The sequence below is a fragment of the Pseudomonas sp. RC10-4-2 genome (assembly GCF_050433085.1).
GTDB classification, from domain to species: Bacteria; Pseudomonadota; Gammaproteobacteria; order Pseudomonadales; family Pseudomonadaceae; genus Pseudomonas; species Pseudomonas aeruginosa.
The window spans coordinates 1-56783 of sequence record NZ_JBNPXX010000007.1 but is presented as its reverse complement, the minus strand read 5'-3'; the positions used below and the strand labels follow the sequence as shown (position 1 = coordinate 56783).

The 56783-nt window shown below is 65.9% G+C and carries 50 protein-coding genes and 2 pseudogenes (1 of these 52 running past the window's edge); 34 read left to right on the top strand and 18 right to left on the bottom strand.

Annotated features, from left to right (window positions below; all coding sequences use genetic code 11):
* On the bottom strand, positions 1-562 hold the beginning of the coding sequence (gene tssI / locus FHW81_RS26340; RefSeq protein WP_003113401.1) for a type VI secretion system tip protein TssI/VgrG. Its footprint begins 1508 nt before the window's first position; 562 of the gene's 2070 nt are visible here — the first part of the coding sequence; it begins with the start codon at positions 560-562; the stop codon falls past the left edge of the window.
* Between the two features lie 265 nt (positions 563-827).
* Here tssI and FHW81_RS26335 point away from each other — a divergent pair, with 265 nt between their 5' ends.
* From FHW81_RS26335 to pfeE, 4 genes are all read left to right on the top strand, one after another.
* A complete protein-coding gene (locus FHW81_RS26335) occupies positions 828-1544 on the top strand; it encodes a response regulator transcription factor (protein ID WP_003101494.1) in 717 nt (238 codons plus the stop codon).
* On the top strand, positions 1544-2884 hold the full coding sequence (gene pfeS / locus FHW81_RS26330; protein WP_023122062.1) for a two-component system sensor histidine kinase PfeS: 1341 nt from the start codon (positions 1544-1546) through the stop codon (positions 2882-2884). Before FHW81_RS26335 ends, pfeS begins: the two co-directional genes overlap by 1 nt.
* Positions 2885-2982: 98 nt before the next feature.
* Positions 2983-5223 (top strand): siderophore enterobactin receptor PfeA, encoded by a 2241-nt coding sequence (pfeA, locus tag FHW81_RS26325; protein ID WP_023122061.1) that lies wholly within the window; start codon positions 2983-2985, stop codon positions 5221-5223.
* 19 nt (positions 5224-5242) lie between these two features.
* Positions 5243-6157, top strand: a complete 915-nt coding sequence (gene pfeE, locus FHW81_RS26320) for a ferric enterobactin esterase PfeE (RefSeq protein ID WP_023122060.1) — start codon at positions 5243-5245, stop codon at positions 6155-6157.
* 158 nt (positions 6158-6315) lie between these two features.
* On the opposite strand, the gene FHW81_RS26315 is transcribed toward pfeE, so the two are convergent.
* Positions 6316-7521 (bottom strand): NAD(P)/FAD-dependent oxidoreductase, encoded by a 1206-nt coding sequence (locus FHW81_RS26315; RefSeq protein ID WP_003122579.1) that lies wholly within the window; start codon positions 7519-7521, stop codon positions 6316-6318.
* A gap of 268 nt (positions 7522-7789) precedes the next feature.
* On the opposite strand from FHW81_RS26315, the gene FHW81_RS26310 reads away from it, so the two are divergent.
* Together FHW81_RS26310 and FHW81_RS26305 are read left to right on the top strand one after the other, a co-directional pair.
* Entirely contained in the window at positions 7790-8314 is a 525-nt protein-coding gene (locus tag FHW81_RS26310) for an RrF2 family transcriptional regulator (protein WP_003090553.1), read from the top strand.
* Positions 8315-8484: 170 nt separating this feature from the next.
* Positions 8485-8985, top strand: coding sequence for an acyl-CoA thioesterase (locus tag FHW81_RS26305; RefSeq protein WP_003090555.1), 501 nt, complete (start codon positions 8485-8487; stop codon positions 8983-8985).
* A gap of 27 nt (positions 8986-9012) precedes the next feature.
* On the opposite strand, the gene FHW81_RS26300 is transcribed toward FHW81_RS26305, so the two are convergent.
* The 3 genes from FHW81_RS26300 to FHW81_RS26290 all read right to left on the bottom strand — a co-directional run bounded on the left by FHW81_RS26300 (position 9013) and on the right by FHW81_RS26290 (position 11416).
* Entirely contained in the window at positions 9013-9339 is a 327-nt protein-coding gene (locus FHW81_RS26300; RefSeq protein ID WP_003101499.1) for a thioredoxin family protein, read from the bottom strand.
* An 80-nt stretch (positions 9340-9419) separates the two neighbouring features.
* The gene (locus tag FHW81_RS26295; RefSeq protein WP_003119474.1) at positions 9420-10523 is read right to left on the bottom strand and encodes a DUF1615 domain-containing protein; all 1104 of its coding nucleotides are present in this window, start codon (positions 10521-10523) and stop codon (positions 9420-9422) included.
* A gap of 113 nt (positions 10524-10636) precedes the next feature.
* Positions 10637-11416, bottom strand: a complete 780-nt coding sequence (locus FHW81_RS26290) for an AraC family transcriptional regulator (protein ID WP_223290709.1) — start codon at positions 11414-11416, stop codon at positions 10637-10639.
* Between FHW81_RS26290 and FHW81_RS26285 the strand changes: the two genes are divergently transcribed.
* Positions 11309-11542, top strand: a complete 234-nt coding sequence (locus FHW81_RS26285; protein ID WP_223290715.1) for a hypothetical protein — start codon at positions 11309-11311, stop codon at positions 11540-11542. The two genes, FHW81_RS26290 and FHW81_RS26285, sit on opposite strands and share 108 nt — an antisense overlap.
* Positions 11543-11699: 157 nt before the next feature.
* Here FHW81_RS26285 and FHW81_RS26280 read toward each other — a convergent pair whose 3' ends face one another.
* Positions 11700-11981, bottom strand: a complete 282-nt coding sequence (locus FHW81_RS26280) for a XapX domain-containing protein (protein ID WP_003101509.1) — start codon at positions 11979-11981, stop codon at positions 11700-11702.
* A 56-nt stretch (positions 11982-12037) separates the two neighbouring features.
* Positions 12038-12718, bottom strand: coding sequence for a hydrolase (locus FHW81_RS26275; RefSeq protein WP_003090561.1), 681 nt, complete (start codon positions 12716-12718; stop codon positions 12038-12040).
* Positions 12719-13325: 607 nt separating this feature from the next.
* Here FHW81_RS26275 and FHW81_RS26270 point away from each other — a divergent pair.
* The 6 genes and pseudogenes from FHW81_RS26270 to FHW81_RS26245 form a co-directional block, all read left to right on the top strand.
* Positions 13326-15164 (top strand): amidohydrolase, encoded by a 1839-nt coding sequence (locus FHW81_RS26270; protein ID WP_003101513.1) that lies wholly within the window; start codon positions 13326-13328, stop codon positions 15162-15164.
* A gap of 48 nt (positions 15165-15212) precedes the next feature.
* A complete protein-coding gene (locus tag FHW81_RS26265; RefSeq protein ID WP_003090563.1) occupies positions 15213-16520 on the top strand; it encodes an OprD family porin in 1308 nt (435 codons plus the stop codon).
* A 2-nt stretch (positions 16521-16522) separates the two neighbouring features.
* Complete coding sequence (locus tag FHW81_RS26260; protein WP_033979597.1) at positions 16523-18112, top strand: MFS transporter; 1590 nt, start codon at positions 16523-16525, stop codon at positions 18110-18112.
* Between the two features lie 146 nt (positions 18113-18258).
* Entirely contained in the window at positions 18259-18735 is a 477-nt protein-coding gene (gene tse2 / locus FHW81_RS26255) for a type VI secretion system effector Tse2 (protein ID WP_003119469.1), read from the top strand.
* A 9-nt stretch (positions 18736-18744) separates the two neighbouring features.
* On the top strand, positions 18745-18978 hold the full coding sequence (gene tsi2 / locus FHW81_RS26250) for a type IV secretion system immunity protein Tsi2 (RefSeq protein WP_003114383.1): 234 nt from the start codon (positions 18745-18747) through the stop codon (positions 18976-18978).
* Between the two features lie 131 nt (positions 18979-19109).
* Positions 19110-19262, top strand: a pseudogene (locus FHW81_RS26245) (DUF6434 domain-containing protein); the annotation flags it as partial.
* An 8-nt stretch (positions 19263-19270) separates the two neighbouring features.
* Here the strand turns inward: FHW81_RS26245 and FHW81_RS26240 are convergent.
* The 5 genes from FHW81_RS26240 to FHW81_RS26220 all read right to left on the bottom strand — a co-directional run bounded on the left by FHW81_RS26240 (position 19271) and on the right by FHW81_RS26220 (position 24187).
* Positions 19271-20290, bottom strand: coding sequence for an AraC family transcriptional regulator (locus FHW81_RS26240; protein WP_003101519.1), 1020 nt, complete (start codon positions 20288-20290; stop codon positions 19271-19273).
* Between the two features lie 113 nt (positions 20291-20403).
* Entirely contained in the window at positions 20404-21585 is a 1182-nt protein-coding gene (locus FHW81_RS26235; protein ID WP_003101527.1) for a vWA domain-containing protein, read from the bottom strand.
* Positions 21586-21633: 48 nt separating this feature from the next.
* Positions 21634-22029 (bottom strand): GFA family protein, encoded by a 396-nt coding sequence (locus FHW81_RS26230; protein ID WP_003119467.1) that lies wholly within the window; start codon positions 22027-22029, stop codon positions 21634-21636.
* Between the two features lie 64 nt (positions 22030-22093).
* Complete coding sequence (locus FHW81_RS26225; RefSeq protein WP_003090571.1) at positions 22094-22939, bottom strand: AAA family ATPase; 846 nt, start codon at positions 22937-22939, stop codon at positions 22094-22096.
* A 162-nt stretch (positions 22940-23101) separates the two neighbouring features.
* Entirely contained in the window at positions 23102-24187 is a 1086-nt protein-coding gene (locus tag FHW81_RS26220) for a DUF748 domain-containing protein (RefSeq protein ID WP_003101533.1), read from the bottom strand.
* Between the two features lie 120 nt (positions 24188-24307).
* Between FHW81_RS26220 and cysK the strand changes: the two genes are divergently transcribed.
* From cysK to FHW81_RS26200, 4 genes are all read left to right on the top strand, one after another.
* Positions 24308-25282: a cysteine synthase A gene (cysK, locus tag FHW81_RS26215; RefSeq protein ID WP_003090573.1), complete on the top strand. Its 975-nt coding sequence runs from the start codon at positions 24308-24310 to the stop codon at positions 25280-25282.
* Positions 25283-25340: 58 nt separating this feature from the next.
* Positions 25341-25955 (top strand): LysE family translocator, encoded by a 615-nt coding sequence (locus FHW81_RS26210; RefSeq protein ID WP_003090574.1) that lies wholly within the window; start codon positions 25341-25343, stop codon positions 25953-25955.
* Positions 25956-26153: 198 nt separating this feature from the next.
* Entirely contained in the window at positions 26154-27245 is a 1092-nt protein-coding gene (locus FHW81_RS26205; RefSeq protein WP_003090575.1) for a polyamine ABC transporter substrate-binding protein, read from the top strand.
* A gap of 419 nt (positions 27246-27664) precedes the next feature.
* On the top strand, positions 27665-28528 hold the full coding sequence (locus tag FHW81_RS26200) for a DMT family transporter (protein ID WP_003119465.1): 864 nt from the start codon (positions 27665-27667) through the stop codon (positions 28526-28528).
* A gap of 47 nt (positions 28529-28575) precedes the next feature.
* Here FHW81_RS26200 and FHW81_RS26195 read toward each other — a convergent pair whose 3' ends face one another.
* Entirely contained in the window at positions 28576-29055 is a 480-nt protein-coding gene (locus tag FHW81_RS26195) for a winged helix-turn-helix transcriptional regulator (protein WP_003090577.1), read from the bottom strand.
* A gap of 353 nt (positions 29056-29408) precedes the next feature.
* Here FHW81_RS26195 and FHW81_RS26190 point away from each other — a divergent pair, with 353 nt between their 5' ends.
* Both FHW81_RS26190 and fdxA read left to right on the top strand, forming a co-directional pair.
* A complete protein-coding gene (locus tag FHW81_RS26190; RefSeq protein WP_003160485.1) occupies positions 29409-31718 on the top strand; it encodes a molybdopterin oxidoreductase family protein in 2310 nt (769 codons plus the stop codon).
* 16 nt (positions 31719-31734) lie between these two features.
* Positions 31735-32073, top strand: a complete 339-nt coding sequence (gene fdxA, locus FHW81_RS26185; protein ID WP_003090580.1) for a ferredoxin FdxA — start codon at positions 31735-31737, stop codon at positions 32071-32073.
* Between the two features lie 14 nt (positions 32074-32087).
* Here fdxA and FHW81_RS26180 read toward each other — a convergent pair whose 3' ends face one another.
* Together FHW81_RS26180 and FHW81_RS26175 are read right to left on the bottom strand one after the other, a co-directional pair.
* Complete coding sequence (locus tag FHW81_RS26180; protein WP_004350138.1) at positions 32088-33323, bottom strand: NADH:flavin oxidoreductase/NADH oxidase family protein; 1236 nt, start codon at positions 33321-33323, stop codon at positions 32088-32090.
* Positions 33324-33449: 126 nt separating this feature from the next.
* A complete protein-coding gene (locus FHW81_RS26175; RefSeq protein WP_003116692.1) occupies positions 33450-34280 on the bottom strand; it encodes an alpha/beta fold hydrolase in 831 nt (276 codons plus the stop codon).
* Positions 34281-34512: 232 nt separating this feature from the next.
* On the opposite strand from FHW81_RS26175, the gene FHW81_RS26170 reads away from it, so the two are divergent.
* Positions 34513-35001 carry a MerR family transcriptional regulator gene (locus FHW81_RS26170; protein WP_003090587.1) on the top strand — a complete coding sequence of 163 codons (489 nt, stop codon included), beginning with the start codon at positions 34513-34515 and terminating at the stop codon, positions 34999-35001.
* Between the two features lie 99 nt (positions 35002-35100).
* Positions 35101-35787, top strand: a complete 687-nt coding sequence (locus tag FHW81_RS26165) for a type 1 glutamine amidotransferase domain-containing protein (protein WP_003114389.1) — start codon at positions 35101-35103, stop codon at positions 35785-35787.
* Positions 35788-35998: 211 nt separating this feature from the next.
* Here the strand turns inward: FHW81_RS26165 and FHW81_RS26160 are convergent, their stop codons facing one another.
* Complete coding sequence (locus tag FHW81_RS26160) at positions 35999-36637, bottom strand: DUF6348 family protein (protein ID WP_014602771.1); 639 nt, start codon at positions 36635-36637, stop codon at positions 35999-36001.
* A gap of 192 nt (positions 36638-36829) precedes the next feature.
* Here FHW81_RS26160 and FHW81_RS26155 point away from each other — a divergent pair, with 192 nt between their 5' ends.
* From FHW81_RS26155 to FHW81_RS26095, 13 genes and pseudogenes are all read left to right on the top strand, one after another.
* On the top strand, positions 36830-37309 hold the full coding sequence (locus tag FHW81_RS26155; RefSeq protein WP_003114391.1) for a VOC family protein: 480 nt from the start codon (positions 36830-36832) through the stop codon (positions 37307-37309).
* A gap of 31 nt (positions 37310-37340) precedes the next feature.
* Positions 37341-37733, top strand: coding sequence for a GFA family protein (locus FHW81_RS26150; protein ID WP_003114392.1), 393 nt, complete (start codon positions 37341-37343; stop codon positions 37731-37733).
* 29 nt (positions 37734-37762) lie between these two features.
* Complete coding sequence (locus FHW81_RS26145) at positions 37763-38041, top strand: hypothetical protein (RefSeq protein ID WP_003114393.1); 279 nt, start codon at positions 37763-37765, stop codon at positions 38039-38041.
* A gap of 74 nt (positions 38042-38115) precedes the next feature.
* Positions 38116-38655 carry a hypothetical protein gene (locus FHW81_RS26140; RefSeq protein WP_003099071.1) on the top strand — a complete coding sequence of 180 codons (540 nt, stop codon included), beginning with the start codon at positions 38116-38118 and terminating at the stop codon, positions 38653-38655.
* A 76-nt stretch (positions 38656-38731) separates the two neighbouring features.
* A complete protein-coding gene (locus FHW81_RS26135) occupies positions 38732-40615 on the top strand; it encodes an AAA family ATPase (protein ID WP_079382269.1) in 1884 nt (627 codons plus the stop codon).
* 1 nt (position 40616) lies between these two features.
* Complete coding sequence (locus tag FHW81_RS26130; protein ID WP_012613975.1) at positions 40617-41255, top strand: 4Fe-4S single cluster domain-containing protein; 639 nt, start codon at positions 40617-40619, stop codon at positions 41253-41255.
* Between the two features lie 14 nt (positions 41256-41269).
* Entirely contained in the window at positions 41270-47566 is a 6297-nt protein-coding gene (locus tag FHW81_RS26125) for an AAA domain-containing protein (protein ID WP_171893966.1), read from the top strand.
* Complete coding sequence (locus FHW81_RS26120; RefSeq protein WP_017002305.1) at positions 47563-48915, top strand: hypothetical protein; 1353 nt, start codon at positions 47563-47565, stop codon at positions 48913-48915. The genes FHW81_RS26125 and FHW81_RS26120 overlap by 4 nt, the downstream gene beginning before the upstream one ends.
* Positions 48916-49237: 322 nt before the next feature.
* Positions 49238-49459, top strand: a complete 222-nt coding sequence (locus FHW81_RS26115; protein WP_023085340.1) for a SymE family type I addiction module toxin — start codon at positions 49238-49240, stop codon at positions 49457-49459.
* Positions 49460-49855: 396 nt separating this feature from the next.
* Positions 49856-50236 carry a nucleotide pyrophosphohydrolase gene (locus FHW81_RS26110; protein ID WP_003155927.1) on the top strand — a complete coding sequence of 127 codons (381 nt, stop codon included), beginning with the start codon at positions 49856-49858 and terminating at the stop codon, positions 50234-50236.
* A 27-nt stretch (positions 50237-50263) separates the two neighbouring features.
* On the top strand, positions 50264-52120 hold the full coding sequence (locus FHW81_RS26105; RefSeq protein WP_023088233.1) for a DUF2075 domain-containing protein: 1857 nt from the start codon (positions 50264-50266) through the stop codon (positions 52118-52120).
* A gap of 277 nt (positions 52121-52397) precedes the next feature.
* Positions 52398-53743 (top strand): annotated as a pseudogene (locus tag FHW81_RS26100) (tyrosine-type recombinase/integrase).
* Between the two features lie 8 nt (positions 53744-53751).
* A complete protein-coding gene (locus FHW81_RS26095; protein ID WP_125075377.1) occupies positions 53752-54420 on the top strand; it encodes a hypothetical protein in 669 nt (222 codons plus the stop codon).
* Positions 54421-54429: 9 nt separating this feature from the next.
* Here the strand turns inward: FHW81_RS26095 and FHW81_RS26090 are convergent, their stop codons facing one another.
* Both FHW81_RS26090 and FHW81_RS26085 read right to left on the bottom strand, forming a co-directional pair.
* Positions 54430-55533 carry a YagK/YfjJ domain-containing protein gene (locus FHW81_RS26090; RefSeq protein ID WP_096229625.1) on the bottom strand — a complete coding sequence of 368 codons (1104 nt, stop codon included), beginning with the start codon at positions 55531-55533 and terminating at the stop codon, positions 54430-54432.
* Positions 55534-55836: 303 nt separating this feature from the next.
* Positions 55837-56034, bottom strand: coding sequence for a helix-turn-helix transcriptional regulator (locus tag FHW81_RS26085; RefSeq protein ID WP_232004642.1), 198 nt, complete (start codon positions 56032-56034; stop codon positions 55837-55839).
* Positions 56035-56783 lie beyond the last annotated feature (749 nt).

Sequence of the window (56783 nt, the reverse complement as noted above, 5' to 3'; positions counted from 1 at the left end):
CGCCGTAGGCATCGGAGAGCACCAGGATGTGGCGCTTCTTTTCGTGGCGGAACCAGTAGTAGATGCCTTCCTGCTCCATCAGCCGGCTGACGAAATCGAAGCTGGTCTCGCGGTATTGCACACAGTATTCCCACTCGCGGTAGGAGCGGCTCAGGGCGTCCTCGAAGTCGGAGAAGCCAAGGTCGCGGAACACCTGCTTGATGATGTCCGGGACCTTCTGGTTCTGGAAGATGCGGCAGTCGGAGGTGCGCGTCAGCAGCCACAGCCAGGGCCGCAGGGTGACCTGGTAGCTGGCGAACTGGCCGGCGCCGGCGCCCTGGCTACAGCGCGCGACGATGCCGTGGAAATACCGCCGGCTGCCGCCGGGGAGTTCCAGCGCGAGGCTCATCGGCTTGCCCAACAGGGCATCCAGAGGCAAGGCGGGATTGCTCGAGACCAGTTCGAGCTCGTGGCTGAACAGCCGGCCCAGCTCTTCGCGACCCTCCAGCCGTTGCAGTTGCAGGACCTCGGGTCCCAGCGGGGAGTCCACGTGTACCAGGCGGGTGTGTTGGGAGAACAGCATGGGGAATCTTCCTTGATAGTCACCTGCGGCGGGCGGCCCGAACAACGCGCCAGCAGCGCGCCAGATGATCGTACAACCCAGTGCCGTCGCGAAAGGCTGGCCAATAGCCACGACACTCCTGCCCGCCTCCTGCGGACCCGCCGACCCTAAGCCAGAACCAAAGCCGAAGCAACGACGGCTTTGTCGAAAAGTATTTCCGCTCCGAGCACGCTGCGGCGCATTGGCCCATTGCCCGATACCCGGCAAAAATGAGATATTCACGAACGTGAATCATTCTCATATTTCAATCCCATCTCCCCGCCTGCTGCTGGTCGAAGACGACCCGCGCCTACGCGAGGATCTCGACGCGCATTTCCGCCGGCGCGGCTTCCGCGTAACCGTCTGCGGCGATGGCTCGCACGGACTGGAAGCCGCCGGGCGCGAAGCGTTCGACCTGGTGTTGCTGGACATCATGCTACCCGGCCTCGACGGCCTGGCCCTGCTGGAGTCGCTGCGCCGCGAGCAGGCCACGCCGGTGATGCTGATGTCGGCCCTGGGCGCCGAACAGGATCGCATCAGCGGCTTCACCCGCGGCGCCGACGACTACCTGCCGAAGCCGTTCAGCCTGGCCGAGCTGGATGCCCGCACCGACGCCCTGCTGCGCCGCGTACGACTGGACCGCCTACCGTCGGCGCAGCGGCGGGATACCCGGCTGGTGTTCGACGACCAGGCCCAGGATGTGCTCCACCAGGGCCTTCCGGCGGGGCTGACGCCATCCGAGTACCGCCTCCTGGCGACGCTCCGCGAACACGCTGGCGAGGCGCTGAGCAAGCCGTTCCTCTACCGGAGCGTGCTGCACCGCAGCTACACGCGCCTCGACCGCGGTCTCGACGTGCACGTCTGCAACCTGCGGCGCAAACTCGCCGCGGTCGCCGTCCGTCACCTGCAGATCCAGGCGGTACGCGGCCAGGGCTACCTGCTGGTGGAGACGGAACACCCCTGATGCGCAGGCACCCGCTGTTATGGAAACTGGCGCTGTTGCAGGTCGGCTTCTGCCTGCTGCTGACCTGGCTGATCTACACCTGGGGCCTGTCGGTGGAGCGCAGCACCTACTTCCTCGCCCCGGCCGACCGCAGCTACCTGGCGGACTACGCGCGGCAGGCGGAGGATGCCTGGCGCAGCGAGGGCGCCGCGGGCGCCGAACGCTTCCGCAAGGAACTGTCGGCGAAGGAAGATACCTGGGTGGCGCTGGTCGGACCGTACCTGGAAAGCCTCGGCAGCACGCCGCTAAGCGCCGAGGAGTCGAGCCACCTCACCTTCATGCGCAAGCTCGACTGGCCGATGAGCCGACGCCTGCAGGACGAACTGCCGTACGTCAGCATCGAGTTCCCCGGACATCCCGAGCAGGGCCGGCTGGTAATCCAGTTACCGGAGCGCCTGCTGCCCGGCGGGCTGACCCCCTGGACCCACCTGGTCACCCACGGCATAGTCCCGACCCTGCTGGCCGCCCTGCTCGGCCTGCTGCTCTATCGCCACCTGGTGGTGCCGCTGAACCGCTTGCGCGATCGCGCCGACGCCCTGCGCGCCGACGAACTGGAAAGCACTCCCCTCGCCGCACCGCTGGCGGCCCGCCGCGACGAACTGGGCGAGCTGGCCCAGGCCCTGGAGCACATGGCCGAGCGCCTGCGCCTGAGTCTCGCCCAGCAGCGCCTGCTGCTGCGCACCCTGTCCCACGAACTGCGCACGCCGCTGGCGCGCCTGCGCATCGCCCACGACAGCGAGCTACCGCCGGAACAGTTGCGCCAGCGCCTGGATCGCGAAATCGGCGACATGCAACGACTGCTGGAAGACACCCTCGACCTCGCCTGGATGGACACCGAGCGCCCGCAACTGCCCACCGAGCCGGTGCTGGCGCTGTCGGTGTGGGAAGCGCTGCGCGATGACGCCTGTTTCGAAAGCGGCTGGGACCCGGCGCGGCTACCCTGCCGCTTGGGCGTCGACTGTCGCGTCGAGGTACATCTGGACAGCCTGGCCCAGGCCATGGAAAACCTCCTGCGCAACGCCATCCGTCACTCGCCCGAGGACGGCACGGTCAGCCTCGACGGCGAGCGCGAGGGCGACTTCTGGCACCTGCGCCTGCAGGACCAGGGCCCTGGCGTGGCGGAAGACCAGTTGGAACGCATCTTCCTCCCCTACCAGCGCCTGGACGATAGCGCCGGCGAAGGTTTCGGCCTCGGCCTGGCGATCGCCCGGCGCGCCATCGAGCTACAGGGCGGCCGGCTCTGGGCCAGCAACGGCAAGCCCGGATTGTGCCTGCACCTGTGGCTGCCGGCGGCCGCCTGAGGGCGAAGTGTTTAGAAAGTTAATGCGCTTTACTCTCAAATAACAATCAATATCATTTGTGATCTCTTGCATTTCGCTGCATTGCCCGGAGATCACCGATGTCCTCACGCGCCCTTCCCGCCGTTCCCTTCCTGCTGCTGTCCAGTTGCCTGCTCGCCAACGCCGTACACGCCGCCGGCCAGGGCGACGGCTCCGTCATCGAGCTGGGCGAGCAGACCGTGGTCGCCACCGCCCAGGAGGAAACCAAGCAGGCGCCGGGGGTTTCCATCATCACCGCCGAGGACATCGCCAAGCGACCGCCGAGCAACGACCTGTCGCAGATCATCCGGACCATGCCGGGGGTCAACCTGACCGGCAACAGCTCCAGCGGCCAGCGTGGAAACAACCGGCAGATCGACATCCGCGGCATGGGCCCGGAGAACACCCTGATCCTGGTCGACGGCAAGCCGGTCAGCTCGCGCAACTCGGTGCGCTACGGCTGGCGCGGCGAGCGCGACAGCCGCGGCGACACCAACTGGGTGCCGGCCGACCAGGTCGAGCGCATCGAAGTGATCCGCGGCCCGGCGGCGGCGCGCTACGGCAACGGCGCGGCGGGCGGCGTGGTGAACATCATCACCAAGCAGGCCGGCGCGGAAACCCACGGTAATCTCAGCGTCTACAGCAATTTCCCGCAACACAAGGCCGAAGGCGCCAGCGAACGGATGAGCTTCGGTCTCAACGGGCCGCTCACGGAAAACCTCAGCTACCGCGTCTACGGCAACATCGCCAAGACCGACTCGGACGACTGGGACATCAACGCCGGCCACGAATCCAACCGTACCGGCAAGCAGGCCGGCACCCTCCCCGCCGGTCGCGAAGGCGTGCGCAACAAGGACATCGACGGGCTGCTCAGCTGGCGCCTGACGCCCGAGCAGACCCTCGAGTTCGAGGCCGGCTTCAGCCGCCAGGGCAACATCTACACCGGCGACACGCAGAACACCAACAGCAACAACTACGTGAAGCAGATGCTCGGCCACGAGACCAACCGCATGTACCGCGAGACCTACTCGGTCACCCATCGCGGCGAATGGGACTTCGGCAGCTCGCTGGCCTACCTGCAGTACGAGAAGACCCGCAACAGCCGGATCAACGAAGGCCTGGCCGGCGGCACCGAAGGTATCTTCGACCCCAACAACGCCGGCTTCTACACCGCCACCCTGCGCGACCTGACCGCCCACGGCGAGGTCAACCTGCCGCTGCACCTGGGCTACGAGCAGACCCTGACCCTCGGCAGCGAGTGGACCGAGCAGAAGCTCGACGACCCCAGCTCCAACACCCAGAACACCGAGGAAGGCGGCTCGATCCCCGGTCTCGCCGGAAAGAACCGCAGCAGCAGTTCCTCAGCGCGGATCTTCTCGCTGTTCGCCGAGGACAACATCGAGCTGATGCCCGGCACCATGCTCACCCCAGGCCTGCGCTGGGACCACCACGACATCGTCGGCGACAACTGGAGCCCATCGCTGAACCTGTCCCACGCGCTCACCGAGCGGGTCACCCTGAAGGCCGGTATCGCCCGCGCCTACAAGGCCCCCAACCTGTACCAGCTGAACCCCGACTACCTGCTCTACAGCCGTGGCCAGGGTTGCTACGGGCAAAGCACCAGTTGCTACCTGCGCGGCAACGACGGCCTCAAGGCCGAGACCAGCATGAACAAGGAACTGGGCATCGAGTACAGCCACGACGGCCTGGTAGCGGGGCTGACCTACTTCCGCAACGACTACAAGAACAAGATCGAATCCGGCCTGTCACCGGTCGACCACGCCAGCGGCGGCAAGGGCGACTACGCCAACGCGGCGATCTACCAGTGGGAGAACGTGCCCAAGGCGGTGGTCGAGGGCCTCGAAGGCACCCTGACCCTGCCCCTGGCCGACGGCCTGAAGTGGAGCAACAACTTCACCTACATGCTGCAATCGAAGAACAAGGAAACCGGCGACGTGCTCTCGGTGACGCCGCGCTACACCCTCAACTCGATGCTCGACTGGCAGGCCACCGACGACCTCTCGCTGCAAGCCACGGTCACCTGGTACGGCAAGCAGAAGCCGAAGAAATACGACTATCACGGCGACCGTGTCACCGGCAGCGCCAACGACCAGCTCTCGCCCTACGCCATCGCCGGCCTCGGCGGCACCTATCGGTTGAGCAAGAACCTGAGCCTCGGCGCCGGCGTCGACAACCTGTTCGACAAGCGCCTGTTCCGCGCCGGCAATGCCCAGGGCGTGGTCGGCATCGACGGGGCCGGCGCGGCGACCTACAACGAGCCCGGACGGACCTTCTATACCAGCCTGACCGCGTCGTTCTGAGCCATAACGAGAAAGCCTGATGAGAACCTCCCTGCTCGTCGCCGCCCTGGGCCTCGCCCTGGCGGCGGCCCTGCCCGGCGGCGCGCCGCTGGCGCAACCGGACCCCGAGGCGACCATGGACCGCAGCCTGCTGCAACGCCAGGACCTGCCCTATCGCTTCAGCGCCGTGGACCTGGACTCCGTCGATGGCCAGCGGCATTACCGGCTGTGGCTCGGCCGACCGCTGCAGGCACCGCCCGCCGCCGGCTACCCGGTGGTCTGGATGCTCGACGGCAACGCCGCCGTCGGCGCCCTCGACGCGTCCACCCTGAGACGCCTGGCCGACGGCGACGCACCGCTGCTGGTCGCCATCGGCTACCGCACGCCGCTGCGCATCGACCGCGCCGGGCGTACCTTCGACTACACCCCGGCGAGTCCCGGCCAGGCCGATCAGCGCGACCCGCTCAACGGCCTGCCCAGCGGCGGCGCCGACGCCTTCCTCGACCTGCTGCGCGACGGCATGCGCCCGGCCGTGGCGGCGCAGGCGCCCCTGGACACTGCGCGACAAACCCTCTGGGGACACTCCTACGGCGGCTTGTTGGTGCTCCACGCACTGTTCACCCGTCCCGGCGAGTTCGCCCTCTACGCCGCGGCCAGCCCGTCGCTGTGGTGGCGCGACGGGGCGATCCTCGGCGAGCGAGCGGGGCTCGAACAGCGCCTGCGCGGAAAGCGCGCGGAACTCCTGCTCTGGCGCGGCAGCGCCGAACCGGCCAGCCCGCGCGGCTCGCTGAAAGCCGAGCCGGGCCAGGCGATGGCGCGGCTGGTAGATGACCTGCACCGGGTTGCCGGGCTCACGCTGGACTTCCAGCCGCTCGACGGCCTGGGTCATGGCGAAACGCTGGGGGCCTCGTTGCGCCTTCTGCTCGCCCGTCCGGCGGTGGAACGCCAGCGCTGAAGACGCACGCTCCCAAGAGAACCGAGGCAACGGCGGATAACCGCTTCGCGGTTATTCGCCCTACCGGAAGCCAGGCATCCGCGCGCCGCTGCATCCCTCTACGCTGCACGGCATCCTCTCCCGCCTGCGGGAGAGGGTTGGGGTGAGGGAAAATCGCCCTACGCCACCACCGGAATCAGCGGGTCGGCCGCCGCCAGCGCCACGGCGCGGTCCGCCGCCGGCGGGTAGATCCACACGCCATTGATCTCGGTCTTGATCTTCTTGCCCTCCTCGCGCACGAACCGTACCTGGCGGTCCCAGCCCTCGGTGAACACCGCGCCCCAGCCGCCGAGGTCGAGACAGGTCACGTACTTCACCTGGCTGTAGGGAATCGGCTCGACGCCGAGCAGGTCGGCAGCCACGTTATTGCCGGCCGAGCGACCCAGGGCGATGGCGTGCTGGCAGGTCATCAGGGCATGGTTGCCGAGGTCGTCGGTAGCCGCGCGGGCCACGTCGCCGGTGGCGTAGACATCGTCGAGACCGAGCACCTTGAGGTTGCGGTCGACATGCAGGCGACCCTGGGCATCGCGCTCGCCCGGAATCTGCCCGGTCAGGGTGCTGGCCCGCACGCCCACGGTCCAGACCACGGTCTTCGCCTCGATCCGCTGGCCGTCGTCGAGCGTCACGCCCTCGGCATCCACCGCCGCCACCGAACGCCCCAGGCACCACTCCACGCCCAGTTCCGCCGAGGCCTCGGCGATCAAGCCGCTCAGGTCCGCGCCCATCGATGCGCCGATGGCGGCGCCGCGGTCGACCACGATCACTCGCAGCGCCGCTTTCTCGCCGAGGATCGCCCGCAGGCGCGCCGGCATCTCGGTGGCGGTCTCGATGCCGGTGAAGCCGCCGCCGGCGACCACCACGGTGTTGCGTGCCGGTGAATCCGGCAAGTCGCGCAGGGCATGCAGGTGTGCCTCTAGGCGCAGGGCGTCTTCCAACTGGTCGACATCGAAGGCAGCGTCGATGCCGACGACACTCGCCGGACGCCACACGCCGCTGCCGGCCGCCAGCACCAGGCGGTCGTAGTCCAGTTGCGCCAGCGTGCCCTCGGCATCGCGGTACTCCACCCACTTGCCGGCCACGTCGATGCGCTGCGCGCTGCCCTGCACGAAACGCACGCCGACCGCGGCGAACAATTCGCCCAGCGGCGCCGCCATGCGCTGCACGTCAGGCTCGTAGAAACGCGGGCGGATGCGCAGCTCGGGCTGCGGCGCGAGCACCGCGACCTCGACGTCGTCGCGGCCCTGGCGGTCGAGCTGGCGCACTGCGCTCAGCGCGCTCCACATGCCGGCGAATCCGGCACCGACGATCAGGATACGTTGTTTCATTGGGGGCTCCTGGAGGGAAAGGACGGGATATCCGGAGAAAAGCCTCTCCGTAACTACGACTATATTTGTCGTAGTTAAGAAGATCAATCCCCGAAAAGCGTTCCGACAGGCAATCGCCCCTCGCCGTGAAAGAGAGGAAAAGACGTCGAAAACATACGAAAAGGATCGGAGATAGAGCGCTTCGAGGCGGAAGACAGCGAACGACCTGTCCTTGTGAGCGACCTGAAAACCGCGCAGAATATTGCGAATATTTCTATCGGAGTTAGTGATGGCTCTCTATAGCGCCGGCGTCGAATACGGCATCCACTGCCTGTTGTTCCTCGCCGACGAGAAAGGCGACAGCCGCGAGTCCAGCGTACGCACCCTCGCCGAGTTGCAGGGCGTGCCGCCGGAACTGCTGGCCAAGGTCTTCACCCGCCTGGCCAAGGCCGGCCTGGTGGCTGCCACCGAAGGCGTGCGCGGTGGCTTCCGCCTGGCACGGCCGGCCAACGAAATCAGCGTGCTCGACGTGGTCCGCGCCATCGACGGCGACAAATCGATCTTCGAATGCCGCGAGGTCCGCGAGCGCTGCGCGATCTTCGAAGGCAACCCGCCTTCCTGGGCGACCCGCAACACCTGCTCGATCCACGCGGTGATGCTCACCGCGCAGAAGCGCATGGAAGAAGCGCTGGCCCAGCAGACCATCCTCGACCTGGTACGCCGGGTGGGGCGTATCGCGCCACCGGAGTTCGGCGAAGAAGTGCTGCGCTGGATGGATGCCAGCCGGGAAGGACGCGGCGGCTCCCGCGACTAGCCCTTGGCGCATACGGAGCGGCGCCGCAAGCCCGTTTCGCGGAAAACACCATTGTCGACTGCGGTGCTAATCGCGCCGGCGTTTCTCCCTACCCTATCGCCAGAGGCCGCCGCAGAGCGGCCGCCGGCCCACTGCAATGGCCCGTGACCAACTTGCGTGATAGGTGAACGATGGAACCTGGCAGCTACCAACTGACCATGAGCGTGCTCATGACCCCCGACAAGGCGAACTTCTCCGGCAACGTCCACGGCGGCGCGCTGCTCAAGCTCCTCGACGAAGTGGCCTTTGCCTGCGCCAAGCGCTACGCCGGACGCTACGTGGTGACCCTGTCGGTGGATCAGGTGATCTTCCGCGAGCCGATCCATGTCGGCGAACTGGTGACCTTCCTCGCCTCGGTGAACTACACCGGGCGCACTTCGATGGAGGTCGGGGTGAAGGTGATGACCGAGAACATCCACGAGCGCACCGTGCGCCATACCAACAGTTGCTTCTTCACCATGGTGGCGATGGACGACCAGCGCCGGCCGGTGGCGGTGCGTCCGCTGGAACCGGAGACCGCGATCGAGAAACGCCGCTACGCCCAGGCCCTGGCCCGGCGCGAGCAGCGCAAGCTGATGGAACTGCGCTACCAGGAGATCCGCGAACAGGTGGATCACGCGATGCCGGCCTGAACGCCGCCCGGCCCGCGGGCCGGGTCCTCAGCCCTCGCCGACCAGGCTCTCGAACGCTTCTTCCAGCACGCTGGCGCTGCCGGGGCGGACCACCCGCGCCACCTCCCGGCCGTCGCGAAGAAAGACGAAGGTCGGCCACAGCTTGACCTGGAACGAGCGCCCCAGGCGGCGCCCGGGACCGTCCTCGACCTTCAGGTGGCCGACCTCCGGGTAGTCGCTGAATACTTCCGCCAGCAGCGGCTGGGCGGCCTGGCAATGGCCGCACCAGTCGGTACCGAACTCCACCAGCGTCGGACCGGCGAGCCGGTCCAGTTCGTCGCGCGCCGGTGCCTCGGCGCTGTATCGGGTCTTCATACGCTGCTTCTCCATGAGCTTGGCTGACAGGACGGCAGACTCCCGCGGCGGCGCCAGGTTCGACCCGCGCGACGATGGACTCAGCGTTTCCGCACGCGCGCCATGCAGCGCTGGTAGCGTTCGTCGACGCGCTTGGCGAACCAGGCGGTGGTCAGCTTGCGGGTGATCTTCGGGCTCTCCAGGGCGATCCCCGGCAGCACGGCGCGGGGCAATGTCTTGCCGGTGGCGCTTTCGGCCAGGGCGAAGACCTTGCGGTACAGCGCGCTGTCGGCGAACTCCGGGCTGTCGCCCTGCTCCAGCGCCCGGCGGATCGCCGCGTCGCTCATGTCCAGGCGCTTGCCGAGGCTGCGCACGGCCAGTTCGGTGGAGCCCGGCGTGCGCGTGCCGTAGCGGATCAGATCGCCATCCAGCGCCAGCGGAATCCCCGAGACGCGACTCACCGCGCTCTGGAACGCGGCGTTGCGACTGGCATACCAGCCGGCGTTGAAGTCGGCGAAGCGGTACAGCGGCGCCGGGTAGTCCGCCGGATAGCCAAGCAGGTGGGCGATGCCGAAATACATGCCGCCGCGCCGGCTGAACACCTCGCGGCGGATGCTGCCGTCCAGCGGATAGGGATAGCCGTCCGCGTGCTGCTCGGCGAAAGCGATGCTGACCTGCATCGGCCCGCCGGTGTGTACCGGGTTGAAGCCGCCGAACAGCTTGCCGCCCATGGGCACGATGGCGATGAAATCGTCGAATGTCTCGCTCAGTTCCTTCTCCGTGCGCGCCGCGGCCAGGCGCTGGCTGTAGGTGCGGCCATCGGGCGACTTGATATTCAGCGCTGAGCTGACCAGGAACGCCGGCACGTGCAGCTTGCCGGCACGACGCTCGACCTCGCGGGTGGCGATCCTGCCCAGGCCGGCCACCGGCGGGTCGACCTGGTAGGTGGACTCCTGCTCGGTCACCGCCAGCACCGCACAGAGATTCTCGTCGCTGGGGTAGATCTGCTGGGCGGAAAAGGCCGCGTAGATATCGCTGGCCCACCCTTGGCGATCGCGCACCGTGGCCGGCATCAGGCGGACGATCTTCGCCCGTACTTCGTCGGGGTTGGGCGGCGGCGGCTCCGCCGACCGCGAACTGCACCCGGCCAGCGCCAGGAGCATGAGCAACCCCGTTACGCCGCGACCCTGGCGTACTGCTTTCATCTGCGATTCCCTGTTCCGTTGCGAAGTGGGCGGCCGATGGCGACCGCCGAAGCCAGGGCATTCTAGCCGAGCATCCGGCGGCTTCCGTACCGTCCGTCACGCACGGTCGCGGTTCACAGCGCTGCGTCGGTGCGCTGCCGCTTGACCCGACGCCAGGTCGAGGGCGAGGCGCCGGCCAGCCGGAGAAAGATCCGCGAGAAATGCGGCTGGTCGGAAAAGCCGCAGGCGACGCCGATCTGCGAAAGCGGTTCGTCGCTGCCCAGCATCAGCTCCTTGGCCCGGTCGACGCGCATGCGCATCAGCCATTCGTGGGGCGAAACACCGGTGCTGCACTTGAAGGCCTTGGTGAAATAGCTGCGCGAGAGCCCGCACTCCTCGGCCAGGCGCGCCACCGACACGCCCTCGGCCAGATGCCCGGCGATCAGCTCCTTGGCCCTGCGCAATTGCCAGGGCGCCAGGCCCTTGCCGGTGCAGACCGGGACCTGGGTCGAAGCGAAGCGATCCTGAACGTGGGTCAACAGCGCCAGCATGACCTGCTCGATGAACAGTTCGTTGCGCTCGCCCGCCCTGGCGAAGCTGGGCAGCAGCGCCAGCGCCAGGTGATAGACCACCGGATCGTCGACACCGATGATCCGCTCCGGCTCGGCGGACGCGCGTTGCCCTTCTTCGTAGAGAAACTCCTTTATCGAAGCGCGCGGCAACATGAAGCGGACATTGTCGTAAGTTGTCCGGTGCTGGCACTTTATTTCATCGCCAAGATAGGCGATGGAGATACTTTTCCGTGGATGTCCGCCATCGAAAACCAGTTTGTTTCCATTCCAGAGACGATGGGAATTGAAATCGCGCAACTGCACGATGACGGAAAACGAATCGGCACAAGGAATATGGATCACCTTGTCCGGATCGGGAGTCGCCTCACTATTGCGAATCAAGGCGTACCCTTCTCCCCTTATGATGTTCCCTGGCGTGGATTGGTCGCCCTTTGTTCTGTCTATGGCAACAGTCATGACTCCCCCTGATTCCATGCGCCTGATGATCTCGTGACACTTTTCTCTCGACGCGAAAAACGACGCACGAAAGCTCCCCCAGAGATTAATCCGAGGGAGCCGTTCCGGGGAAATCTAACCGACGAAGATAACTACCAGATTACTGCGCTGTTACTCGATGATATAACGCTCAACCCTTTTCCTTTTCCGACGGGCCAGCGGCCTGGTCGAGGCGATGCCGACCCGGTAGTTGCCCCAGCACATGGCCGACCGAACCCGCCTTGTCGCAGGCCGAGGCGAACGCGCAACCGCCGAGCAATTGCTTGCCGACCGGGATGACCTGCTCGCCGAGCAGGATGCCGAGCAACCCCACCAGCGCCACCAGCGGCGGAGCCGGCGAACGCACCTGCAGCAGGCTGTAGACGATCCCCACCAACAGTCCGGCACCCAGCGACAATACGTAGAGCTTCATCTTCGTTCTCCTTCGCGGCCGTGCCGCCCGGCGGACCGGAGCGGCACGGCCGGCATTCACTTGGCCGGATTCGGGCCGATGCGTTCGCCGTGGGTCACCCGCTCGGGCGCCTTGTGCACCATGGTGTAGGCGTAGTCCACGCCCATGCCGTAGGCCCCGGAATGCTCCTTGGCGATGGCCATCACGGCGTCGTAGGTATCCCGGCGGGCCCAGTCGCGCTGCCACTCCAGCAGGACCTGCTGCCAGGTCACCGGTACCACGCCGGCCTGGACCATGCGGTCCATGGCGTACTTGTGGGCGTCGCTGGAGGTGCCGCCCGAGGCATCGGCCACCATGTAGATCTCGTAGCCGCCCTCGAGCATGGCGCAGAGGGCGAAGGTGGTGTTGCAGACCTCGGTCCACAGCCCGGCGACCACGACCTTCTTGCGGCCCGCGGCGGCCAGCGAGTCGCGCACGTTCTGGTCGTCCCAGGAGTTCATCGAGGTGCGTTCGAGGATCTTCTGCTCGGGGAACACCGCCAGCAGCTCCGGATAGGTCGGGCCGGAGAAGCTGTCGGTTTCCACCGTGGTGATGGTGACCGGGATGTCGAATACCTTCGCCGCCTTGGCCAGGCCCACTACGTTGTTCTTCAGCGTCTGGCGATCGATGGACTGTACGCCGAATGCCATCTGTGGCTGCTGGTCGATGAAGATGATCTGGCTGTTCTGCGGAGTTAGAACTTCGAGATAGTGGCTCATGATTGTTTCCTGACAACGAACGATGAATTCCAGCTGTTGCGCACAACAGCACGCGGGCCAACAGATAATTTCCCGTGGCCGGCCAGACTATGAAGCATGAATATTGGAAAAAACAAACTTTTCGAGAAAATAAATCACTGAACTTAGGCCCTGGATAAATTTGAACGGCGATATTCAAAATATTCGACACATCCATACAAAAAGCGCACACAGAGACAATAAAAGAAGGATTACCAGCTAGCAGAATCGACAGTCCGCCCTATAAGAAAAAGCCCCCATGAAGTTCAGGACATGTCTCGCGCCTTACTTGCTATCGACCACCAGCAAGTTGCGCTTGCAGGAGGATGCGTCATTCGGGAAAACCGCTCTTTCGTCCCGTACGTTTTCCGCCGCACCTATCCTGTCCGGTGGCCTCTCTCGCCGCCGCCCTCGCTGACCGATTCCGCCCCGCTGCCAGGAGCACGCCATGAGCCACGATCCGCCGAGCAAGGACCGCCGCCATTTCCTCACTACCAGTTCGGTGCTGGGCGCCGCCGGAGTCCTGTGGTCCGCCCTGCCCTTCGCCAACGCCGCCAGCCTTTCTCCCGCAAGCAACCCAGGAGGTTCCATGACCGCCGACCTGATCCTGCACAACGGCCGTTTCCACACCGTGGACCGCGACAACCCCACCGCCACCGCCGTGGCGATCAAGGACGGCAAGTTCCTTGCCGTCGGCAACGACGCCGAGGCGATGCTCCATCGCGGCAGCGCCACCCAGGTGATCGACCTGCAGAAGCGCACCGTGATCCCCGGTCTCAACGACTCGCACCTGCACCTGATCCGCGGTGGCCTCAACTACAACCTGGAGCTGCGCTGGGAAGGCGTGCCCTCCCTGGCCGACGCCTTGCGCATGCTCAAGAACCAGGCCGAACGCACGCCCAGCCCCCAGTGGGTGCGGGTGGTCGGCGGCTGGAACGAGTTCCAGTTCGCCGAGAAGCGCATGCCGACCCTGGAGGAATTGAACAAGGCCGCGCCGGACACCCCGGTGTTCGTCCTCCACCTGTACGATCGCGCCCTGCTCAACCGCGCCGCCCTGCGCGTGGTCGGCTACACCAAGGACACGCCCAACCCGCCCGGCGGCGAGATCGTCCGCGACAGCAGCGGCGAACCCACCGGCATGCTGATCGCCCGGCCCAACGCGATGATTCTCTACGCCACCCTGGCCAAGGGACCGAAGCTGCCGCTGGAATACCAGGTCAACTCCACCCGCCAGTTCATGCGCGAACTCAACCGCCTCGGCCTGACCAGCGCGATCGACGCCGGCGGCGGCTTCCAGAACTACCCGGACGACTACCAGGTGATTCGCGAACTGGCCGACCAGGGCCAGCTCACCGTACGCATCGCCTACAACCTGTTCACCCAGAAACCGAAGGAAGAACTCGCCGACTTCAAGAACTGGACCGGCAGCGTCAAGTACGGCCAGGGCAGCGATTTCTTCCGCCACAACGGCGCCGGCGAGATGCTGGTGTTCTCCGCCGCCGACTTCGAGGACTTCCTCGAACCGCGCCCGGACCTGCCGCAGACCATGGAGCAGGAGCTGGAGCCGGTGGTCCGCCACCTGGTGGAGCAGCGCTGGCCGTTCCGCCTGCACGCCACCTACGACGAATCGATCTCGCGGATGCTCGACGTGTTCGAGAAGGTCGACCGCGACATTCCGTTCAACGGCCTGCCCTGGTTCTTCGACCACGCCGAGACCATCACCCCGCGCAACATCGAGCGGGTACGGGCACTCGGCGGCGGCATCGCGATCCAGGACCGCATGGCCTTCCAGGGCGAGTACTTCGTCGACCGCTACGGTGCCAAGGCCGCCGAGGCCACGCCGCCGATCCAGCGCATGCTCGCCGAGGGCGTGCCGGTGGGTGCCGGCACCGACGCCACCCGGGTCTCCAGCTACAACCCCTGGACCTCGCTGTACTGGCTGGTCAGCGGCCGCACCGTCGGCGGCATGGCCCTGTATCCGCAGGGCCTGCCGCGGGAAACCGCATTGCAGCTGTTCACCCACGGCAGCGCCTGGTTCTCCAGCGAGCAGGGCAAGAAAGGACAGATCAAGGTTGGCCAGCTCGCCGACCTGGCGGCGCTGTCGGCGGACTTCTTCGGCGTCGAGGAAGAGGCCATCAAGTGGATCGAGTCGGTGCTCACGGTGGTCGACGGCAAGGTCGTCTATGCCGCCGCCGAGTTCGACAAGCTCGGTCCGCCGGCGCCGCCGGTGCTGCCGGACTGGTCGCCGGTGGCCAAGGTACCCGGCCACTGGCGGCAAGGCGCGCCGCTGACCGCCCAGGTCCACCAGTGCGTCGGTGCCTGCGCGGTACACGCCCACGAGCACAACCGCGCGCGCCACTCCAACGTACCGGTGAGCGACTTCCAGGGTTTCTGGGGCGCATTCGGCTGTTCCTGCTTCGCTTTCTGACGTACCCGGGCGGGCCCTTCGCGGCCCGCCTCGCCCGGAGTTTTCCCGATGATCCGCGTTCGACCGGTCGGCCGCCTGGCCCTTTTCCTGGCGCTGGGCGGCACCTCGCCGTGCCACGCCGCGACAGAGGAAGCCAAGGCACCCGACTACCTGGAGTGGCGCCTGCTCAACCGCAACTACTTCCTCTACAACGACTATCGCCGCGCGGACGCCGGGCGCGGCTACCGCAAGGAATGGGCACACGGCCTGATCGCCGACCTGGAGTCGGCCTATACTCCCGGCCGCGTCGGTTTCGGCCTCGATCTCCACGGCTTCGCCGGCTTCAAGCTCGACGGCGGACGTGGCCATGCCGGCACCGGCCTGTTGCCGCTGGACTCATCCGGCGATAACGCCAGCGAGTATTCCGACGCCGGCGCCGCACTCAAGCTGCGGCTCGGCGAGAGCCTGCTCAAGGTCGGCGAGATGACCGTCGAGACCCCGGTCTTCGATACCAGCGACAAGCGCCTGCAACCCCAGTACGCCAGGGGCTTCTTCCTGCAGAGCGACGACCTCGACCGCGTGCGGATCCAGGCCGGGCGCTTCACCGCCTTCAAGGAACAGGCCTCCAGCTCCGGCCATGGCGACTTCGACGGCTACGGCGCGAGCACCGCCGGCAGCGCCATCGGCTTCGCCGGCGCCAGCCTGGCGGCCAGCGACAACCTGAGCGGCTCGCTGTTCGCCGCGCAACTGGACAACGTCTGGCGCCAGGTCTATCTCAACATGAACCTGCAACGTGCCGCGTTCAGCCTGGATGGCAACCTCTATCGCACGCGCGACCAGGGCCGCAGCCGGGCCGGCGCGATCGACACCCTGGCCTACAGCCTGCAACTGAAGTACCGCGTCGGCGCGCAGGGTTTCTCCCTGGCCTACCAGCGTGTCCATGGGGATACGCCGTTCGACTTCGTCGGAGGTGACTCCATCTACCTCGCCAACTCGATCAAGTACGCCGATTTCAACGGTCCCGGCGAACGCTCCTGGCAGGCCCGCTACGACCTCGACCTGGCCCCGTTCGGCCTGCCGGGGCTGAGCTTCATGGCGCGTTACGTCAGCGGCCGCGCCATCGACGGCAGCCATGCGCCGGCCGGCGGCGCCTACAACCCGCTGGGCGCCGATGGCCGCTACCGGCCCTTGCAGGGCAGCGGCGGCAAGCACTGGGAGCGCGACCTCGACCTGCGCTACGTGTTCGCCTCGGGCCCGCTCAAGGACCTCTCGCTGAACGTCTCGCACCTCAGCCACCGGGCCAACGCGGCCCAGGCCGGCGACGACATCGACCGCCTCTACCTGATCGTCGAATACCCACTCAAAGGCTCGCTCTGACCATGACCGCACCCGCCGCCTCACCCTGGAGTCCCCTGCGCCAAGCCACCTTCCGCTGGCTATGGCTGGCCAGCATCGCCTCGAACATCGGCACCTGGATGCACGAGGTGGGCGCCGGCTGGCTGATGACCTCGCTCTCCGCCAGCCCGCTGAACGTGGCCCTGGTGCAGGTCGCCGGATCGCTGCCGATGTTCTTCCTGGCCCTGCCGGCCGGCGCCCTCGCCGATATCGTCGACAAGCGCCGCTACCTGCTCGGCGTGCAATTGTGGATGGCCTTGGTGGCCACCCTGCTGGCCAGCCTCACCCTGCTCCAGTTGACCAGCGTCTGGCTGCTGCTCGGCCTGACCCTGTGCATGGGCATCGGCACCGCGCTGATGATGCCGGCCTGGAGCGCCACCACTCCGGAACTGGTGGGGAAGGACGAACTGCCGGCGGCGGTGGCGCTGTCCAGTGTCGGGGTCAACCTGGCGCGGGCGGTCGGACCGGCCATCGCCGGGGTGCTGGTGAGCCTGGTCGGCCCCTGGCTGACCTTCGCCCTCAACGCCCTCTCCTTCTTCGCGGTGATCGCCGTGCTGCTGGCCTGGAAACGCGAGGCCGTGCCCTCGGTGCTGCCGGCGGAACGCCTGTTCGGCGCCCTGCGCGCCGGTTGGCGCTACAGCCGCAGCTCGAGGCCACTGCAATCGGTGCTGGTGCGCGCGGTGGCGTTCTTCCTCGGCGCCAGCGCCGGCATGTCGCTGCTGCCGCTGATCGTGCGCGGCGAACTGCATGGCAACGCCATGGACTTCGGCCTGCTGCTGGGCAGCGTCGGCGTCGGCGCGGTGCTCGGCGCCGCGTTCCTGCCGCGCCTGCGCGAACGCCTCGGCAGCGACCGCCTGGTGCTGCTCTCCAGCGTGCTCTACGCACTGGTGCTGGTGGCCCTGGCGCTGCTGCGCAACCTCTATTTGCTGGTGCCGGTGATGCTGCTCAGCGGCGCGGCATGGATCGCCGTGCTCTCCAGCCTGCAGGTCGCCGCGCAGACCTCCGTGCCGGCCTGGGTCCGCGCCCGCGCGCTGGCGGTCTACATCCTGGTGTTCTTCGGCAGCATGGCCGCCGGCGGCGCCCTGTGGGGTCTGGTCGCCAGCCACCTGTCGATCGCCTTCGCCCTGCTCTGCGCCAGCGCCGCGCTGCTGCTCGGCCTGTTCGCGTCGCTGCGCTGCCGGCTGCCGGTCACCGAGGCCGAGGACCTCGCGCCGTCGCTGCACTGGCCGGCACCACTTGTCGACGAAGAGGTGGACCAGGAACGCGGCCCGGTGATGGTCACCCTCGAGTACGACATCGACCCGCAGGACGCCGCGGCATTCCAGGCGGCGATGGTCGAGGTGCGCGCCATGCGTCGGCGCAACGGCGCGGTGTCCTGGGGGCTGGTCCAGGACAGCGGCAACCGTCGCCTGTGGCTGGAGTTCTTCATCGACGAATCCTGGCTGGAACACCTGCGCCACCACCAGCGGGTGACCCGCGGCGAGTTGCGGGTCGAGGCCGCCGCCCGGCGCTTCCAGAGCGCCGGCGTGGAGGTGCGCATCCGCCATTACCTGCACGGCGCGGCCAGGCCTTGAGCCTCCCGGGCGACGGTCGTCGCCTGCCCCTGGCGGATCCGCCCACGGCTGTTATCCTGCTCGCCGATGGCGCCACAAGGACGGTGGCCGGTAGCGATGCCGCGCACCCGCGGCGCCGCGAACGCAACCCACAGGGAAGTCCACCCATGTCCTACGACTACGAGAAAACCAGCCTCACCCTCTACCGGGCGGTATTCAAGGCCAACTACGACGGCGACGTCGGTCGCTACCTGCGTCCCGACAAGGAACTCGCCGAGGCTGCGGAAGTCGCCCCGCTGCTGCATCCGACCTTCGACAGCCCCAACACCCCTGGCGTCCCCGCCCGCGCGCCGGACATCGTCGCCGGCCGCGACGGCCTCTACGCCCCGGACACCGGCGGCACCTCGGTGTTCGACCGCGCCGGCGTGCTGCGCCGCGCCGACGGCGACTTCGTGATACCCGACGGCACCGACATCCCGCCGGACCTTAAGGTGAAGCAGGACAGCTACAACAAGCGCCTGCAAGCCACCCACTACACCATCATGCCGGCCAAGCCGATGTACCGGGAGGTCCTCATGGGCCAACTGGACAACTTCGTGCGCAACGCCATCCGCCGCCAATGGGAAAAAGCCCGCGGGCTCTAGGAGTGAACCATGAACCTGAAACCCCAGACCCTGATGGTGGCGATCCAGTGCGTCGCCGCGCGCACCCGCGAACTCGACGCGCAGTTGCAGAACGACGACCCGCAGAACGCCGCTGAACTCGAACAGTTGCTGGTCGGCTACGACCTCGCCGCCGACGACCTGAAGAACGCCTACGAGCAAGCCCTGGGCCAATACAGCGGCCTGCCGCCCTATGACCGGCTGATCGAAGAGCCGGCATCCTGACGGCCCGTGGGCAGGCCATCGTTGGCCTGCCCGCTCCAGCGCGCGCAGAGAAACGACAGATGGTCTTCGGCTGGCACGGCGACACCATCACCCGCGACACCGCAGTGTGCCGCGACTAGCGCAACGCCCAGGACGTACGGCGCTTCCTCGTCGGGCTGTGCGGCGCCGACTTCCGCTTCGATCGTGCCTTCATGGCCTGGATTGGCGACGGCGCGGCAAAATCCCTGAGTGAGGTGGCGGACGAACGGCGACGGCGCCACGCCGACACCAGCCCCTCCGCCTGAGCGAGCGCTCAGGCGCGGAAATGGCTCGGCGGCTGGCCGCTCCAGCGCTGGAAGGCATGGCGCAGGCTGGCGGTCTCGCTGAAGCCGAGTTCCTCGGCGATCCGGTAGATCGGCATGTCGCCGCTCTGCAACAACTCCTTGGCGCGGGCGAAGCGCAACTCGTCGAGCAATTGCTGGTAGCTGGTGCGCTGCTGCTGAAGGTGCCGGCGCAGGCTGCGCGACGAACAGTTCAGGCGCCTGGCCAGTTCCTCCAGGCCGGGCGGGTCCTGCAAGCGCTCGGCGAGGATCGCCCGGACCTTGTCCAGCCAGGCACGACGCGCGGCCAGGTCGATGTTCTGCCGCCGGCACTGTTCCAGCATCTCCCGGTGAGTCACCGGGTCGGCCAGCGGCAACGGGCGCTCCAGCCATTCGGCGGCGAAGCCGATGGCGCTGCGCTCGCGTTCGAAGTGCAACTCGCAGGCGAAACCCTCGGCGTAGGCCCGCGCCATCGCCTCGTCGCCGGCATAGTCGAAGGCCGCTTCCAGCAAGGGCAGCGGCTGGCCGAGCAGGTCGGCGCAGGTGACCTTCAGCGAGCCCAGGCAAAGCTCGGTGTTGAATGGCCGCAGCGCCTCGTCCTCGCCGTAGCCGGTGGCCACCAGCCAGGCGCGGCCGTCGGCGACTTCCAGCGACAGGTGGAAGTAGGTGCCGAGCAAGACCGGATAGCTGAGGCCGATGCGCAGCGCCTCGCCGAGGGTCGGCGCGGAGAGCAGCGCGTAGCCGAGCAGGCCGTAGGCGGAAATCCGCGTGCGCAGTCCCAGGCGCAGGCCGAGGGCCGGCTCGTCGCTGAGCCGGCAGGCGTTGGCGAACACCTGCTGCTCCTGCCAGGGGCTGATCAGGCGCCGCAGGTCGAGCAGGTCGGCGGGGGTGATGCCACTGCCTTCGAGCAGTTGCTCGCGGGCGAACCCTTCCTTCTCCAGCAGCGAGAGAGTGAGGGTCGACATGTGCAGCGAGTTGAGCCAGGTGGCGCGGGAGAAGGTCGAGTCGATCATGGCGTGCCCATCGTTACCGGTGGCCGCGCCGCGCTGTTACCGCGCGGACGGGATACACAGGGTAGGCAAGTTGCGTGCCGCCGCGCCTGTCGCCGGTCCCGCAGGCAGTTGGCTCAACCGCGCGAGAGGAAGCGCATGCCCTCCTCCAGGCCGCTCAGGGTCAACGGATACATCTGTTCCTTGACCAGTTCGCGGACCAGGCCGGTGGACGCCGTGTAGTTCCAGGTGTCCTTCGGATAGGGGTTGATCCAGATAAGCTTCTTGTACTTCTCCATGAAGCGCTGCATCCAGACGTAACCGGCTTCCTCGTTCCAGTGCTCGACGCTGCCGCCGGCCTGGGTGATTTCGTAGGGCGCCATCGCCGCGTCGCCGACGAACACCACCTTGTAGTCCGGACCGTACTTGTGCAGCAGGTCGAAGGTGGCGGTGCGTTCGCTGCTGCGGCGCAGGTTGTTCTTCCACACCGACTCGTAGATGAAGTTGTGGAAGTAGAAATACTCCAGGTGCTTGAACTCGGTCTTGCAGGCCGAGAACAGCTCCTCGCAGACCTTGACGTGGGCGTCCATCGAGCCGCCGATGTCCAGCAGCAGCAACAGCTTCACCGTGTTGCGCCGCTCCGGGCGCATCTGGATGTTGAGCAGCCCGGCGTCCTTCGCGGTGTGGTCGATGGTGCCGTCGATGTCCAGCTCCTCCGCCGCGCCCTCACGGGCGAACTTGCGCAGGCGCCGCAGGGCGATCTTGATGTTGCGCGTACCCAGTTCGACCTGGTCGTCGAGGTTCTTGTATTCGCGCTGGTCCCAGACCTTGGCCGCCTTGCCCTGGCGCTTGCCGGCGTCGCCGACGCGGATGCCCTCCGGGTTGAAACCGCCGGAGCCGAACGGACTGGTACCGCCGGTACCGATCCACTTGTTACCGCCGGCATGGCGCTCCTTCTGTTCCTCGAGGCGTTTCTTGAACTCCTCGATCAGCTTGTCCAGGCCGCCGAGGGACTGGATCTGCGCCTTTTCCTCGTCGGTCAGCAGGCGCTCGAACTCCTTGCGCAGCCATTCCTCGGGGATCAGCGCCTTGAGGTGGTCGTCGAGCTTCTCCAGGCCCTTGAAGTAGGCGCCGAAGGCCCGGTCGAACTTGTCGAAGTGGCGCTCGTCCTTGACCATGATGGTGCGCGCCAGGTAGTAGAACTCGTCCATGTCGGCGAACACCACGCGGTGCTTCAGGGCATCGATCAGGTCGAGCAGCTCGCGCACCGACACCGGCACCTTGGCTGCGCGCATTTCGTTGAACAGGTTGAGCAGCATGGCTGCGACCTCGTCTGTTGTCCGTTGATCCCGGCGCGCGAGCGCCGGTCAGTATTGGTGTTCTTGCGGCAGGTCGTCGGCGATGACGTACCAGTCGGCTTTCGAACCCACGTAGATGTGCCGCTGCGCTACCGATGGCAGCGGCGAGTCGAGGGTGCCGAGGGCAATAGAGGTGTACGTCGGGTCCTCGTTGCCGCCAAGCCACTGCAGGTTCGATCCGCAGTGGCGGCAGAAGGTACGGGTGACGCCTGGCGACGAGTGGTATTCGGCCACCGCGTCCGCTCCGGCGACATAGCGGAACGCCTCGCGGCGCACCTTGCCGTAGGTGGCGAACGCCGCGCCGTGGGCCTTGCGGCACTGGCTGCAATGACAATGACTGGCCGACTCGATGGGCGCGTCGATTTCATAGCCTACCGCGCCGCACAGGCAACTTCCGCTGAGCATGGGATGTTCCTCCGCTGTCTGGCGTGCCGCCCCGCAGCCCTTTCCCCGGAAAGGGCCGACGCACTCAGCGGCTGGCGCGGCGGCTCATGAACGCCAGGCGCTCGAGAAGCTGCACGTCCTGCTCGTTCTTCACCAGGGCGCCGGCCAGCGGCGGGATCGCCTTGGTCGGGTCGCGTTCGCGCAGCACCGCTTCGCCGATCTCGTCGGCCATCAGCAGCTTCAGCCAGTCGACCAGCTCGGAAGTCGAAGGTTTCTTTTTCAGGCCGGGCACCTTGCGCACGTCGAAGAAGATGTCCAGCGCCTCGCTGACCAGCGACTGCTTGATGTTCGGGTAGTGCACGTCGACGATCTTCTGCAACGTCTCGCGGTCGGGGAAGGCGATGTAATGGAAGAAGCAGCGGCGCAGGAAGGCGTCGGGCAGTTCCTTCTCGTTGTTCGAGGTGATGATGATGATCGGGCGCTGCTTCGCCTTGATGGTTTCGTTGGTCTCGTAGACGTAGAACTCCATCTTGTCGAGTTCCTGCAGCAGGTCGTTGGGGAACTCGATGTCGGCCTTGTCGATCTCGTCGATCAGCAGGATCACCCTCTCCTCGGCCTCGAAGGCCTCCCAGAGCTTGCCCTTCTTGATGTAGTTGCGCACGTCGTGAACCTTGTCCACGCCCAGCTGCGAATCGCGCAGGCGGCTTACCGCATCGTACTCGTAGAGGCCCTGGTGGGCCTTGGTGGTGGACTTGATGTGCCAGGTGATCAGCTTGGCGCCGAAGGACTCGGCCAACTGCTCGGCGAGCATGGTCTTGCCGGTGCCCGGTTCGCCCTTCACCAGCAGCGGCCGCTGCAGGGTGATGGCGGCGTTGACCGCGAGCTTGAGGTCGTCGGTGGCGACGTAGGACTGGGTGCCTTCGAACTTCATCAGGAAATCCTCGAACGGTAACGCCCTGGCTGGAAAACCGGGCAGTTCAGTATTGTTTGAAAACCCGACTATAACGCGGGGACAAGCGCACTGTGAACGCAGACGGGTCATTCAGTCACTGAATGCCCGGCCACCTCGCGACCCGCCGTTCCGCCCGCGTCTTCAGCCGTCGTCGTCGCGCGTCGCCGGGGAACGCTCGAAACGAGCGTTGAACGCCTCGACGAACGCGTTGCGGAGAATCCCGAGGAACGCCTGGAACGCGCTGACGTCCCGCTGGTGGATATTACCGCTCAGGTTCACACGGGTTGCGAACTGGTCTTTGCGCTGGTTCTTCAGCACAGTCTCGCCACCGCCGACCAGCGCCTCCCACACCGAGCGGAACAGGTTCTTGTCGCCATCCTCCACGTCCTGCCGCCAGTTGAACACGTCCACGTCGCGCAGCAGCGGCTTGATGTAGCCATCCAGCTGGCCGCGCTTAGCCTGGGCCTCCAGCACCAGGTCGCCGGTGCCGGCATTGAAGTCGAACTTGCCATAGGCGCTGGCGAAGTCGTTGAGCCGCTTCAGCTCGACGCGGGTGACCCGCAGGCGCAGGTCGAAGTCCTCGAAGTCGCTCAGCGGGTCGAAATGCGCCGCCACTTCCAGCGGCGCCTGGCCGAGTATCCGCGCCGTGCCTTCGAGACGCGCCGGCCGCTCGCCCCGGGCGTCGGCCACGTTGGTCAGGTTATAGATGCTGGCGTTGAGCGCCGAGGCGTGCAGGTTCACCGGCGGCTTCGAAGTGAAGTTGCGGAAACGCAGGGTGCCGTCCACCACCCGCACCTCGTTGAGGGTGATCGGCAGCAGCTTGTCCAGTTGCTCGCGCCAGTCGGTGCCGGCACCGGTCTGCGAGGCGTCGCGGTCGCCGCCGGCATCGACGAAGTTGAGCTGCGGACGCTCGAAGACCACCCGCGCCACTACTGCGTGATCATCCCAGAGCGCCTGCCAGCTCACCGACAGGTCGATGCTCGGCGCGTCGAGGAACGGCACCGGCACCTTGCCGTTGTCCTTGACGATGCTCAGCCCGTCGATCCGATACGCGCCGCGCCAGAGCGCCAGGTCGACGTCGGCGATGTGCCCACGGTAGTCGCCCATGTCGGCCAGCTTGCCGTTCAGGTAGTCGCGCACCAGGTACGGCAGCGCCAGGTGCAGCGCCAGCAACAACAGAAGCAGCGCCGCCAGGCTGCCCAGGGGAATGGCATAGCGTTTCTTCATCGGTACGGCCCTCCTGGACAGTGGACACGCGCGGCGCGCCGCTGGTTCGAACGCGTCTGGACGCGCGGGCGGGGGCGGAATAGGCTGATTGATCTTTCTCCATGCGACAAGGACACCATCATGAGCCGCATCTTCGCAGACAACGCGCAGTCCATCGGCAACACGCCGCTGGTCCAGATCAACCGCATCGCCCCGCGCGGCGTCACCATCCTGGCCAAGATCGAAGGGCGCAACCCCGGCTATTCGGTGAAGTGCCGGATCGGCGCGAACATGATCTGGGATGCCGAAGCCAGCGGCAGACTGAAGTCCGGCATGACCCTGGTCGAGCCGACCTCCGGCAACACCGGCATCGGCCTCGCCTTCGTCGCCGCCGCACGCGGCTACAAACTGATCCTGACCATGCCGGCGTCGATGAGCCTGGAGCGACGCAAGGTGCTCAAGGCGCTGGGCGCGGAGCTGGTCCTGACCGAACCGGCGAAGGGCATGAAGGGTGCGATCCAGAAGGCCGAGGAACTGGTCGCGGGGGATCCCGGGAAGTACTTCATGCCGCAGCAGTTCGACAACCCGGCCAACCCGGCGATCCATGAGAAGACCACCGGCCCGGAGATCTGGAACGATACCGAGGGCGCGGTGGACGTGCTGGTCTCCGGGGTCGGCACCGGCGGCACCCTCACCGGCGTCTCGCGCTACATCAAGAACACCCGGGGCAAGCCGATCCTCGCCGTGGCGGTGGAGCCGGTGACCTCGCCGGTGATCAGCCAGACCCTCGCCGGCGAGGAGGTCAAGCCCGCCCCGCACAAGATCCAGGGCATCGGCGCCGGCTTCGTGCCGAAGAACCTCGACCTGTCGCTGGTCGACCGGGTCGAGAAGATCGGCGACGACGAAGCGAAGAACATGGCGCTGCGCCTGATGCAGGAAGAAGGCATCCTCTGCGGCATCTCCTCCGGCGCGGCGATGGCCGCCGCGGTGCGCCTGGCCGAGGAGCCGAACATGCAGGGCAAGACCATCGTGGTGATCCTCCCCGATTCCGGCGAGCGCTATCTTTCGAGCATGCTCTTCGACGGCCTATTCAGCGAACAGGAACTGACCCAGTAACCACCGACCCGCGGCGCCGCAGCGAACCGGCGCCGCCTTGCGCCAGGCGTATCGAATCATGCTGGAAACCTCGCTCTTCGTAGCCACCCTCGCCACCCTGGGCATGCTCTCGCCCGGCCCGGACTTCTTCCTGATCATCCGCAACGCGGCGCGCTACCAGCGCTCGGCGGCGATGATGACCTCGCTGGGGGTGATCCTCGGCGTGGCCACCCACATGGCCTACTGCGTCGCCGGCCTGGCGGTGCTGATCACCACCACGCCGTGGCTGTTCAACGCGCTGAAGTACACCGGCGCGGTCTACCTGATCTGGATCGGCATCCAGGCCCTGCGCTCGCGCGGCGGCGGCACGCTCGACCTGGCGGTCGGCGGCGTGCAGCGCGTCGGCCACTGGAGCGCCTTCCTCCAGGGCTACCTGTGCAACCTGCTCAACCCCAAGGCCACGCTGTTCTTCCTCGCCGTGTTCACCCAGGTGCTGAGCCTGGACTCCAGCTTCGCCGAGAAGCTCTGGTACGCCGGCATCATCGTCGGCCTCGCCGCACTCTGGTGGCCGCTGCTGGTGGTGCTGATCCAGAGCGCGGTGGTGCGCCGCGGCCTGGCCAGGGCCCAGGGGGTGGTGGACAAGCTGCTCGGCGGCCTGCTGATCGCCCTCGGGGTCAAGGTCGCCCTGAGTTGAGGCAGGCGGGCGGAGCGACGCCCCGCTGCGGTGCCGGCGCCTGTCTGCGGGCCCGCAGGTAAAAGCCGCCCCTTTCCTCGCTTCCGGCAACGCGGGATAAAACCCGGGTGCCGGCCAGCGTTGCCGGCGCCCCCTGAGCGCCGGCGGCGAACCAGTCCGTCGCCGACGCTGTCGTCAGCCGACAGGACACCTACAACAATGAAGACCCGCATCGCTTCCCTCACCCTCCTCGCCCTCGCTTGCGGCAGCGGCGCAACCCTCGCCGCGGACAACCTGAAGATCTACAACTGGTCCGAATACATCGCTCCCGAAACCGTGGCGAACTTCGCCAAGGAAACCGGCATCCAGGCCACCTACGACGTCTACGACAGCAACGAGACCCTCGACGGCAAGCTGATGACCGGCCAATCCGGCTACGACGTGGTATTCCCGTCGAACCACTTCATGGCCAAGCAGATCCAGGCCGGCGCCCTGAAGAAGCTGGACAAGTCCCAGCTGCCCAACTGGAAGAACCTCAACCCGGTGCTGCTCAAGGCCCTGGAGGTCAACGATCCGGGCAACCAGTACGGCTTCCCCTACCTCTGGGGCACCACCGGCATCGGCTACAACCCGGCGAAGATCAAGGCGGTGCTCGGCGACGACGCGCCGCTGGACTCCTGGGATATATTCTTCAAGCCCGAATACATGCAGAAACTGAGCAAGTGCGGGGTGGCGGTGCTGGACAACGGCCCCGAGCTGCTGCCCATCACCCTCAACTACCTCGGCCTGCCACACCACAGCCAGAAGGCCGACGACTACAAGCAGGCCCAGGCGGCGCTGCTGAAGGTGCGCCCGTACATCCGCTACTTCCACTCCTCGAAGTACGTCAGCGACCTGGCCAACGGCGAGATCTGCATGGTGGTCGGTTTCTCCGGCGACATCCTGCAGGCCGCGACCCGCGCCAAGGAGGCCAACAACGGCGTGGAAGTGCGCTACTCGACGCCGAAGGAAGGCTCGCCGCTGTGGTTCGACATGGTCTCGATGCCGGTCGACGCGCCCGACGAGAAGGCCGGCTACGCCTTCATGAACTACCTGCTGCGTCCCGAGGTGATGGCCGCGATCAGCAACCATGTGCACTACGCCAACGGCAACCTGGCCGCCGACCCGCTGGTGGACGCCGAGATCAAGGCCGACCCGGCGATCTACCCGCCGCAGGAGAAGATGGCCAAGCTGTTCGCCCTCGAGTCCATGCCGCAGAAGATCGACCGCGTGCGCACGCGCACCTGGAACACGGTGAAGACCGGCAAGTGAAGCCCGGCGCCGGCCCGGTTTGTCGCCGGGCTGGCGTTTTAGCGCAAGGCTCGCCCACAGGCTCGTCAAATCCCGGACGGCCCGCTATAGTCCCTCTCGTTGTCTTCATCGACCGGATAGCCTCCATGAACCAGCGCTCGCACAGCTCGCTCCCCGCCCTTCCGGTAGCCACCGGCGAGGTCGGCGCGCTCCAGCCGTGCGCCAGCCTGAGCTGCGTTTCCCCTCCTGTAGTCGCCTCGCCTCCGCCTCCCCCTCCCGGTTCGGCCGCCTGCCCGCCGCCGGGCGTCAGTCCCTGACGAGCGCGGTAGCGCCCCAACTCTCTTCCACAGCCCGCCGCAAGCAGCGCCATCCGCTGCCGAGGCGTGCCGTCCGCCGCCGGCCCGAGCCCGCGGCATGCCCGACTACAAGGTGGCAGATCCATGTTTGCACTGAACAAATCCGCGCTGGCCGGCCTGGCCAGCACCAGCCTCTTCGTCCTGCTCTGGAGCAGCGGGGCCATCGCCTCGAAATGGGGCCTGGCGCACTCCTCGCCGTTCGCCTTCCTGGTGTTCCGCTTCGGCATCGCCCTGGCCTGCCTGCTGCCGCTCGCCCCGCTGCTCAGGCTGCGCGCGCCGCGCAGCGCGCGTGAGCGCGGCAAGGCCCTGCTCACCGGCCTGGTGATGCTGGGGATCTATCCGATCTTCTATATCTTCTCGCTGAAGCTGCAGGTCACTCCCGGCATGATGGCGACCATCCTCGGCGTGCAACCGATCCTCACCGCCGTCATCCTCGAACGCCGGCAGTCGCCGGCGCGCCTGTTCGGCCTGCTGCTGGGCCTGGCCGGCCTGGTGCTGGTGGTCTACCAGGGCATCGGCCTGGCCGGGATGTCCACGGCCGGCATCCTCTGCGCACTGCTGGCGCTGGCCGGCGTCACCGGCGGCTCGATCATGCAGAAGGGCATCCGCGAGAACCCGCTGGGCACCCTGCCCCTGCAGTACCTCGCCGGCCTCGGCCTGTGCCTGGCGTTCGTGCCCTTCCAGCCGTTCGAGTTCGAATGGAACGCCGGCTTCCTGGTCCCCGCACTGTGGATGGGCGTCGTGGTCTCGGTGGGCGCGACCCTGCTGCTCTACCGGCTGATCGCCCAGGGCAACCTGGTCAACGTCACCAGCCTGTTCTACCTGGTGCCGGCGGTGACCGCGATCATGGACTTCATGGTCTTCGGCAACCGCCTCGGCTGGCTCAGCCTGCTGGGCATGGGGCTGATCGTGGTGGGTCTGATGTTCGTCTTCCGCAAGGCCGGCTGAGCGAACCGAGCGGGTCGCGGCCCGCCCATGGCAGAGCGCGCGCGGATTCAGTTCTGCGCGAGCTTGCCAGCCATCGCCGCGAACCCCGGCCCCGGCACCGCCGTCACATCGCGCGACCCCACCGGCTCGCCGCACTCCGGGCAGACCATGGTCGGCCGGAACTTGTGGCCACAGGCCTTGTGTACATACTCCACCGGAGCGCCGCGGCCCTCGTCGAGCCAGCGGTCGCCCCAATTGGCCAGGGCCAGCAGCACCGGATGCAGGTCGTGGCCCATCTCGGTGAGGCGGTATTCGTAGCGCGGCGGTCGCTCCTGGTAAGGCACCTTCTTCAGTGCGCCCGCCTCCACCAGCCGGCTCAGGCGGTCGGCCAGTACCTGGCGGGTGACCCCGAGGCTGGCCTGGAACTCATCGAAGCGGCGCATGCCGAGAAAGCAGTTGCGCAGGATCAGCAGCGTCCAGCGATCGCCGAGGATCGCCAGGCTGCGCGCCATCGAACAGGGCGTTTCGCCGACTTCTTGCCATTTCATGGGGTTCTCCCGGAAAAACCTCCGTCCATTCTAGGGGGCCGCTTCGGAGCTTGAACAGTTCCAAATTGGAACTTAGTATCCGGCCGAAAAGGTCATGGACCCGGCGCGCTCCTGCCAGGATCGGACAAACCAGCACTACGGACGGGTCCCATGTCAGCGCCCGCGTAATAAGTTCCGATTCGGAACTGTAGAAGCGTCGAGCATGAGAGGGAAAGGCCGATACGACGGGGTTCCGTGTGCCGCCCGCGCGTCGTCCTTGCAGCACAGCGTCAGGCAGTCCCGAAAGAACGAAGCCCGCACGGCTGGGGTGCGCCCCAGGTTGCGCCGGCAACGACAACAACGAGGAACACACCGTGACTACGCCGTCCCCGCAATGGAAGAAGACCGCCTGTATCCTCTGCAGCCTCAACTGCGGGCTGGAAGTGCAGACCGAGAATGGCCGCATCAGCAAGATCCGCGGCGATGACGACCACCCCGCCTCGCAGGGCTACGTCTGCGAGAAATCGCAGCGCATGGACTACTACCAGAACGGCGCCGACCGCCTGGACACGCCGATGCGCCGGCGCCCCGATGGCAGCTACGAAGCCATCGACTGGGACACGGCGATCCGCGAGGTGGCGGAGAAATTCCTCGCCATCAAGCGCAGGCATGGCGGCGAAAGCATCCTCTACTACGGCGGCGGCGCGCAGGGCAACCACCTCGGCGGCGCCTACGGCGACAGCACGCTGAAGGCCCTCGGGGTGAAGTACCGCTCCAACGCCCTGGCCCAGGAAAAGACCGGCGAGTTCTGGGTCCAGGGCAAGATGTTCGGTACCGGCGTGCACGGCGACTTCGAGCATTGCGAGGTGGCCATCCTGATCGGCAAGAATCCCTGGCAATCCCATGGTTTCGCCCGCGCCCGCGTGCTGCTCAACGCCATGGCCAAGGACCCCGCACGCTCGATCATCGTGATCGATCCGCGCCTGAGCGAAACCGCCGCCCTGGCCGACTTCCACCTGCAGATCCGTCCGGGCACCGACGCCTGGTGCCTGGCGGCGCTGGTCGGGATCATCGTCCAGGACGGGCTGCTGGCGCGCGACTGGCTGGCCGAACACACCAGCGGCTACGAGCACATCGTCGACGAACTGAACGCCATCCCGGTGGCCTACTGCGCCGAGACCTGCGGGGTGGCGGAAGACAAGCTGCGCGCCGCCGCCCGGCGGATCGCCAGCGCCAGCAGCGTATCGGCGCTGGAAGACCTGGGCATGCAGATGAACCTGCACTCGACCCTCGGCAGCTACCTGCAACGCCTGGTCTGGTTGCTCACCGGCCATTACGGGCGCCCCGGCACCAGCAACGCCTTCGTGCCCTTCCTCTCGCTGTCCAAGGCGAGCAAGGGCGATACCTCGATGGGCAAGAAGGGCGCGCCACGCGTCGAGAAGCGCAGCCCGGTGGCCAATGCCAAGATCATCATAGGCCTGATTCCCTGCAACGTGATTCCAGAGGAAATCCTCACCGACCATCCCAAGCGCTATCGCGCCATGCTGGTGGAGACCGGCAACCCGCTGCATTCGCTGGCCGATAGCCAGCGCATGCGCGAAGCCATGCGCGCCCTGGAGTTGTCGGTGGTGATCGACGTGGCCATGACCGAGACCGCGCGCCACGCCGACTACGTGCTGCCGGCGGCGAGCCAGTTCGAAAAGGCCGAGGCGACCTTCTTCAACCTGGAATTCCCGCGCAACGCCTTCCACCTGCGCGCGCCGCTGTTCCCGGCGCGCCCCGGCACCCTGCCGGAAGCGGAGATCCACGCCCGCCTGCTGGAAGCCATGGGCGTGCTCGGCGAGAAAGACTACCGGCCGTTGCGCCTGGCCCTGAAGCTCGGGCGCAAGGCATTCTCGGCGGCTTTCCTCGCCGCCGCGGCGACCCGCCCCAAGGTCATGAAATACGCGCCGGTCCTGCTCTACCGTACCCTCGGCCCGACCCTGCCCGCCGGCATGGAAGCGGCCGCGGCGATCTGGGGCATCTGCCAACTGCACGTGCTGAACAACCGCAAGACCGCTGCCCGCGCCGGCTTCGACGGGTTGCCGCCGCTGGCCGCCGACCGCCTGTTCCAGGCCATGCTCGACAACCCGTCCGGGGTGGTCTTCGCCGAAACCACCTACGCCGAAAGCTGGCAGGCCGTCGCCCGTCCCGAACAGCGGATCAACCTGCACATCCCCGAACTGTTGCCGGAACTGGCCAAGCTCGCCCACAGCGCGCCACCCCACGATCCGGCCTACCCGTTCATCCTCGCCGCCGGCGAGCGGCGCAGCGACACCAGCAATACCGCCGTGCGCGACACCGGCTGGCACCGCCGCGGGCGCTACGGCACCCTGCGCATCAGCCCGCAGGACGCCGAGGCGCTGGGCTGCGCCGACGGCGAGGTGCTGCGCGTGGTGACCCGCCGCGGCGAGGTCGAGGCGGAAGTGGAGATCAGCGACATGATGCAACCGGGCAATATCTCCCTGCCCAACGGCCAGGGCCTGGACTACCGCAACGCCGAGGGCGAGGTGGTGCGCCGGGGCGTGGCGCCCAACGAGGTGACCGACTGCACCCAGCGCGACTTCCTCGCCGGCACGCCCTGGCACAAGTACGTGCCGGCGCGCCTGGAACGGCTGGCGACGCCCGCCGCTACGAACGCCTGAGCCAGGGAGGACGATCATGACCTTCGTCGTGCTGGAAGAATGCATCCGCTGCAAACACACCGACTGCGTGGAAGTCTGTCCCGTGGACTGCTTCTACGAAGGCCCCAACTTCCTCGTCATCCACCCCGATGAATGCATCGACTGCGCGCTCTGCGAGCCGGAATGCCCGGTCGCCGCGATTCGCGCCGAGGACGAGGTGCCGCTCGGGCAACGGCAGTTCATCGCCCTCAATGGCGAACTCGCCGCGCATCCCAACTGGACGCAGATCACCCGCAAGAAGCCGGCGCCCGACGACCACGACGCCTGGTTCGGCCTGCCGGGCAAGCTGGCCGAACTCGACCGCAACGGCGCCTGAGGCGCTGACGGTGCTCAGGCTTCGGCGCGCGAACGCATGAGCCGCCGGTAACGGCGGGTCTGCAGGAGCGCGCCGGCCTGCTGCGCGAGCAACGCGCACAGCGGCGACACCCGTGGGTTGGTCGCCCTGCCCCGGCTCAGCTTGCGCAGCTGGAACTTCACCGCGGCCATGTTCGCCAGCGATGCCAGGGGTTTGTTCTTCCAGGTTATCGGCCGCAACTGCGGCGCCGAGTCCTTGCCAGCGCGCCAGTCGCGCGGCAGGTTCGGCTCGATCGCCAGCGCCGTGCCGATGCCGACCATGTCCACCCCGCTGGCCAGCACCTGCTCGGCCACCGGCCGCCGGCGGATGCCGCCCGTGACCATTACCGGCATACGCGCCGCCACGCGGATGTCGCGGGCGAACTCGACGAAGTAGGCCTCGCGGGCCAGGGTCCGCCCGTCGCGTGCTTCGCCCTGCATGGCCGGCGCCTCGTAGCTGCCGCCCGACAGCTCGACCAGGTCGACGCCCAGGCCATCGAGCATCCGTACCACCTCGCGGGCATCGTCGGCGCTGAAGCCGCCGCGCTGGAAATCGGCGGAATTCAGCTTCACCGCCACCGCGAAGCCAGGGGCAACCTCGGCGCGCACCGCCCGGACGATCTCCAGCAGCAGGCGCGCGCGATTCTCCAGGGAGCCGCCCCAGGCGTCGCTGCGGCGGTTGCTCAGCGGCGAGAGGAACTGGCTGAGCAGGTAACCGTGGGCGGCATGGATCTCCACCCCGCTGAAGCCGGCCCGCTCGGCCAGGCCGGCGCTGCGGGCGAACCGCTGGATCACCTCGGCGATCATCGCCTCGTCCATCGCCTTCGGCGTAGCGAAGTGCCTGGACATCCCGCCCAGTTCCAGCGGCACCGCCGAGGGTGCCCAGGCCTGCTGGCCGAGATTGGCCTGCATCTGCCGGCCGGGATGGTTGATCTGCAACCAGAACTGCGCGCCGGCGGAACGCCCGATGCGCGCCCAGCGGCGGAATTTCTCCAGTTGCGCGTCGTTTTCCAGGACCACCCCGCCGGGGCCGGTCATGGCACGGCTGTCGACCATCACGTTACCGCTGATCAGCAGCCCGGCGCCGCCGTCGGCCCAGGCCTGGTAGAGGCGCATCAGGCGTTCGGAGGGGGCCTGCGCGGCATCGGCCATGTTCTCCTCCATGGCGGCCTTGGCGAGGCGATTGGGAATGGTCGAGCCGTTGGGAAGCGTCAGCGTGTCGAACAGGTTCATGGGCCTACCTCATGAGGACAGTGGCCCGACGATAAGATTGAAGTCGACTTCAAGGTCAACGCTTTTTTTGCCGCGCCGCCCGGGCCCCGACCGGGTGCCGGGAGCGCGCCCCGGCACCCGGCGCGCTCAGCCGCGGATGAAGGCCAGCAGGTCGGCGTTGATCACCTCGGCCTGGGTGGTCGGCATGCCGTGCGGGAACCCCGGATAGATCTTCAGCGTGCCGTTGCGCAGCAGCTTCGCCGAGAGTACGCCGGAATTCTCGTAGGGCACGATCTGGTCGTCGTCGCCATGCATCACCAGCACCGGGATGTCGATGCGCTTCAGGTCATCGCTGAAGTCGGTCTGGGAAAAGGCCACGATCCCATCGTAGTGGGCCTTGGCGCCGCCCATCATGCCCTGCCGCCACCAGTTGCGGACGATCCCTTCCGAGGGCTGCGCCCCGGGACGGTTGTAGCCATAGAACGGGCCGGCGGGAATGTCCTGGTAGAACTGCGCGCGATTGGCCGCGAGCTGCGCCTGGAGATCGTCGAAGACGCTCTTCGGCAGGCCGCCCGGATTGCCCTCGGTCTTCACCATCAGCGGCGGTACCGCGCTGATGATCGCCGCCTTCGGCACCGGGTCGTCGGGATAGCGGGCGATGTAGTGGACGACCTCGCCGCCGCCGGTGGAATGGCCGACATGGATCGCCCCGCGCACCCCGAGGCGCTCGACCACCGCCGCCACGTCGTCGGCGTAGTGGTCCATGTCATGGCCGTCCCAGACCTGGCTGGAGCGACCGTGGCCACGGCGATCGTGGGCCACTACGCGAAAGCCCTCGGCGAGGAAGAACAGCATCTGCGCATCCCAGTCGTCGGAACTCAGTGGCCAGCCATGATGGAAGTAGATCACCTGGGCGTCGCGCGGCCCCCAGTCCTTGTAGAAGAGTTCGACGCCATCCTTCGTTGTCACGTAACCCATGTCGCTTCTCCCGATCGGTGTGGATGCAGGCAACGGCGCCACCCTGCGGCCGCCGTTCCCTGTGTAGAGTAGAAAGCCGCCTGCGTTGCGCCGCCTGGACGAGGAAAACGCGACCGGCGGTAGCGCCCATGCGGCCTGGCGAACCCGTCGATGGAGGCGAGTTCGTCGCCCGGCCGTGAAACTACCCTAGGCTTGAAGTAGGCTTGAAGGTCAACGCGTTTCGAGGTGCGACATGAAAATCGGCGAACTGGCCAAGCTCACCGGCCTGGCGACATCGCGCATCCGCTTCTACGAGGCCAGCGGCCTGATCCGCTCGCAGCGCAAGGCCAACGGCTACCGCGACTATGCGGCAGACACCGTGTGGATCCTGGAGCTGGTCACCGGCGCCCAGGGCGCCGGCTTCTCCCTGGAGGAGATCGCTCGCCTGCTGCCGAGCGGCGACGGCGCCTGGCAGCACGGCGAGCTGCTCGAAGGCTTGCGTCGCAAGGTGGCCGAGATCGAGGCCCTGCAACGACGCCTGGAACAGAACAAGGCACAATTGCTGGTGGCCATCGAAAGCATCGAGAACAAGCCGGACGGTCTGCAGTGCACGGAAAACACCCAGCGCGTGCTGGAGCGCCTGCGCGAGGAAGGCCCTCCACAGACGGTCGGGCGTCCACGGCAAACCCGCTCGCGGGGGTCCTCTCCCACGCCGGCGGAGCAGCGGCTTTCCGACGCTTGACCTTGAAGTCGACTTGAATCTTAGAGTGACGCCAACCCACCCGGACAGCCTGCCGAAACCGGCTGCCGACGGGATCACTCACCGAGGAAGGTCAACGCAATGACCAAGCGCATCCTGCACGTCGTCACCAACGTCGCCCACTATGCCGATCCGACCCAGCCCACCGGGCTGTGGCTGTCGGAGTTGACCCATGCCTACGAGATCTTCGCCGCTCGGGGCTACCAGCAACGCCTGGTCAGCCCCCGCGGCGGCGAGTCGCCGCTGGAGCCGCGCGCCCTCGGCTGGCCCCACGCCGACGCCAGCGCCAAGGCCTGGCTGGCCGACGAGACGCGCCTGGCGCTGCTGGCCGACACTGCCGCTCCCGAGCAGGTCGACGCGGAGGCGTTCGACGCCATCTATTTCACCGGCGGCCACGGCGTGATGTGGGACTTCCCCGACGACGCCGGGCTGCAGCACCTGACCCGCGAGATCTACCAGCGCGGCGGCATCGTCTCGTCGGTCTGCCACGGCTATTGCGGCCTGCTCAACACACGCCTGGACGATGGCCGCCTGCTGGTCGCCGGGCGCCGCCTCACCGGCTACTCCTGGATCGAGGAAGTGCTCGCCGGGGTCGCCCGCAAGGTGCCGTACAACGTCGAGGAAGAAATGAAACGACGCGGCGCGCTCTACGAAAGAAGCCTGCTGCCGTTCACCAGCAAGGTGGTGGTCGACGGCCGCCTGGTCACCGGGCAGAACCCGCAGTCGGCCAAGGCCACGGCCGAGCAGGTGGCCGCCCTGCTCGGCTGAACGCGGCGTGTCAGTCCTGCGCGCGCCTCATCTGGAAGTCATGGCGCCGCTTGCCGATGAAGAACGATTCTGCATCGTCCCGTCGGCCAGGGGCCGCAGGATCGTCGCAGTGCTGGTCGTGTGGTAGGGGTCGAACTCGTCGAAGGGCGACCTGACATGGATGGAGCCGCCATCGACCGGTTCCGCCTTGCGGGCTTCGCGACGCGGCGGCCTACGCCAGCGGCTTGAGCATGAGGAAGTTGCGCACGCTGTAGTAACCCTGCGAATCCTGCCAGTCGAGAGCGGCCAGGTTCTGCATGCCGGCCTCCCACGGCTGGTTGTCGAACAGCGCTTCCACCGTGCGCTGGTTGCCGAAGGCACAGAAGAAATGCCGGAACCAGTGCAGGCGCGCGTCCAGCGGCTCGGCGCGGATCGCCCGCTCGATGCTCGGGAACAGCCCGGCCGGCAGCGGCGGCGCCTTGCCTTCGGCGCCGCGCAGGCCGAGGTTGCCGATATGCACCTCGAAACGCCGCTCGCCGATCTCCCAGGTCTCCACCATCACCTGGTCCTCCTCGGCCTGGCCCCAGAGCGCGGAAAGCAGCACGTGGAAAGAGTTGGAGGCGAAGTTACGCAACGCGTCCTGCAAGCCGTCCTCGGCGCTGCCGATGCCGGCGAAGGCTTCCTGCAACTGGCGCTCGTCCTCCAGCAGCACATCGACGTCCAGCCGTCCGGTCTTTTCCCCCGCATACCAGGTGGCGCGGATCGCCGGTAGCCGCCCGGCTGGCGCCACCCATTCGCCGTGCACGACGCACTCGATCCGGTGGGATTCGAACAGAGCAGCCAGATGCTGCGAGACGGAGACCGCTTCCATGGGTTGTCCTTGCATGGTCGAGGGCGCGCCGCCGAGGCGCTGCCCGGAAAGCCCGGCGAGGCTGGGCGAAACGCGGCATAGGGTAGCGCAGATCGGCACTCGCGGCGCGACCTCCCGTTCGGCGCCTGCCCAGGTCGCCGCACGCCAGCCGACTAGACTGGCGGGGTCGACCCCGCCCGTGGAGACCTCGCCATGAACAGCAAGAACACCATCTGCCTCTGGTACGACAGCGCCGCCCTGGAGGCCGCGACCTTCTACGCCGAGACGTTTCCCGACAGCGCCGTGCTGGCTGTCCATCGCGCGCCCGGCGATTACCCTTCCGGCAAGGAGGGGGACGTACTGACGGTGGAGTTCCGGGTGATGGGCATTCCCTGCCTCGGGCTCAACGGCGGCCCGGCCTTCCGCCACAGCGAAGCGTTCTCCTTCCAGGTCGCCACCGACGACCAGGCCGAGACCGACCGCCTGTGGAACGCTATCGTCGACAATGGCGGCGAGGAAAGCGCCTGCGGCTGGTGCCGTGACAAGTGGGGCATCTCCTGGCAGATCACCCCGCGCGTACTCAGCGAAGCCATCGCCAGCCCCGACCGCGCGGCGGCCAGGCGCGCCTTCGAGGCGATGATGACGATGGGCAGGATCGATATCGCCACCATAGAGAAGGCCTTCAAGGGCTGAACGCCCCAACGCCTTGCAAAGGAGTCACGAAATGGATCGATTCACCGGCGGCTGCCTCTGCGGCAAGGTCCGCCTGGTGGCGAGCGGCCGCCCCTACCGGGTCGGGCTCTGCCACTGCCTCGACTGCCGCAAGCACCACGGCGCGCTATTCCACGCTTCGGCGATCTTTCCCGAGGAGGCGGTGAGCATAGAAGGCGAGACCCGCGACTATGCCGGGCGTTTCTTCTGTCCGCAGTGCGGCTCCTCGGTATTCTCGCGCAGCGCCGACGAGATCGAGGTCAGCCTCGGCGCCCTCGACGCTCCCGACCGGTTCCAGCCCACCTACGAACTCTGGACCGTCCGCCGCGAGGGCTGGTTGCCGGCGTTTCCGCTGGCACGGCACTATGAAAGGGATCGCGAAGGCGACGGACGCAGCGAAGAGTGACGTTGTTCCAGCAGGAGAAGAGAGGCAGCATGGACGAACTGTTCGAAGAGCACCTGGAGATCGCCAAGGCGCTCTTCGCGCAGCGCTTGCCGTACTGGTGCGATGTCTTTCTGCGCCCGGCCGACCAGGCTTTCAACGCCTACCTGAATGCCCGCGGCCAGGCCTCCACCTACCTGGTGCTCGAAGGCTTCGATCCGGTCTATGTTCCTCGCGGCTGCGACCTAGACGCCGTGCGCGCGACCGCCAGGGCCAGGGCTCGATTGAGGGAAGCGGGGCTGGGCGAAGACGCGCTGCCCGTACTGCTCTGAGCGCAGGCCGCCAGTATCGCGGAAGCGTCTGCTGGCAATTCCTCCCACCGCACTGTCCGCCAACGGAAGGCTACATGACCCGCCCCTACCTGCTCCGTCTCGCCGCCGGCCTGGCGCTGCTCCTGCCGGCCGCCTGCACGTCCCCTGCCCCGCCAGCACCGAACCTGACCGCACTGTTCGCCGACGCCCTGCACTGCCGCGGCGACTTCCCCGACGGCCGCGACCGCGCAACCGCCGAGCGCCTGCGCGCCGAGGGCGTCGAAGTGCTGGATCGCGCGCCCGGCGAGACCCTCGACCTGCTCTACCGCTTCGCCACCCCGCTGCGCATCGACGGCAGCCTGGTGAACGCGGTGCGGGTACGCGGCGACAGCGGCGTGCTGGTGATGGCCTACGCCGAGGGCGACCTCGAAGACTTCGCCCGGCGCCAGGGCGCGACGCCGCACCCGGCGGAACGCGCCGCGCTGGATGGTTTCGGCGAGCTGGAGGTGCTCTACAGCCGTCCGTTGCCGCCGCGTCCCGGCCTCGACGAAAGCCCGCCGCGCCTGGTGATCGGCCGCGGGATCGAGGCGGCGGCGCAGGCGTTCCGCTGGGGCTGCCGGAGCTACGACGGTTGAGCAGGCGCTCCGCCAAGCCTGGCACCCGGAACTCGTAGCGGTTTTCGTCGCCTCCGGCGAGGTCAGGGTTGGAGACATGGCCCTCGGGGCAATATGCTGTGGCCACGACACACGCTGTGAGCGACTATCGATGCCAGGGACTGCACTGTTCGAAAAGCCACGCTGGTTGCGCGACCTCCTGCGCTTCCTGCCCCTCAAGAGCCAATTCGTCCTCTCCGGGAACATCCGCGACCTGCAAGCCTGCGAAGTGGTGCCGGGTACGGTCACCGCGCAGAGCTTCAACCAGACCCTCTGCGACGCCCTGCTGGACGCCGGCTACACCCAGGTGCTGGCCTGGGATCCGCTGGCCGGGTTCCGCGTGCTCGGCCGGCCGGGCAGCGAGGCGGGGGCCACTCCGCAGGTGCTTCTCGACCTCGGCCTGACCCCGGTGGACGGCGCCGCGCCGGCCGGCATCGACCTGCTCGGCGCGACCCTGCAACGCCTGGTCAACCGTAGCGGCGAGCCGATCGCCCTGATCGTCGACTTCGCCTCGCGCCTGGCGGTGCGCAACGACGCCCTGAGCGCCGCCGAGCATCAGTTGTTCACCCAGGCCCTGGTGCTCTCCCACCAGGCCCGCAGCCGTCCCGCCGGGGAACAGCGCAAACCGTTCTTCAACAGCGTGCTGTGGGTGGTGGAAAAGGAAGGCGACCTGCCCGACTGGCTGCTGGTGGACAACCCGCGCCTGCGCCATATCCCGGTGTCGAAGCCCGACCAGCCGGCGCGCCAGGCCCTGGCCCCGGCGCTGCTCCGCGGGCTAGGCGGCGCGGGCGTCGCCGAGGAGGCCCTGCAACAGGCCGCCGCAACCTTCGTCGAGAACACCGAAGGCCTGCTGCTCCTCGATCTCAACGCCATCGTCCAGTTGGCGCGCGTGGAAGGCCTGGCCATGGAACGCATCGCCGACGCCGTGCGCCGCTACAAGGTCGGCGTCACCGAAGACCCCTGGCTGAAGATCGACCGCCAGCGCATCCGCCAGGCCGACGAGATCGTCCGCCGCCGGGTCAAGGGCCAGCAGCACGCGGTGACCCACATGCTGGACATCGTCAAGCGCGCGATGACCGGGGTCGGCGCCAGCCGCAAGGGCAACCGCCCGCGCGGCGTGGCCTTCCTCGCCGGGCCCACCGGGGTCGGCAAGACCGAGCTGGCGAAGACCGTCACCAGCCTGCTGTTCGGCGACGAGAGCGCCTACATCCGCTTCGACATGTCCGAGTTCAGCGCCGAGCATGCCGACCAGCGCCTGATCGGCGCGCCGCCCGGCTACGTCGGCTACGACGTCGGCGGCGAACTGACCAACGCGATCCGCGAAAAACCCTTCAGCGTGGTGCTCTTCGACGAGATCGAGAAAGCCCACCCCCGGATCCTCGACAAGTTCCTGCAGATCCTCGACGACGGCGTGCTCACCTCCGGGCGCGGCGATCGCGTGTACTTCTCCGAGGCGCTGATCGTGTTCACCTCGAACCTGGGCATCTACCGCCAGGGGGAGAACGGCGAACGGGTCGCCAACGTGCTCCCCGGCAAGCCCTTCGAGGCGGTGCAGGGCAAGGTCCACGGCGAGATCGAGCGCTACTTCAAGCTGGTTCTCAACCGCCCGGAAATCCTCAACCGGATCGGCGAGAACATCATCGTCTTCGACTTCATCCGCGCCGACGTCGCCGAGCAGATCTTCACCCAGATGGTCGACGGCACCTTCGCCGACCTCCGCGAGCAGCGCCTCGTCATCGAACTGGCCGAGGCGCCGCGCCAGGCGCTGCACGACCTCTGCCTGGGCGACCTGTCCAACGGCGGCCGCGGCATCCGCAACCAGCTCGAAGCGCGCCTGCTCAACCCGTTGTCGCGGGCACTGTTCGACCAGGACGCGCAGCCGGGCGAGCGCTTCCTGATCAGCGCCCTGGACGCCGACGGCCTGACCCTGGAACGCCGCTGAGATGGAACTGAGCCTGTCGCGGGTGCATTTCCCGGTGACCACCCTGGGCCCGGGACGGCGCCTGGGCATCTGGTTCCAGGGCTGTAGCATCCGCTGCCCCGGCTGCATCTCCGCCGATACCTGGGGGCCGGGACGGCGGCGCATCGCCCTGGCACGCCTGCTCGCCGACATCCAGCCATGGCTGGAGCAGGCCGAGGGCATCACCGTCTCCGGCGGCGAACCCTTCGAGCAGTTCGCTGCCCTCCTCGCCCTGCTCGGCGAACTGCGCCAGCGCAGCCGCGCCGACATCCTGGTCTACAGCGGCTACCCGCTGGAGCATTTGCACGCGCAACTGGAACAGGCCGCCGGGCTGATCGACGCGCTGATCAGCGACCCCTACCAACAGCACGCCGAACAGAGCCTGGCCCTGCGCGGCAGCGACAACCAGCGCCTGAGCCTGCTCACCGAACTCGGCCGCGCGCGCCTCGGCGGCTACCAGCGGCCACTGCGCGAAGACGACAAGGCCCTCGACCTGATGCTCGACCATGACGGCAGCGTGTGGATGGCCGGCATCCCGCGCCGCGACGACCTGCTGCGGCTGCAGGACCTGCTGCGCGAACAGGGCCACCAACTTAGCGTCAGCGCCCATCGGCCGCGCTGAATGGATCGATACCGATGATACGTTTCTGCCCCAACTGCCAGAGCGAACGCTCGCTTTCGGAAATCTTCTGCGAAGGCTCGATCCAGGGCCAGCCCTGCGGCTGGGACCTTTCCGCCGAAGCCATCCATCCCGCCGGCTGGCGACCACAGCCGGTGCTGACCCAGGAAGCCATCGCGCCGCCCGCCAGCGAGCCGCCAACGGCGTCCGCCCCGCTCTGCGCCAACGGCCACCCGCTGCAACCCGGCGACCTGATGTGCCTGGAGTGCGGTGCCGCGCCGGCCGAAGGCCCGCTGCCGATGCAGGCCGAGGCCACGCCGCAGCCTGCCGTCACGGAAACCCTGATCGACGGCTGGCGTCTGCTGCGGCAGATCGCCAGCAGCGACGGCGTGCGCGAGCGCTACCTGGCCGAACATGCGGAAAGCGCCCGCCAGGCGGTGCTCACCCTGTATCGCCCGGGCGCCGAGCCGGACCCGGCGATCTACGACGTGATCCGCCGCCTGCCGCGCGAACACGTACCGGAAATCCTCGCCACCGGCCGCTGGGACGAGCGCGCCTACGAAGTGGTCGAGGAACTCACCGGCGGCAGCCTCGCCGAGCTCGGCACCGTGCTGGAGGACCGCGAGGCGGTGCGCCACGTGGTCCGCGAGCTGGGCCACGCCCTGCACGTGTTCAACGAAGCCGGCCTGCGCCACCGCGACCTGCGCCCGGCCAGCCTGCTGGTGCGCAGCCACGAGCCGCTGGACCTGGTGATCAGCGGCTTCGGCTCGGCGCGCCTGTCGGAGTTCGACCTGGATATCGTCTCGCCGCTGGAGACCAGCCGCTACATGGCCCCCGAGGCGATCGCCGGCGGCGTGGCGGCGGCTTCCGACTGGTGGAGCCTGGGCATGATCCTGCTGGAGCAGTTGACCCGCGGCGCCTGCTTCGAAGGAGTCAACGCCAACGCCTTCCTGATCCACGTGCTGGCCAACGGCGTGGCGCTGCCCGACGACCTCGACCCGCAGTTGCACCTGCTGCTGCGCGGCCTGCTTGCACGCGACCGCCACCAGCGCTGGCAGTGGCCGCAGGTACAGGCCTGGCTGAACGGCGAGGCGGTGGACGCGCCGGCCTCGGCGGACAGCGAAAAGGACGACGCCGAAGGCGCCAGCATCGCCCTCGGCGCACGGCGCTTCCGCAAGCCGACGGTCTTCGCCCTGGCCGCGGCCCAGGCCGAGCACTGGGCGGAGGCCCTCGACCACCTGCTGCGCGGGGCGATCGTCACCTGGGCCGAGCACATCGGCCTGTCGCCCAGGCTGCTCGCCGGCCTGCGCCAGGTGGCCCAGCACGAGGGGCTGGAGGACGACTTCCGGCTGATGCTGGCGCTCAAGCTGCTGAACCCGGAAATCCCGCTGATCCAGCGCGGCGAGATCGTCACCCCCGGCTGGCTGCTGGAGCATCCGCTGGAGGGCTACCGGCTGATCAGCGGCTCGGTGCCCGACCTGCTCGAACAGTTGCACACCGAAAGCTGGCTGTCGCGGCTCAAGACCCGCGCCGAGAACGTCCGCCAGCGCGCCCTGCACCAGCACATCGAACTCGCCGAAGAACAGTTGCGCATCTACCTGCTGTCGACCTCGCGGGCGCGCCTCGCCGCGCAGTGGCAGGAGCGCCAGCGCCTCCTGCCGGACACCGAGCACCCCGGCCTGCTGGCCCTGGCCGAGCGCCGGGTGATCGCCGAGGAAGACCTGATCGTCCTGCTCAGCGCCAACATCGGCCAGTTCCGTGCCGCCGAGGCGATCGTCGAGGAAGCCGCCGGCCTGGCCCGCGACGCCGATGTGCACCTGTTCGACGCGGAGACCGCGCGCGGCCTGTTGCAGCACTCGCGGCAGGAGCTGTACCGCCGCGTCGACGAACGCATCAGCGGCTTCGCCCGCAGCGGCGTGCCCAGGGTCGACGAATGGGCCGAGCAGTTCCGCCTGGAGCGGCGCATGCCGTTGGCGAGGGTCCTGGTGCTGCTGGCGATCCCGCCGGAACAGTGGCTGGAACCGCAGAAGCAGCAGTACGTGTCGCAGATCCTCGATTTCTTCGAGAAGAAAGTGGTCGCCGCGGTGATGCGCGGGCCGCTGGTGCGCATGAGCATCGGCAAGAGCACCCCACGCATCGACCTCAACGAACTGCACAGCGCGCGACGCCCCGCCGCCGCCCTGCTCGACCATCTGCTGCAACGCAACGCCCGCGCGGTGAGCCTCGACCCGGACAGCTTCCTCGCCAACCCGCAACTGGAAGTGCGGCTCAACGCGCTGTCCCGGCAAAGCTCGCTGTACAAGCGTGACACCGGCATCGACGGCCTCTACCTGGGCTTCCCCTTCCTGCTCAACCGCGACCCGCGCGGCACCACCCGCACGCGCATCGTGCCGCTGCTGCTGTGGCCGCTGAAGCTGCAACTGGAAGTCGGCAGCCGCGGCCAGGTGGCGCTGGCCTTCGACGGCGAGCGCGAGGAAGTGCGCCTCAACCCGGCCCTGGAAAGCCTGCTCGGCCCCGAGCCGTGCAAGCGCTGGCGCAAGGTCGCCGACGAATTGCTCGGCCGCTCCGCGCTGCGCGCCGCCGATGTGATGGATGCCTTCGGCCTGCTCGCCACGCCGCGTGCTAGGGTGCTGGAAGGATTGCCGCCGAGTTCCACCGAGGTCACGCCCTACCAGGACCAACTGGCCTGCGCCGCGGTGCTGTTCCACGTCACCTTCATGGGCCAGGCGATCGGCGAGGACCTGCGCCAGTTGAAGAGCCTGCCGCCCTCCGGCACCGGCCTGGAGACCGCGCTGCGCCTGCGCGAGAACGGCGAGCCGGAAGCCCGCGAGAGCCCGCCGGAGTTGCAGCGCTACTTCACCGTGGCCAGCGACCCGTCCCAGGAGGCCGCCGTGTTGCAGGCCCGGCAGAGCCCGGGGCTGCTGGTGGAAGGCCCGCCCGGTACCGGCAAGAGCCAGACCATCGTCAACATGGTCGCCGACGCCATCGGCCGCCAGCGCAGCCTGTTGATCGTCTGCCAGAAGCACGCCGCCCTGGAAGTGGTGCACAAGCGCCTGGTGGCCGAGGGCCTGGGCCAGCGCATCGTCATGCTCAACGACGTCAACCGCGACCGCGAACCGGTGATCCGCAACATCCGCGAGCAACTCGAAGCGCTGTTCGCCGACGCCGGCGGCGCCCAGGGCTGGGAGCGCCAGCGCGAGCGCCTGGCGGCGCGTATCGAGGCGCTGGAAGGCGAACTGGACCGCTACCACCAGAGCCTGCACCGCGTGGACGAGGCCACCGGGCTGAGCTACCGGCGCCTGCTCGGCGAACTGATCGAGCTGGAGAAAGGCTCGCCGCCGCTGGACTTCCCGGCCCTGCGCCAGCGCCTGGCGGCGCTGGACATCGGCAGCCTGGCGCGCCTGGAGGAAAACTGCGCGCCGCTGGTCCGCCTCTGGCTACCGGCCCACTACGAAGGCAGCCCGCTGGCGCAACTGCGCGCCTTCGCCACCGACCAGGCCACCCTGCAAGCCTTCGCCGACAGCCTGCGCGCCTTCGGCGAAGCGGAGAACGCCCGGCAGAAAGCCCTCGACGAACACCCGGCGAGCTTCGAGGTCGACGACCCGACGCCCTACCGCGCCTGGCTGGCAAGCCAGGTCGGTACCCTGCTGAATTTGCGCGAGGAGCAACGCCAGCGCCTGGCCCACTGGCTGCCGCTGTTCCGCGACGCCGCGCCAGGACAGCCGAGCCGTGGCGACGGCCTGTTGGCGGAGGCCGAGCAGATCGAACGGCAACTGCGCCAGCTCGACCTCGAACGGCACGCGCCGCTGCTGTCTCCTGCCCTCGCCATGCTCGAAGAGAAAAACCTCGAACGCCTCCAGGCCCACGCCCGCCAGGTACTCGAGGCACGCGCCTGGCTGGCCCGGCTCAACCCGCTGCGCCTGCTGCGGCGCGGCCGCCTGCGGCGCTTCCTGCGCGAGCACGGCGTGGCCGACGACGACAGCCGCCTGGCCGCCCTCCTCGGCGCCTGCGACCTGGAGCGCCAGTGGCGGCCGCTGCGCCGGCAACTGGCGGCGCTGCAACAGAGCCTGGGGCTGGCGACAGTCGCCACCGATGCCGGTCCGGAACTGACCGGCCTGGCCGGCAGCGCCAGCCAGCAACTGCGCGAGATCCAGACCCTGGCTCGCAGCCTGGCCCAAGCGCCGCGCGCCGAACAGCTCGACGCAGTGATCCTCACCGGCGAGAAACAGCGCTTCGAAGCGCTGCTCGGCGACCTCGACGCCGCGCTGATCCGCCAGGCCGCACGCCAGCTCAGCCTGGACAAACTGAAGGTGCTCGCCGACTGGCTCGGCGACGAACTGCTGGAACAGCTGCACCGCGCCATCGCCGGCAACCAGAGCAACCTGCCGGCCCTCGGCCGCCTGCGCGAGGCGCTACCGCAACTGGTCGCCTACCAGCGCTTCCGTGGCCGCGCCGGCCAGCTCGAAGCCACCGACCTGGAATTCCTGGCCCTGCTGCGCCAGCGCCAGGAACGACTCGACGCGATTCCCGTCGAAGAACTCGAAGCCACGGTGCGCCGCATGCTCAACCGCGAAGCGCGGCTGGGCTGGAAGCAGCGCCTGGAACAAGACAATCCGGAACTGCTGTTCAGCCAGGACGAAGCCAGGGCCAGGGTCGCCAGCCTCGCCGAAGCCGATGTGCAGATGCGCGCGCTGAACCGCGAACTGCTCGGCAAGGGCATCGACGCCGCGCGCCTGGGCAGCCGCAAGCAATGGGAAGACGTCACCCGCCTGACCGGCAAGCGCTCGCGGCGCCTGCGCGAGTTCATCGAGCTGGGCGCCGAACTCGGCCTGATGAGCCTGCGCCCGGTCTGGCTGATGAACCCCGACCTGGCCAGCCGCGTGCTGCCGCTCAAGGCCGGGCTGTTCGACATAGTGATCTACGACGAAGCCTCGCAGATGCCGGTGGAGTTCGCCCTGCCGACCCTCTATCGCGGGCGGGTCACGGTGGTCAGCGGCGACGAGAAGCAGATGCCGCCGACCGCGTTCTTCTCCAGCCGCGTGGAAAGCGACGAGGCCGAACTGTTCGACGGCGAAGCGCCCGACGAGAACGCCGACGAGGAGCAGCGCGAAGCCTACGAGGACACCTGGAACCGCCGCGAGATCAAGGACTGCCCGGACCTCCTGCAACTGGCGCGCAACGCCCTGCCCAGCACCACCCTGCAGATCCACTACCGCTCGGCCTACCGCGAGCTGATCGGCTTCTCCAACGCCTCGTTCTACGGCAACCGCCTGAGCGTGCCGGTACGCCATCCGCAGGCCAACATCCTGCGCATCAAGCCGCTGGAACTGATCCAGGTGAACGGCCTGTACCAGAACCAGAGCAACGAGCGCGAGGCCGAGCGAGTCGTCGACTACCTCGCCGAACTCTGGCGCCAACCCTACGCGGCGCGGCCGTCGGTGGGCGTGGTCACCTTCAACCGCAAGCAGGCCGACCTCATCGAGGAGCGCCTGGAACTGCGCGCCGAGCAGGACGAGACGTTCCGCGCCGCCTACAGCGAGGAGCGCGAGCGCAGCGAAGACGGCGAGGACATGGGCGTGTTCGTGAAGAACGTGGAGAACGTGCAGGGCGACGAGCGCGACGTGATCGTCTTCTCCTCCACCTTCGGCCGCAACGGCCAGGGCAGCTTCCGGCGCAACTTCGGCGTGCTCGGGCAGACCGGCGGCGAGCGCCGCCTCAACGTGGCGGTGACCCGCGCGCGGCGCAAGGTGGTGATGATCACCTCGATGCCGATCGGCGACATCTCCGACATGCTCGGCACCCAGCGCTCGCCGAGCAGCCCGCGCGACTACCTGCAAGGCTACCTGGAATACGCCCGCGCACTGTCCGCCGGCGAGTTCGCCGGTACCGGCCAACTGCTCGAGCGCCTGCACACCGACCGCAGCGACCAGCGCCGCCAGCACTACCAGCGGCACGACGGCTTCAGCGAGATCGTCGGCGAGTACATCCGCTCGCTGGGCTGGTCCGCCGCACCCGCCAGCGAAGGCGACGCCTTCGGCCTCGACTTCGCCATCGAGAACCCGGCCACCGGCCTCTACGCCATCGGCATCGAATGCGACGCCCCCTGCCACCCGCTGCTGGAACGCGCCCGCGCCCGGGAAATCTGGCGACCCTCGGTGCTGCGGCGGGCGATCCCGCACCTCCACCGGGTTTCCTCCCAGGGCTGGTACCACGACGGCGACAACGAACGCACGCGACTGCGCGCCGCCATCGAGAAAGCCCTGGCGCCTAGCGCGGAAACCCATCCCACGGCAGCAGCGGAGGCCTCCCAATGAGCGGACCGAAAGTCGTACGAATCGTCACCCGGGAAGAAGCCATCGCCACCTGCGAGCGCGACCTGCAACGCCTGGACAAGGCCCTCGCGCGCTGGGAAAACCAGGCCAGCCGGCTCGCCCAGCTCAGCGACGCCGAGCGCGCCGCCGCCCACGCTCGCCGCGCCAGCCTGCACGCCCTGCTCGAACAGGAACGCTGGCTGGACGTGCAACTACAGGTGAAGATCGAAAGCGAATTCCTCAAGCGCGACCTCGCCGAACGCGAAGAGCGCGCCATCCGCCAGGCCGCGGAAACGCGCCAGCAACACCGCCGCCTCCAGGAAAACGCCAGCGCCCTGCTCCAGGCCCTCGACGCCAGGCCCGATGCCGCCAGCGCGGCACTCCGGCAAACCCTGCATACGCTGGCCGACGGCGTCCTCCGCGACGACGCGGAAGCCCTGCTCGCCCAAGGCTTCGCCGCCCTCGCCAGCGCCCCCGCCGAAGAACGCCTCAGCGAAGCCCAGCGCGAACTCGCCCAACGCCTGAAGACCGACGAAACGCCCATGTCCCTGGAACAGTGGCGCGCCCGCCAGCAACAGGACGCCCCGCACGAACAGCGCCTGGCGCGCATCGACCGGCACATCGCCGAACTGCAACTGCTGCAAGGCGAGGCCAGCGCCCAAGCGTTCCTCGAGCGACTGGCACGCGCCGAAGCCGAACAGCGCCCGGAGCGCCGCAACCTGCTGCTCGACAGCCTGGTCCTCGACCTCGCCCAGGCCGCCCGCGAACACCAGCAGCAACGCCAGCGCCTGGAACACCTGCAAGACCTCGCCAGCGAAGTCGCCGCCCTGGGCGCCGCCGAACACGCCGAACTGCTCCAGCGCGCCGCCGCCTGCCAGCCCGACAGCGATCCGCAGCAACTCGCCGAACTCACCGAGCGATGCAACGCCATCCTCACCGCCCACCTCCAGCAACAGGCCGCCCTCGCCCGCCGCCAGGCCGTGCTCCAGGGCCTCGCCAGCCTCGGCTACGAAGTCCGCGAAGGCATGGCCACCGCCTGGGCGCAGACCGGCAGGGTCGTCCTGCGCAAACCCGCCACCCCCGGCTACGGCCTGGAAGTCGGCGGCAAGGCCGACAACGGCCGCCTGCAACTGCGCGCCGTCGCCCTCAACGCCAACCGCGACAGCCAGCGCGACCGCGACATCGAAACCCTCTGGTGCGGCGAATTCCAACGCCTCCAGGCCCTGCTCGCCGCCCAGGGCGGCGAGCTCAGCGTGGAACGCGCGCTGGGAGTGGGAGAAGTGGCGTTGAAGGAGATTGGCGAGGAGGAGCAGCGGGAGATGGTGGGGGTGGCGCGGCAGAGGGGGTTGTGAGGGGGGCCGGCTGGCGCTGCGGTAAGGCATTCGATCCGGGCAGTCCATCGCTTGACCCCTGGATGCCCCCTCGCTACCCTGCCGGCCAGGTGCTGAACACACCTTCTCTAGGCGGTTAGCCGCTCCCGAAAGCCAAGCGGTTTTTTTGCGTCCATAAGTTTTGCAGGATCGAGTCTTCGGTCATGCCCGCTTATGGCCGGGTGGCGCGCAGCCATACAAGACCCTTCGGGGGAAAACTGCGGGCCGTCCTAGAGCGGTGTTCAAGCGCCCGGCCGCCTCTCTGAACAGGAGGCGAAACTGAACGATCTCTAGGAAAAAACTCATGACCATCAAGAAAGCTTCTCTTTCGAAGTCTCGGCATTTAAAAGTCGGTTATCAGCTTTATGAAAGCCGTCATAGCGACTGGGAACGTCGTGGCAAACCACGGCAAATTCCCTACCTGCGGTTGAGTGGCGATTGGCTGGAGGCTGCGGGCTTTGAGGTTGGCTGCAAGGTGAGCATTCAGGTCACCAGGCGGCGCCTTGTCATGCAAGTTGAGGATTGAGGCCAAGCGCCCCTCGGGCAGAGAGTATCTGCTCAGGGGGCGCTGGTTTCGCTGTGAACCTTCATCCCATTCCTGCCGCATCTCGCCCTGCGCTCGTCCGCCAGGCCTCGTAGGAAAACGTCGCTCAGACACCGCTGTCTCCTCGAGCTGAAGCCAGCATGGGAGAGCAAGCTCAGCAGGGAGCGAACTCCTGGACCGCAGGAAGCAGCAAAAAACCTATGGGTGGCTGACGATTCGCCGGGAGCATGTCCTACAGCTTGTAGCCATCCCTATCCCATGAAGAATCCCTACGATCTTTCTCCCTTCGTCTGAAGGAAGTATGGTGGCGGGCAATGGCGTCGCAGACGCCCGAGGCCCCGCCTCGCCGCCAGCCCGAAAAGATTCCTGGATATCGCCGTGACAAACGCATCGCCCCCCTCCTCCTTGGTAGACGTCGGCCAGCTCGCCGCCGCCCTCGAGCGTTTCGCCGCCGAGCGCAACTGGGCCCAGTTCCACTCGCCGAAGAACCTGGTCATGGCCCTGACCGGCGAGGTTGGCGAACTCAGCGAGATCTTCCAATGGATGGACGAGGAGCAGTCGAAAGACGCCGCGCGCCATCCCGACACCGCCCAGGCGGTGCAGGACGAACTGGCCGACGTACTCATGTACCTGGTGCGCCTGGCCTCGGTCCTCGGCGTCGACCTGGATGCCGCCGCCCGGCAGAAGCTGGAGCAGAACAACCGGAAATACCCGGTAGAGAAAGCCCGGAATAGCAGCAAGAAATACGACCAGTTCTGAAGAAAGGCCATATCAGGGAAGATCGACGTGATCGTTTACGAAGCGACCAAGAAGCAGTTCCTGCAAGACAGCGACAACGACGATATCGAAGAGGTGATCCTCCAGCATTTCAAGGCGGTCACCGGCAAAAGCGTCGGCAACTCGGAAATCAACTCGTGGAAAGGCTCCCTCGGCTACATGGCCAAGGTGCTGCGCGACGAGGAAGTGCCCGACGACACTGGCCTGGCCATCGAGCTGCATATCCCCCAGACCTCCAAGCGCATCGACATCACCCTCACCGGGCGCGACGAGTCGGGAGGCAAAAACGCGGTGCTGGTCGAACTGAAGCAGTGGAGCAAGGCCAGCGCCACCGGCAAGGACGCCATCGTCCGCACCGCCCTGGGCAATGGCCTGCGCGAGGTCGTCCATCCCTCCTACCAGGCCTGGTCCTACGCTACCCTGCTGGAGGGCTTCAACGAGGCGGTCTACGAGGCAAGCATTTCCGTCCGCCCCTGCGCCTACCTGCACAACTACCCGCGCGACGGTGTGATCGACTCCCCGCACTACCGCGACTACATGGAAAAGGCCCCGCTGTTCCTCAAGGGCAAGGACGAACTGGCGCGCCTGCGCAGCTTCATCAAGCAGCACATCAGGACCGGCGACGCCAAGGAAGTGCTCTACGAGCTGGCCAACGGCCGGATCCGCCCGTCCAAGGCCCTGGCCGACTCGCTCAAGGGCCTGCTCGCCGCCCAACCGGAGTTCGTACTGATCGACGACCAGAAGGAAATCTACGAGTCCGCCATCGCCGCGGCCAGGTCAGCCTCCGAGACGCATCCCCGTGTACTGATCATCGAGGGCGGCCCGGGCACCGGCAAGACGGTGGTGGCGATCAACCTGCTGGTCCACCTCACCGGGCTCGGCCTGGTCGGCAAGTACGTGTCCAAGAACGCCGCGCCACGCAAGGTCTACGAATCCAGGCTGGTGGGTTCCATCACCCGCAGCCGCTTCTCCCACATGTTCACCGGCTCCGGCGGTTTCATCGAGACCGAGCCCAACACCTTCGACATGCTGATCGTCGACGAGGCCCACCGCCTGAACGAGAAGAGCGGGCTCTACGGCAACCTCGGCGAAAACCAGATCAAGGAACTGATCGAAGCATCCAAGTGCGCCATCTTCTTCATCGACGAAGACCAACGCGTCACCCTCAGCGACATCGGCAGCAAGCAGGCCATCCACGAGTTCGCCAAGGCGAAAGGCGCCACGGTCGAGGAATACAGCCTCGCCTCGCAGTTCCGCTGCAATGGCTCGGACGGCTACCTCGCCTGGCTCGACGACGTGCTCGACATCCGCCCGACCGCCAACCAGCAACTCGACGCCAGCCAGTACGAATTCAAGGTCTTCGACACCCCCGAGGCCCTGCACGCCGCCATCGCCGCCCGGAACCAGGACAACAAGGCCCGCGTCGTGGCCGGCTACTGCTGGCCGTGGCGCAGCAAGAAGGATCCCCGGCAACAGGACATCGTCATCGGTGACTACCAGCGCCAATGGAACCTCGACCATGACGGCAGCCTCTGGATCATCGCCGAGAACTCCATCGAACAGGTCGGCTGCATCCATACCTGCCAGGGCCTGGAGGTCGACTACATCGGCGTCATCATCGGCCCGGACCTGATCGTCCGCGACGGCAAGATCATCACCGCCCCCGAACAACGCGACCGCCACGACAAATCCATCCGCGGCTACAAGAAGCTGATGAAGGAAAACCCGGAACTGGCGCGCAAGGAGACCGACCTGATCATCAAGAACACCTACCGGACGCTGATGACCCGGGGGATGAAGGGGTGCTACGTGTTTTGTACGGATGAGGAGACGGCGAGGTATTTTCGGGGGCGTGGCGGAAGGTAGGACAGCTTCCAGGGCATCGTGGACGCGTCATGCAAAGAGATGAGGATGAGGGATTTTAATACTCTACCCCTTGTACCCCATACAGGTAATAACCTGTCTGAGCAGTTCCAAGCTAATCCGAAGCGGCTCCCCTAACACCTTGATCTTACTGGCTTTGAGCGAGTTTCTCGTCCAAACTAGCCCAAAGCGATTCGAATCAAGCCGATCTCATTTGGCAACGAATTGGCAACCAGACGATCGCAATTGGCAACCAATTGGCAACGGGGAACTCGACCTAATGGCCAAGATTACAGATCGCCAGATGACTGGCAAACCCGGGCTAAGCGACAAATGGTTGAGCGAAGTAGCTATATGGGGTCACGGCAGCCTAGTGGCTCGCATCACGCCAAGCGGTGAACGCCTCTTTTACTTTCGCTATACCAATAGTCGCGGTGAGCGAGTGACCCTCCCCTTCGGTACCTATAGCCGAGATGGTAGCGAGGGCACCATGACGCTCGCCGAAGCCGGGCAACGGGCCAAAGAGCTTGCCGGAATTCACAAGTCGGGCACCAAGGATATAAAAGAACATCTCGAGGCAGAGGAAGCCTCGCGTATTGCCGCTCGCGACGCCGAGCTTGCAAGAGCTGCCGCTGAAAAAGCTGCTATTGCAGAGGCAAATGCTCGACTGGCAGCCAGGAAAACAGTCCAAGATCTGTTTGACCGCTGGGCAAAGGTTGACCTTATCAATCGCAAAGATGGCGGGGATGAGGTTCGCCGCATGTTCAAAAAGGACGTCCTGCCATTTCTGGGAGAGTTGCCTCTGGAAGATGTGAAAAAAGGGCACATCACTGGAGTCACCGATGCATTGCTCGCCCGCGGCGTCAACCGCATGGCTAAGATGATCTTCAGCCTAATGCGTCAGATGTTTAGGTTCGCTGTGGACCGGGGCATGATTGACCATGATCCAACTGCGAGCATCCGCAAAGCCAAGATCGGAGGGAAAGACACGGAGCGGGACCGAGTTCTCAATGAAGATGAAATCCGAACACTGGCCAGGCTAGCCCCCGAGGCTGGCTTGCTTCCGTCAACTGAGGCCGCTATCTGGATAGCCCTCTCGACTTGCTGTCGCATCGGAGAGCTGATGAACGCTCGGTGGAACAACATTGACCTAAAAGCAGGCAGATGGCTCATACCTGCTGAAGATAGCAAAAATGGCAAAGCCCATACCGTGACGCTCTCGAAATTTGCGATCGCGCAGTTTGAGATAGTTGAATCACTAAGCGGGATAGCGAATGGTGTTACCCCAATAGCACAAACACGGGTCCAGTCTGCTCCAAAACAGTGACCAAGCAACTCGGTGACAGACAGCGACGCCCAGATATAGGCATTATGAGCAATCGCAGCGCAAAGGCACAGGCTCTATTACTATCAGGTGGAAAATGGACGCCCCATGACCTTCGTCGTACTGGTGCAACCCTGATGACAGCTCTGGGCGTATTACCAGAAGTGGCAGAGCGGTGCCTTAACCACACCGAAGAAAACAAGGTCAAGCGGACATATCAAAGACACAACTATTCAAAAGAAATGGCTCATGCCTGGGAGGTGCTTGGCGATAAAATATCAGACCTGAAACATATTAACTAGGTTAAAGCATGTCAATTTCAAATATTGAACTCTCTGAGTTCCTAATCCATGCAAAGCAACAGAACAAACACTTGTTTAGCTCCAAGTTCCCCGAAATGGATTACGACAAAATAGTTGTGGAGCCCGGGGCACGAAAAATCGAAAACGAATGTTTTGAAGCTACACAACAGGAAATCGATTCACTATTTCGAACACAGCAGCCATGGAACATCTGCTTAGAGCTAATAAAAGGATCCTACGTCATACTGAAGCAGGTCGAAGGATTCATAGAAAACGACCTAAGAGTTCCAGACGATATCATCCCATACATTGAGTACTTATTAAGGCTGGCTGGCACCCCATATTACCACCCGCTGTACCATGAGCTTGGCCAGCAAAAGTTCATAGCGTCAACCGGCGGAAAGGCGCGCTCACACATTTACCACCCAGCAAAACAGGAGGCGGCAAGACTCTTTGAATCATGCAAACCTGCCAACGGCTGGATGAGCATCGCCCAAGCCATTGAGGAAATAGATAAAAAATTGTACGAATTCATAAGGGCGCAGAGCATACCGCTGAAACAGGCAGCACTTCCGGAAACCCTGCGAAGATGGACGAGGAAAGATACAGAACTTAGATCAGCTCTGGAGAAAACCTTATCCACCGAGGCCCGCACGCGAATTGGAATTTTAAAATAACCACTGATATCACATCGTTACCTTAGGTTTGGCAGCGCTTTTTCGTGGCCTGCCTTTCCTTACTGAGCCAACCTTTGGTAGTTCGCCTCGACCAAAGCATCGCCCTCCACCGTCAAGAGCAATCTTGATATAGACATCTTGCTTAGTCAAATATGTCGCAGCCTTTAATAGACTTTCTCGCTTCTCAAGCTCACCATGATTTATCATTCCTATCCCGCAAGACCTGTAAGCTGATTTTTTAGAGTTACAATTAAAATACACACCCTTCCCAAGCGTAACATTTTCCTGCCAAATCTCTCCAATCAACCTTCCCAACGAAACATCCTCTCTTCTTTTTGCGCCATCTAAAAATACCATCACATGATAATGATAAGACTTGGAAATACCGAACTCTAACTTCCAGCAATAACCAACCAAATCCCCCTTAGGAAATAACTTTTTTAGCTCCTTGAAAAATTCCTCTCTGTGCTCTTTCGCCTGAGCATAGCTAACATCCCCACCATTTCTTTTGGTTCTTGCTTCATACCCTAAATCCACCCTAACAACAAGCAGCCTAGACTTCGAATCAAAGAGAGCATTTATATACTTAACAATGCTTCTGCGATTCTTGTTTGAGGAACGATTATGCTGGCTGATTTCGCTCTTAAAACTGTCACTAGATACTAATTTTTTAAGATCCTCTATCATTCTGTTCAATGCTTTGGCAACACAACACACATCCTCGCTCGGATATCCAGAAACTCCTGGATCACAATATTTCTGCCGAAAGGCTATTGAGCACCTGAAAAAAGCTTCGACATGAGGACTGAACCTATGAAGTGGATAATGATATCTCATCCATTCTTCTCGCCATATAAATCTCAGAATATTCCGCCCTAAAGCATCGTAAACTAAATACTTATTCCAACCTTTCGTTTTTATTTTGAATACTTCCTGACCATGTGCTACCACCTCCTTTACCAAGCGCTCTAATCTCACCAGATGAGCACAGACAGTTCTTTCTGGACAGACATAGACGTAACCACCTTCAAAGTAATCGTAGCAACCATCATGAAGCCCTTCGATTACACCCTCCCTGCTCCATTCACATGCCTTGCTTGTTTTATCACTCATTCATTAACAGCCTCTTTCGTTAGCTTTACGACAGGCATTGAGTGCCTGTCGTTATTGCTCTGCGCTTACGCCTACAATTACGAATTCACATATACTAGGACTCAAGAAGACGAACCGACTCATAGCAGCCAAACAAACAACTCTTAAATTAATTAATTAATTTAATTAATAACAAATAAACCAATATTCGACATTAAGAAAATCTCCTTAAGGCAAGCCATTCGACAACAAACAGCACCACAACCCTAAATCACAAAACTTAAATCACAGCAAATAGTTAGGCTCGCAGAGAGTTCGATTTAGTCAGACAGCCCCCTTCAACCGCTTACTTATCCACTCATTGATACTTTCTTCTAGCCATCCAACCGCATAGGTGCCTAGCTTCGCTGGTTTTGGGAACTCAGGATCATATCGAGGGGACCTCTCGTTAATTCGGTCATAGATCGTTGACCTCGAAAGTCCCACACGTTCTTGAACCTGCTTAATTCTAAGAATCCTCATCTGTGAGTTTCTCTGGTCCATGGGCGCTTCTCCTCTTCGTGTGCAAAAGCTGATGGGGCTGGACTATAGATATCGGCCCGGGAGATGTCTTTACGTGTGCTTCGTGTAAAAAAATACTGAAAGCAAGCACACCATCATGGGTGCTCTAGATTGGGGCATACAGGCGTAACCGGGACTCGCACCGCCGACTCGATCCAGCCTTGCTGGAGGGCCCGCCAGCAGCGCCCAGGAACTAACTTTTGCTTAGAAAGGTACCAACTTAGAAAGCGGAGGAAGCGTCTAGCTGCGGCAGGTGCACGCCGTCCACCCCCCCCTATCCGGATAGGCTCAGTGTGGATAGCCATGCGCATTAAAAAAATTTCAGACCTGTATTACTCATTGGCAGCCGGGCGATACATACCCGCACGGCCAATGACTATAAAGGAGCTTAGATAATGAGTATTTGCTGTCCTTCCTGCGGTTCTCTTCGAGTGGTTGCACGTAATCAGGGCCGGAAGATCGGAGGTGCTATTGGTGCCGTTGGCGGCACAGCCAGCGGAGCTGCCGGAGCTATGGCAGGAGCACAGAGTGGCGCACTAATCGGAGCTTTCGCTGGACCTATAGGAATTACTATCGGCAGTCTGGCCGGCGCAATTCTAGGCGGTCTGGCCGGCGTGTAGTGGTCAACCCATCCCGGACAGTGGGTTGAGTTTTTCTTCGGCCACCGCAGGTGGTAACCCGTCGTTGAATTGATGCGGCCTGATCCAGTT

What these genes read in the sequence shown, in the direction of transcription:
- pfeS (WP_023122062.1), top strand. Translation starts at nt 1,544, where the DNA reads ATGCGCAGGCACCCGCTGTTATGGAAACTGGCGCTGTTGCAGGTCGGC.
- pfeA (WP_023122061.1), top strand. Translation starts at nt 2,983, where the DNA reads ATGTCCTCACGCGCCCTTCCCGCCGTTCCCTTCCTGCTGCTGTCCAGT.
- pfeE (WP_023122060.1), top strand. Translation starts at nt 5,243, where the DNA reads ATGAGAACCTCCCTGCTCGTCGCCGCCCTGGGCCTCGCCCTGGCGGCG.
- FHW81_RS26315 (WP_003122579.1), bottom strand. Translation starts at nt 7,521, where the DNA reads ATGAAACAACGTATCCTGATCGTCGGTGCCGGATTCGCCGGCATGTGG.
- FHW81_RS26310 (WP_003090553.1), top strand. Translation starts at nt 7,790, where the DNA reads ATGGCTCTCTATAGCGCCGGCGTCGAATACGGCATCCACTGCCTGTTG.
- FHW81_RS26305 (WP_003090555.1), top strand. Translation starts at nt 8,485, where the DNA reads ATGGAACCTGGCAGCTACCAACTGACCATGAGCGTGCTCATGACCCCC.
- FHW81_RS26300 (WP_003101499.1), bottom strand. Translation starts at nt 9,339, where the DNA reads ATGAAGACCCGATACAGCGCCGAGGCACCGGCGCGCGACGAACTGGAC.
- FHW81_RS26295 (WP_003119474.1), bottom strand. Translation starts at nt 10,523, where the DNA reads ATGAAAGCAGTACGCCAGGGTCGCGGCGTAACGGGGTTGCTCATGCTC.
- FHW81_RS26285 (WP_223290715.1), top strand. Translation starts at nt 11,309, where the DNA reads ATGTCCGCCATCGAAAACCAGTTTGTTTCCATTCCAGAGACGATGGGA.
- FHW81_RS26280 (WP_003101509.1), bottom strand. Translation starts at nt 11,981, where the DNA reads ATGAAGCTCTACGTATTGTCGCTGGGTGCCGGACTGTTGGTGGGGATC.
- FHW81_RS26275 (WP_003090561.1), bottom strand. Translation starts at nt 12,718, where the DNA reads ATGAGCCACTATCTCGAAGTTCTAACTCCGCAGAACAGCCAGATCATC.
- FHW81_RS26270 (WP_003101513.1), top strand. Translation starts at nt 13,326, where the DNA reads ATGACCGCCGACCTGATCCTGCACAACGGCCGTTTCCACACCGTGGAC.
- FHW81_RS26265 (WP_003090563.1), top strand. Translation starts at nt 15,213, where the DNA reads ATGATCCGCGTTCGACCGGTCGGCCGCCTGGCCCTTTTCCTGGCGCTG.
- FHW81_RS26260 (WP_033979597.1), top strand. Translation starts at nt 16,523, where the DNA reads ATGACCGCACCCGCCGCCTCACCCTGGAGTCCCCTGCGCCAAGCCACC.
- tse2 (WP_003119469.1), top strand. Translation starts at nt 18,259, where the DNA reads ATGTCCTACGACTACGAGAAAACCAGCCTCACCCTCTACCGGGCGGTA.
- tsi2 (WP_003114383.1), top strand. Translation starts at nt 18,745, where the DNA reads ATGAACCTGAAACCCCAGACCCTGATGGTGGCGATCCAGTGCGTCGCC.
- FHW81_RS26240 (WP_003101519.1), bottom strand. Translation starts at nt 20,290, where the DNA reads ATGATCGACTCGACCTTCTCCCGCGCCACCTGGCTCAACTCGCTGCAC.
- FHW81_RS26235 (WP_003101527.1), bottom strand. Translation starts at nt 21,585, where the DNA reads ATGCTGCTCAACCTGTTCAACGAAATGCGCGCAGCCAAGGTGCCGGTG.
- FHW81_RS26230 (WP_003119467.1), bottom strand. Translation starts at nt 22,029, where the DNA reads ATGCTCAGCGGAAGTTGCCTGTGCGGCGCGGTAGGCTATGAAATCGAC.
- FHW81_RS26225 (WP_003090571.1), bottom strand. Translation starts at nt 22,939, where the DNA reads ATGAAGTTCGAAGGCACCCAGTCCTACGTCGCCACCGACGACCTCAAG.
- FHW81_RS26220 (WP_003101533.1), bottom strand. Translation starts at nt 24,187, where the DNA reads ATGAAGAAACGCTATGCCATTCCCCTGGGCAGCCTGGCGGCGCTGCTT.
- cysK (WP_003090573.1), top strand. Translation starts at nt 24,308, where the DNA reads ATGAGCCGCATCTTCGCAGACAACGCGCAGTCCATCGGCAACACGCCG.
- FHW81_RS26210 (WP_003090574.1), top strand. Translation starts at nt 25,341, where the DNA reads ATGCTGGAAACCTCGCTCTTCGTAGCCACCCTCGCCACCCTGGGCATG.
- FHW81_RS26205 (WP_003090575.1), top strand. Translation starts at nt 26,154, where the DNA reads ATGAAGACCCGCATCGCTTCCCTCACCCTCCTCGCCCTCGCTTGCGGC.
- FHW81_RS26200 (WP_003119465.1), top strand. Translation starts at nt 27,665, where the DNA reads ATGTTTGCACTGAACAAATCCGCGCTGGCCGGCCTGGCCAGCACCAGC.
- FHW81_RS26195 (WP_003090577.1), bottom strand. Translation starts at nt 29,055, where the DNA reads ATGAAATGGCAAGAAGTCGGCGAAACGCCCTGTTCGATGGCGCGCAGC.
- fdxA (WP_003090580.1), top strand. Translation starts at nt 31,735, where the DNA reads ATGACCTTCGTCGTGCTGGAAGAATGCATCCGCTGCAAACACACCGAC.
- FHW81_RS26180 (WP_004350138.1), bottom strand. Translation starts at nt 33,323, where the DNA reads ATGAACCTGTTCGACACGCTGACGCTTCCCAACGGCTCGACCATTCCC.
- FHW81_RS26175 (WP_003116692.1), bottom strand. Translation starts at nt 34,280, where the DNA reads ATGGGTTACGTGACAACGAAGGATGGCGTCGAACTCTTCTACAAGGAC.
- FHW81_RS26170 (WP_003090587.1), top strand. Translation starts at nt 34,513, where the DNA reads ATGAAAATCGGCGAACTGGCCAAGCTCACCGGCCTGGCGACATCGCGC.
- FHW81_RS26165 (WP_003114389.1), top strand. Translation starts at nt 35,101, where the DNA reads ATGACCAAGCGCATCCTGCACGTCGTCACCAACGTCGCCCACTATGCC.
- FHW81_RS26160 (WP_014602771.1), bottom strand. Translation starts at nt 36,637, where the DNA reads ATGGAAGCGGTCTCCGTCTCGCAGCATCTGGCTGCTCTGTTCGAATCC.
- FHW81_RS26155 (WP_003114391.1), top strand. Translation starts at nt 36,830, where the DNA reads ATGAACAGCAAGAACACCATCTGCCTCTGGTACGACAGCGCCGCCCTG.
- FHW81_RS26150 (WP_003114392.1), top strand. Translation starts at nt 37,341, where the DNA reads ATGGATCGATTCACCGGCGGCTGCCTCTGCGGCAAGGTCCGCCTGGTG.
- FHW81_RS26145 (WP_003114393.1), top strand. Translation starts at nt 37,763, where the DNA reads ATGGACGAACTGTTCGAAGAGCACCTGGAGATCGCCAAGGCGCTCTTC.
- FHW81_RS26140 (WP_003099071.1), top strand. Translation starts at nt 38,116, where the DNA reads ATGACCCGCCCCTACCTGCTCCGTCTCGCCGCCGGCCTGGCGCTGCTC.
- FHW81_RS26135 (WP_079382269.1), top strand. Translation starts at nt 38,732, where the DNA reads ATGGCCCTCGGGGCAATATGCTGTGGCCACGACACACGCTGTGAGCGA.
- FHW81_RS26130 (WP_012613975.1), top strand. Translation starts at nt 40,617, where the DNA reads ATGGAACTGAGCCTGTCGCGGGTGCATTTCCCGGTGACCACCCTGGGC.
- FHW81_RS26125 (WP_171893966.1), top strand. Translation starts at nt 41,270, where the DNA reads ATGATACGTTTCTGCCCCAACTGCCAGAGCGAACGCTCGCTTTCGGAA.
- FHW81_RS26120 (WP_017002305.1), top strand. Translation starts at nt 47,563, where the DNA reads ATGAGCGGACCGAAAGTCGTACGAATCGTCACCCGGGAAGAAGCCATC.
- FHW81_RS26115 (WP_023085340.1), top strand. Translation starts at nt 49,238, where the DNA reads ATGACCATCAAGAAAGCTTCTCTTTCGAAGTCTCGGCATTTAAAAGTC.
- FHW81_RS26095 (WP_125075377.1), top strand. Translation starts at nt 53,752, where the DNA reads ATGTCAATTTCAAATATTGAACTCTCTGAGTTCCTAATCCATGCAAAG.
- FHW81_RS26090 (WP_096229625.1), bottom strand. Translation starts at nt 55,533, where the DNA reads ATGAGTGATAAAACAAGCAAGGCATGTGAATGGAGCAGGGAGGGTGTA.
- FHW81_RS26085 (WP_232004642.1), bottom strand. Translation starts at nt 56,034, where the DNA reads ATGAGGATTCTTAGAATTAAGCAGGTTCAAGAACGTGTGGGACTTTCG.